The sequence below is a fragment of the Aquificaceae bacterium genome (assembly GCA_037481935.1).
GTDB lineage: Bacteria > Aquificota > Aquificia > Aquificales > Aquificaceae > Pampinifervens.
Window position 1 is genome coordinate 110,033 of the sequence record JBBFKQ010000003.1, and the last position, 54,626, is coordinate 164,658.

At 46.6% G+C, this 54,626-nt stretch carries 61 protein-coding genes, 1 tRNA gene and 1 pseudogene (2 of these 63 running past the window's edge); 19 read left to right on the plus strand and 44 right to left on the minus strand.

The genetic code is table 11. The features are described 5' to 3' along the window. A protein-coding gene (gene ilvB / locus WHS43_03730; protein ID MEJ5338746.1) for a biosynthetic-type acetolactate synthase large subunit crosses the window boundary here: on the minus strand, window positions 1-996 show its 5' portion. Its footprint begins 759 nt before the window's first position; only the first 996 of its 1,755 coding nucleotides appear in the window; it begins with the start codon at window positions 994-996; its stop codon lies off the left edge, out of view. 203 nt (window positions 997-1,199) lie between these two features. Here ilvB and WHS43_03735 point away from each other — a divergent pair, with 203 nt between their 5' ends. From WHS43_03735 to WHS43_03745, 3 genes are all read left to right on the plus strand, one after another. Then, on the plus strand, window positions 1,200-2,528 hold the full coding sequence (locus WHS43_03735; GenBank protein ID MEJ5338747.1) for an FAD-dependent oxidoreductase: 1,329 nt from the start codon (window positions 1,200-1,202) through the stop codon (window positions 2,526-2,528). 151 nt (window positions 2,529-2,679) lie between these two features. Beyond that, window positions 2,680-3,399: a (2Fe-2S)-binding protein gene (locus WHS43_03740; protein MEJ5338748.1), complete on the plus strand. Its 720-nt coding sequence runs from the start codon at window positions 2,680-2,682 to the stop codon at window positions 3,397-3,399. Continuing rightward, entirely contained in the window at window positions 3,374-4,630 is a 1,257-nt protein-coding gene (locus WHS43_03745; GenBank protein ID MEJ5338749.1) for an FAD/NAD(P)-binding oxidoreductase, read from the plus strand. Before WHS43_03740 ends, WHS43_03745 begins: the two co-directional genes overlap by 26 nt. Here the strand turns inward: WHS43_03745 and rpmI are convergent. Genes rpmI through WHS43_03780 form a run of 7 tightly spaced genes read right to left on the minus strand, consistent with a single transcriptional unit; the run spans window position 4,627 to window position 10,730 of the window. Beyond that, entirely contained in the window at window positions 4,627-4,830 is a 204-nt protein-coding gene (gene rpmI / locus WHS43_03750) for a 50S ribosomal protein L35 (GenBank protein ID MEJ5338750.1), read from the minus strand. The genes WHS43_03745 and rpmI overlap by 4 nt on opposite strands. Before the next feature lie 33 nt (window positions 4,831-4,863). Beyond that, the gene (locus WHS43_03755; protein ID MEJ5338751.1) at window positions 4,864-5,382 is read right to left on the minus strand and encodes a TlpA disulfide reductase family protein; all 519 of its coding nucleotides are present in this window, start codon (window positions 5,380-5,382) and stop codon (window positions 4,864-4,866) included. A gap of 31 nt (window positions 5,383-5,413) precedes the next feature. Then, window positions 5,414-6,544 (minus strand): bifunctional glutamate N-acetyltransferase/amino-acid acetyltransferase ArgJ, encoded by a 1,131-nt coding sequence (gene argJ / locus WHS43_03760; GenBank protein MEJ5338752.1) that lies wholly within the window; start codon window positions 6,542-6,544, stop codon window positions 5,414-5,416. Between the two features lie 9 nt (window positions 6,545-6,553). Then, entirely contained in the window at window positions 6,554-7,816 is a 1,263-nt protein-coding gene (locus WHS43_03765) for a M48 family metalloprotease (protein MEJ5338753.1), read from the minus strand. Continuing rightward, complete coding sequence (gene hemW, locus WHS43_03770; GenBank protein MEJ5338754.1) at window positions 7,813-8,916, minus strand: radical SAM family heme chaperone HemW; 1,104 nt, start codon at window positions 8,914-8,916, stop codon at window positions 7,813-7,815. Before hemW ends, WHS43_03765 begins: the two co-directional genes overlap by 4 nt. Then, window positions 8,909-10,018: a rod shape-determining protein RodA gene (gene rodA / locus WHS43_03775; protein ID MEJ5338755.1), complete on the minus strand. Its 1,110-nt coding sequence runs from the start codon at window positions 10,016-10,018 to the stop codon at window positions 8,909-8,911. The genes hemW and rodA overlap by 8 nt, the downstream gene beginning before the upstream one ends. Beyond that, a complete protein-coding gene (locus tag WHS43_03780) occupies window positions 10,002-10,730 on the minus strand; it encodes a C4-type zinc ribbon domain-containing protein (protein MEJ5338756.1) in 729 nt (242 codons plus the stop codon). Before WHS43_03780 ends, rodA begins: the two co-directional genes overlap by 17 nt. On the opposite strand from WHS43_03780, the gene WHS43_03785 reads away from it, so the two are divergent. The 4 genes from WHS43_03785 to WHS43_03800 all read left to right on the plus strand — a co-directional run bounded on the left by WHS43_03785 (window position 10,729) and on the right by WHS43_03800 (window position 13,837). Next, on the plus strand, window positions 10,729-12,024 hold the full coding sequence (locus WHS43_03785) for an amidohydrolase (protein MEJ5338757.1): 1,296 nt from the start codon (window positions 10,729-10,731) through the stop codon (window positions 12,022-12,024). The two genes, WHS43_03780 and WHS43_03785, sit on opposite strands and share 2 nt — an antisense overlap. After that, window positions 12,025-12,097 (plus strand) — tRNA-Pro (locus WHS43_03790). A gap of 117 nt (window positions 12,098-12,214) precedes the next feature. Beyond that, complete coding sequence (locus tag WHS43_03795) at window positions 12,215-13,183, plus strand: cellulose biosynthesis cyclic di-GMP-binding regulatory protein BcsB (protein ID MEJ5338758.1); 969 nt, start codon at window positions 12,215-12,217, stop codon at window positions 13,181-13,183. A 15-nt stretch (window positions 13,184-13,198) separates the two neighbouring features. Further along, the gene (locus WHS43_03800) at window positions 13,199-13,837 is read left to right on the plus strand and encodes a DUF1461 domain-containing protein (protein MEJ5338759.1); all 639 of its coding nucleotides are present in this window, start codon (window positions 13,199-13,201) and stop codon (window positions 13,835-13,837) included. Here the strand turns inward: WHS43_03800 and WHS43_03805 are convergent. The 3 genes and pseudogenes from WHS43_03805 to WHS43_03815 all read right to left on the minus strand — a co-directional run bounded on the left by WHS43_03805 (window position 13,812) and on the right by WHS43_03815 (window position 17,327). Next, entirely contained in the window at window positions 13,812-15,812 is a 2,001-nt protein-coding gene (locus WHS43_03805; GenBank protein MEJ5338760.1) for a bifunctional diguanylate cyclase/phosphodiesterase, read from the minus strand. The two genes, WHS43_03800 and WHS43_03805, sit on opposite strands and share 26 nt — an antisense overlap. Then, the gene (locus WHS43_03810) at window positions 15,787-16,689 is read right to left on the minus strand and encodes an MASE3 domain-containing protein (GenBank protein ID MEJ5338761.1); all 903 of its coding nucleotides are present in this window, start codon (window positions 16,687-16,689) and stop codon (window positions 15,787-15,789) included. The genes WHS43_03805 and WHS43_03810 overlap by 26 nt, the downstream gene beginning before the upstream one ends. A 59-nt stretch (window positions 16,690-16,748) precedes the next feature. Further along, a pseudogene (locus WHS43_03815) lies at window positions 16,749-17,327 on the minus strand (SDR family oxidoreductase). A 146-nt stretch (window positions 17,328-17,473) separates the two neighbouring features. Here WHS43_03815 and WHS43_03820 point away from each other — a divergent pair. Genes WHS43_03820 through WHS43_03830 form a run of 3 tightly spaced genes read left to right on the plus strand, consistent with a single transcriptional unit; the run spans window position 17,474 to window position 19,183 of the window. Further along, window positions 17,474-18,148: a thioredoxin family protein gene (locus tag WHS43_03820; GenBank protein MEJ5338762.1), complete on the plus strand. Its 675-nt coding sequence runs from the start codon at window positions 17,474-17,476 to the stop codon at window positions 18,146-18,148. Beyond that, entirely contained in the window at window positions 18,135-18,458 is a 324-nt protein-coding gene (locus WHS43_03825) for a tetratricopeptide repeat protein (GenBank protein MEJ5338763.1), read from the plus strand. Before WHS43_03820 ends, WHS43_03825 begins: the two co-directional genes overlap by 14 nt. After that, window positions 18,422-19,183 (plus strand): DUF3108 domain-containing protein, encoded by a 762-nt coding sequence (locus WHS43_03830; protein MEJ5338764.1) that lies wholly within the window; start codon window positions 18,422-18,424, stop codon window positions 19,181-19,183. The genes WHS43_03825 and WHS43_03830 overlap by 37 nt, the downstream gene beginning before the upstream one ends. A gap of 23 nt (window positions 19,184-19,206) precedes the next feature. Here the strand turns inward: WHS43_03830 and WHS43_03835 are convergent, their stop codons facing one another. The 17 genes from WHS43_03835 to WHS43_03915 all read right to left on the minus strand — a co-directional run bounded on the left by WHS43_03835 (window position 19,207) and on the right by WHS43_03915 (window position 31,810). Beyond that, complete coding sequence (locus tag WHS43_03835) at window positions 19,207-19,440, minus strand: hypothetical protein (protein ID MEJ5338765.1); 234 nt, start codon at window positions 19,438-19,440, stop codon at window positions 19,207-19,209. A 71-nt stretch (window positions 19,441-19,511) separates the two neighbouring features. After that, the gene (locus WHS43_03840) at window positions 19,512-20,360 is read right to left on the minus strand and encodes an LptF/LptG family permease (protein MEJ5338766.1); all 849 of its coding nucleotides are present in this window, start codon (window positions 20,358-20,360) and stop codon (window positions 19,512-19,514) included. Further along, complete coding sequence (locus tag WHS43_03845; GenBank protein MEJ5338767.1) at window positions 20,357-21,994, minus strand: tetratricopeptide repeat protein; 1,638 nt, start codon at window positions 21,992-21,994, stop codon at window positions 20,357-20,359. Before WHS43_03845 ends, WHS43_03840 begins: the two co-directional genes overlap by 4 nt. Then, on the minus strand, window positions 21,991-22,869 hold the full coding sequence (locus WHS43_03850; GenBank protein ID MEJ5338768.1) for a universal stress protein: 879 nt from the start codon (window positions 22,867-22,869) through the stop codon (window positions 21,991-21,993). The genes WHS43_03845 and WHS43_03850 overlap by 4 nt, the downstream gene beginning before the upstream one ends. Before the next feature lie 38 nt (window positions 22,870-22,907). Next, complete coding sequence (locus tag WHS43_03855) at window positions 22,908-23,432, minus strand: Uma2 family endonuclease (GenBank protein ID MEJ5338769.1); 525 nt, start codon at window positions 23,430-23,432, stop codon at window positions 22,908-22,910. Further along, window positions 23,416-24,216, minus strand: coding sequence for an inositol monophosphatase family protein (locus tag WHS43_03860; GenBank protein ID MEJ5338770.1), 801 nt, complete (start codon window positions 24,214-24,216; stop codon window positions 23,416-23,418). The genes WHS43_03855 and WHS43_03860 overlap by 17 nt, the downstream gene beginning before the upstream one ends. Next, window positions 24,209-25,399 carry a phosphoglycerate kinase gene (locus WHS43_03865; protein MEJ5338771.1) on the minus strand — a complete coding sequence of 397 codons (1,191 nt, stop codon included), beginning with the start codon at window positions 25,397-25,399 and terminating at the stop codon, window positions 24,209-24,211. The genes WHS43_03860 and WHS43_03865 overlap by 8 nt, the downstream gene beginning before the upstream one ends. Window positions 25,400-25,410: 11 nt before the next feature. Beyond that, a complete protein-coding gene (locus WHS43_03870; GenBank protein MEJ5338772.1) occupies window positions 25,411-25,743 on the minus strand; it encodes a hypothetical protein in 333 nt (110 codons plus the stop codon). 14 nt (window positions 25,744-25,757) lie between these two features. Next, entirely contained in the window at window positions 25,758-26,531 is a 774-nt protein-coding gene (trpC, locus tag WHS43_03875; GenBank protein ID MEJ5338773.1) for an indole-3-glycerol phosphate synthase TrpC, read from the minus strand. Between the two features lie 2 nt (window positions 26,532-26,533). Then, window positions 26,534-27,118: a sulfurtransferase TusA family protein gene (locus tag WHS43_03880; protein ID MEJ5338774.1), complete on the minus strand. Its 585-nt coding sequence runs from the start codon at window positions 27,116-27,118 to the stop codon at window positions 26,534-26,536. Between the two features lie 9 nt (window positions 27,119-27,127). Beyond that, the gene (locus WHS43_03885) at window positions 27,128-27,979 is read right to left on the minus strand and encodes a hypothetical protein (GenBank protein MEJ5338775.1); all 852 of its coding nucleotides are present in this window, start codon (window positions 27,977-27,979) and stop codon (window positions 27,128-27,130) included. 9 nt (window positions 27,980-27,988) lie between these two features. Next, complete coding sequence (locus tag WHS43_03890; protein ID MEJ5338776.1) at window positions 27,989-28,246, minus strand: hypothetical protein; 258 nt, start codon at window positions 28,244-28,246, stop codon at window positions 27,989-27,991. 15 nt (window positions 28,247-28,261) lie between these two features. Further along, window positions 28,262-28,990 (minus strand): pyridoxine 5'-phosphate synthase, encoded by a 729-nt coding sequence (pdxJ, locus tag WHS43_03895; protein MEJ5338777.1) that lies wholly within the window; start codon window positions 28,988-28,990, stop codon window positions 28,262-28,264. Window positions 28,991-28,998: 8 nt separating this feature from the next. After that, window positions 28,999-30,369: a mannose-1-phosphate guanylyltransferase/mannose-6-phosphate isomerase gene (locus tag WHS43_03900; GenBank protein ID MEJ5338778.1), complete on the minus strand. Its 1,371-nt coding sequence runs from the start codon at window positions 30,367-30,369 to the stop codon at window positions 28,999-29,001. Continuing rightward, the gene (locus WHS43_03905; GenBank protein MEJ5338779.1) at window positions 30,366-30,755 is read right to left on the minus strand and encodes a hypothetical protein; all 390 of its coding nucleotides are present in this window, start codon (window positions 30,753-30,755) and stop codon (window positions 30,366-30,368) included. The genes WHS43_03900 and WHS43_03905 overlap by 4 nt, the downstream gene beginning before the upstream one ends. Before the next feature lie 3 nt (window positions 30,756-30,758). Next, window positions 30,759-31,463: a hypothetical protein gene (locus WHS43_03910; GenBank protein MEJ5338780.1), complete on the minus strand. Its 705-nt coding sequence runs from the start codon at window positions 31,461-31,463 to the stop codon at window positions 30,759-30,761. Next, entirely contained in the window at window positions 31,454-31,810 is a 357-nt protein-coding gene (locus WHS43_03915) for a hypothetical protein (GenBank protein ID MEJ5338781.1), read from the minus strand. The genes WHS43_03910 and WHS43_03915 overlap by 10 nt, the downstream gene beginning before the upstream one ends. A 99-nt stretch (window positions 31,811-31,909) precedes the next feature. Between WHS43_03915 and WHS43_03920 the strand changes: the two genes are divergently transcribed. Genes WHS43_03920 through WHS43_03930 form a run of 3 tightly spaced genes read left to right on the plus strand, consistent with a single transcriptional unit; the run spans window position 31,910 to window position 35,761 of the window. Then, window positions 31,910-32,788 (plus strand): hypothetical protein, encoded by an 879-nt coding sequence (locus WHS43_03920; protein MEJ5338782.1) that lies wholly within the window; start codon window positions 31,910-31,912, stop codon window positions 32,786-32,788. Next, entirely contained in the window at window positions 32,749-33,858 is a 1,110-nt protein-coding gene (locus WHS43_03925; protein MEJ5338783.1) for an HD domain-containing protein, read from the plus strand. Before WHS43_03920 ends, WHS43_03925 begins: the two co-directional genes overlap by 40 nt. Before the next feature lie 19 nt (window positions 33,859-33,877). Continuing rightward, window positions 33,878-35,761, plus strand: a complete 1,884-nt coding sequence (locus tag WHS43_03930) for a DUF3488 and transglutaminase-like domain-containing protein (protein MEJ5338784.1) — start codon at window positions 33,878-33,880, stop codon at window positions 35,759-35,761. On the opposite strand, the gene queF is transcribed toward WHS43_03930, so the two are convergent. From queF to WHS43_03970, 8 genes are all read right to left on the minus strand, one after another. After that, the gene (queF, locus tag WHS43_03935; protein MEJ5338785.1) at window positions 35,736-36,116 is read right to left on the minus strand and encodes a preQ(1) synthase; all 381 of its coding nucleotides are present in this window, start codon (window positions 36,114-36,116) and stop codon (window positions 35,736-35,738) included. The two genes, WHS43_03930 and queF, sit on opposite strands and share 26 nt — an antisense overlap. A gap of 41 nt (window positions 36,117-36,157) precedes the next feature. Continuing rightward, a complete protein-coding gene (locus tag WHS43_03940) occupies window positions 36,158-37,411 on the minus strand; it encodes a glycosyltransferase family 39 protein (protein MEJ5338786.1) in 1,254 nt (417 codons plus the stop codon). Next, on the minus strand, window positions 37,381-37,884 hold the full coding sequence (locus tag WHS43_03945; GenBank protein MEJ5338787.1) for a phosphatase PAP2 family protein: 504 nt from the start codon (window positions 37,882-37,884) through the stop codon (window positions 37,381-37,383). The genes WHS43_03940 and WHS43_03945 overlap by 31 nt, the downstream gene beginning before the upstream one ends. Next, on the minus strand, window positions 37,881-38,306 hold the full coding sequence (locus WHS43_03950; GenBank protein MEJ5338788.1) for a hypothetical protein: 426 nt from the start codon (window positions 38,304-38,306) through the stop codon (window positions 37,881-37,883). Before WHS43_03950 ends, WHS43_03945 begins: the two co-directional genes overlap by 4 nt. An 82-nt stretch (window positions 38,307-38,388) precedes the next feature. After that, window positions 38,389-39,753, minus strand: a complete 1,365-nt coding sequence (locus WHS43_03955; GenBank protein ID MEJ5338789.1) for a YchF/TatD family DNA exonuclease — start codon at window positions 39,751-39,753, stop codon at window positions 38,389-38,391. 46 nt (window positions 39,754-39,799) lie between these two features. Continuing rightward, window positions 39,800-41,782, minus strand: coding sequence for a transketolase (tkt, locus tag WHS43_03960; GenBank protein MEJ5338790.1), 1,983 nt, complete (start codon window positions 41,780-41,782; stop codon window positions 39,800-39,802). Then, window positions 41,779-44,055, minus strand: coding sequence for a 5-methyltetrahydropteroyltriglutamate--homocysteine S-methyltransferase (gene metE / locus WHS43_03965; GenBank protein MEJ5338791.1), 2,277 nt, complete (start codon window positions 44,053-44,055; stop codon window positions 41,779-41,781). Before metE ends, tkt begins: the two co-directional genes overlap by 4 nt. Window positions 44,056-44,075: 20 nt before the next feature. Continuing rightward, a complete protein-coding gene (locus tag WHS43_03970; GenBank protein MEJ5338792.1) occupies window positions 44,076-45,071 on the minus strand; it encodes an EAL domain-containing protein in 996 nt (331 codons plus the stop codon). A 62-nt stretch (window positions 45,072-45,133) separates the two neighbouring features. Between WHS43_03970 and nth the strand changes: the two genes are divergently transcribed. Together nth and mtnP are read left to right on the plus strand one after the other, a co-directional pair. Next, window positions 45,134-45,754 (plus strand): endonuclease III, encoded by a 621-nt coding sequence (gene nth / locus WHS43_03975; protein MEJ5338793.1) that lies wholly within the window; start codon window positions 45,134-45,136, stop codon window positions 45,752-45,754. Next, the gene (mtnP, locus tag WHS43_03980) at window positions 45,751-46,584 is read left to right on the plus strand and encodes an S-methyl-5'-thioadenosine phosphorylase (GenBank protein MEJ5338794.1); all 834 of its coding nucleotides are present in this window, start codon (window positions 45,751-45,753) and stop codon (window positions 46,582-46,584) included. Before nth ends, mtnP begins: the two co-directional genes overlap by 4 nt. Here the strand turns inward: mtnP and WHS43_03985 are convergent. Genes WHS43_03985 through WHS43_03995 form a run of 3 tightly spaced genes read right to left on the minus strand, consistent with a single transcriptional unit; the run spans window position 46,581 to window position 49,156 of the window. Further along, window positions 46,581-47,489 carry a LysR family transcriptional regulator gene (locus WHS43_03985; GenBank protein MEJ5338795.1) on the minus strand — a complete coding sequence of 303 codons (909 nt, stop codon included), beginning with the start codon at window positions 47,487-47,489 and terminating at the stop codon, window positions 46,581-46,583. The two genes, mtnP and WHS43_03985, sit on opposite strands and share 4 nt — an antisense overlap. Window positions 47,490-47,547: 58 nt before the next feature. Continuing rightward, on the minus strand, window positions 47,548-48,504 hold the full coding sequence (locus WHS43_03990) for a glycosyltransferase family 2 protein (protein MEJ5338796.1): 957 nt from the start codon (window positions 48,502-48,504) through the stop codon (window positions 47,548-47,550). Then, window positions 48,494-49,156 (minus strand): hypothetical protein, encoded by a 663-nt coding sequence (locus tag WHS43_03995; GenBank protein MEJ5338797.1) that lies wholly within the window; start codon window positions 49,154-49,156, stop codon window positions 48,494-48,496. Before WHS43_03995 ends, WHS43_03990 begins: the two co-directional genes overlap by 11 nt. Before the next feature lie 17 nt (window positions 49,157-49,173). On the opposite strand from WHS43_03995, the gene rsmA reads away from it, so the two are divergent. Further along, window positions 49,174-49,923: a 16S rRNA (adenine(1518)-N(6)/adenine(1519)-N(6))-dimethyltransferase RsmA gene (gene rsmA, locus WHS43_04000; protein ID MEJ5338798.1), complete on the plus strand. Its 750-nt coding sequence runs from the start codon at window positions 49,174-49,176 to the stop codon at window positions 49,921-49,923. Then, window positions 49,920-50,762, plus strand: coding sequence for a polyamine aminopropyltransferase (gene speE, locus WHS43_04005; GenBank protein ID MEJ5338799.1), 843 nt, complete (start codon window positions 49,920-49,922; stop codon window positions 50,760-50,762). Before rsmA ends, speE begins: the two co-directional genes overlap by 4 nt. Here the strand turns inward: speE and WHS43_04010 are convergent. The 4 genes from WHS43_04010 to WHS43_04025 are packed head-to-tail and all read right to left on the minus strand — an operon-like array spanning window position 50,759 to window position 52,508. Beyond that, window positions 50,759-51,199, minus strand: coding sequence for a ribonuclease H-like YkuK family protein (locus WHS43_04010; GenBank protein ID MEJ5338800.1), 441 nt, complete (start codon window positions 51,197-51,199; stop codon window positions 50,759-50,761). The genes speE and WHS43_04010 overlap by 4 nt on opposite strands. Window positions 51,200-51,208: 9 nt before the next feature. Next, entirely contained in the window at window positions 51,209-51,544 is a 336-nt protein-coding gene (locus WHS43_04015; protein ID MEJ5338801.1) for a hypothetical protein, read from the minus strand. 6 nt (window positions 51,545-51,550) lie between these two features. Then, window positions 51,551-52,066: a lytic transglycosylase domain-containing protein gene (locus WHS43_04020; GenBank protein MEJ5338802.1), complete on the minus strand. Its 516-nt coding sequence runs from the start codon at window positions 52,064-52,066 to the stop codon at window positions 51,551-51,553. Next, window positions 52,035-52,508 carry a Fur family transcriptional regulator gene (locus WHS43_04025; GenBank protein ID MEJ5338803.1) on the minus strand — a complete coding sequence of 158 codons (474 nt, stop codon included), beginning with the start codon at window positions 52,506-52,508 and terminating at the stop codon, window positions 52,035-52,037. Before WHS43_04025 ends, WHS43_04020 begins: the two co-directional genes overlap by 32 nt. Before the next feature lie 48 nt (window positions 52,509-52,556). On the opposite strand from WHS43_04025, the gene thiE reads away from it, so the two are divergent. Beyond that, entirely contained in the window at window positions 52,557-53,219 is a 663-nt protein-coding gene (gene thiE / locus WHS43_04030) for a thiamine phosphate synthase (protein MEJ5338804.1), read from the plus strand. Further along, window positions 53,197-54,066, plus strand: a complete 870-nt coding sequence (locus WHS43_04035; protein MEJ5338805.1) for a 5'-3' exonuclease H3TH domain-containing protein — start codon at window positions 53,197-53,199, stop codon at window positions 54,064-54,066. The genes thiE and WHS43_04035 overlap by 23 nt, the downstream gene beginning before the upstream one ends. Here the strand turns inward: WHS43_04035 and WHS43_04040 are convergent. Beyond that, a protein-coding gene (locus WHS43_04040; GenBank protein MEJ5338806.1) for a flagellar hook-basal body protein crosses the window boundary here: on the minus strand, window positions 54,063-54,626 show its 3' portion. 159 nt of this gene lie beyond the right edge of the window; 564 of the gene's 723 nt are visible here — the last part of the coding sequence; the start codon falls outside the window, past its right edge; the stop codon is at window positions 54,063-54,065. The genes WHS43_04035 and WHS43_04040 overlap by 4 nt on opposite strands.

Sequence of the window (54,626 nt, forward strand, 5' to 3'; positions counted from 1 at the left end):
AAGCTTTCTGAGCACTATTTTCACATCACCCACTATAGGCACATCCACCACTATGTTCTTTGAGATGGAAGCAGGGTCTATGTCTATGTGGATTATCTTGGCCTGAGGTGCGAACTCTTCCACCTTTCCTGTCACCCTGTCATCAAAACGCGCACCCACTGCTATCAGAAGGTCACAGTTGTAAACAGCCATGTTGGCATAGTAGGTGCCGTGCATGCCAAGCATGTGCAGAGACAGAGGATGCAGCTCAGGAAAGGCACCTTTGCCCATGTTTGTGGTAGTCACGGGAATCTTCATAAGCTCGGCAAGCTCCACAAGTTCTTTCTGAGCCTCTGCATGAACTGCACCACCCCCCACATAGAGCACGGGCCTCTTTGCCTCCATCATGAGCCTCACTGCCCTTCTTATCTGCTGAAGATTGCCCTCAAGATGGGGTCTGTAACCGGGCAGTGATTCTTTGACCTCTTCAGAGGAAGGAATCCTTACATCGCTCAGCTTCTGGGTTATGTCCTTGGGAATGTCCACGAGCACAGGCCCAGGCCTGCCGGTCCTTGCTATGTAAAAGGCCTGACGGATTATAAGGGGGAGCTCTTCTATACTTTTGACAAGAAAGTTGTGCTTGGTAATGGGCCTCGTTATTCCTACTATGTCCACCTCCTGAAAGGCATCGTTGCCTATGAGATGGGTTGGGACCTGCCCTGTTATAAAGACCACAGGAACAGAGTCCATGTATGCGTCTGCTATGGCGGTCACTAAATTGGTTGCACCTGGTCCAGAGGTGGACATGGCAACGCCAACCTTTCCAGTTGCCTTGGCATATCCCTCTGCCATATGACCTGCACCCTGCTCGTGTCTTGCCAGGATGTGTCTTATTCCCCCATCCCTGTAAAGAGCATCATATACCTCCATTATGGCACCGCCAGGATGACCAAATATCAACTCCACATCCTCTTCCTTCAAAGCCTCTATTACAATATCTGCACCCTTTCTAGGCATCTTTTACCTCCATAAAAAAAATCTGTAAGGATATAAAATATACGCATCTGTTTAAATTTTGTTAAGTCTTCTTCACCTGAAGTATAAGCCCATAAGAATTAGCTTAAATAAGCATAATTAATAACTCACCAAACATTTTCTTATTGACAAGCCTGCTTTTCAGAGGCTATGATTTTAATCAAACCTTTTAAGGGAGGTAAAGCATGGTTACAAGGCGTGACCTTTTAAAGTCTGTAGGAGTAGGGGCTGTTGCTCTCGGAGTTTCATCACAACCTGTTTTTGCAGCGGCAGAAAGGGTTGTAAAGATGGAAGCTCTCATGCCTCCACCAAAAGGCAACAGGGTGGTAGTCTGCGGTGGTGGATGGGCTGGTCTCACTGTAGCAAAGTATCTCAAGAGGGAAAACCCTAACATAGATGTGGTCCTCATAGAACAGAGGCCCAACTTCTTCTCATGCCCCATATCCAACCCATGGCTTGCCAACCTGGTAAACCTGGACTTTATATCCCATGATTATCTCCAGCCTGCTACTAAGTATGGCTACAGGTTTGTAAACGATAAGGTTATAGGCATAGAAAGGGATAGAAAAAGGGTTTATACCACAAGGGGATTCATAGAGTATAACTACCTTGTTCTTGCCCCCGGTATACGCTATAACTACGCTCCCTGGTTTGGAGACAACGCGGACCTTATAAGGTTTACAAAGATGAACTTTCCTCCCGCATACATACCGGGTTCAGAACACCTCGCCCTCAAGAGGAAAATATGGGAGTTTGAAGAGGGAGACTTCATCATAACAGTTCCACCTGGAGCATACAGGTGCCCACCCGCCCCATACGAAAGGGCATGTATGGTGGCAGAAGTTTTCAAGAGAAACAAGGCGAAGGGAAGGGTAATACTTCTTGACCCTAAGGAAGATATAGCCCCCAAGGGTCCTGGCTTCAGAATGGCATATGAACAGGTTTATCTTGGCATAGTGGAGGTGGTTACAAAAGCATCCATAAAAGAGATAGACCCCGTAAAGAAGGTTATAAAGACAACTGCTGGAGACTTCAAGTTTGCTGATGCCAACATAATACCACCCCAGCAGGCTGGAGAACTCGTCTGGATGGCAGACCTGATAGCAAAGGACAAGGAGGGCAAGCCCACCGGCTGGGCAGACCAGGACCCGCTCACCTTCCAGGCAAAGGCTGACCCCAACGTCTTTCTGGTGGGTGATGTTATATCTCCAGCCCTTGGGGTAGCCTATCCAAAGAGCGGACATATGGGCAACTCTCAGGGTAAGATTGTGGCAAAGGTTATCGCATCAAGGATAGCGGGTAAAGAGGCTCCTCTTGCGTTGCCAGATAACACATGCTACTCTATGGTCAACGGCTCACCTCAGGAAGCAATTGTTATAAACGTCACCTACGAGTATAACAGGCAAGAAAACAAGATAACCCCAAAACCAAGAACAATAAACGAAAGGTCGGAAGCTCTTGCAAAAGCAACTTACGAATGGGCAAGGGCCATGTATAAGGACATGTTCTCCTGATGAGGGCGGGGCAGCCGCCCCGTTGCAACATATGTTGCACCGGAAAACAATTATGGGTTATTGAAAATAAGGATATTTCATGCTTTTTCTATGGCACTCAGCTTGCATACACTTTAGGAGGACACTTAAAATAAAATATGAGGTGTAATACATGGACAGAAGGGATTTCATAAAAACCTGCAGCACTGTAGCGGTGGCCTCAATGTTAGATGCCAGCTTTTTCTCTCAGGTGCTTGCACAGCAAAAGGATGGTATGTTTCAGGCTTACAAAAAGGCGTTGCTTGTAAAGCAGGATGGCTCCCCTCTCAAGGAGGAGGATATAAGGCCTCATGTAAACTACATCTTTTTCTACCCTCATACTGCCACACCCTGCTATTTAATTAACCTCGGTGAAACGGTCCCACCTGCGGAGATAAGGCTCAAAGACGGTAAAAGCTACAGGTGGGGTGGTGGGATTGGTTCCAGAAAGAGCATAGTAGCATACTCCGCCATTTGCGCCCATCAGTGGAGCTATCCAACTCCCCAGTATTCCTTCATAAACTACTATCCACCCGATGCTCCTTCAGAAACCACAAAGAAAGCGGGTATAATCCAGTGCTGTGCCCATCTTGCCCTATACGACCCCAGAAATGGGGGTAGTGTTATAGATGGTCCGGCAGACTTCCCTCTCGCCTCAATAGTGCTTCAGGAAGAGGAAGGTAAGATTTACGCAGTGGGCGTTCTGGGCAAAGACCAGTTTCAGCAGTTTTTTGACAACTACAGGACAGAGTTAAGACAGCAGTATGGCTCCACCGTAAAGGCAAGAGAGCTTGTAGATAATTGCACTGTTATGGAGGTGGATAAATATGTTCAGGCAGTTGTCAAGTGTTAACAGAAGAGAGTTGCTGAGTGGGGTTGTAGCCCTTGGCCTGACTGCACCCATGATGGTATACGCAAAAACCCCAAGGAGGCAGAAGGCTCAGGTAGTCATAGTGGGTGGTGGTTATGGGGGTGTGACGACCGCCAAGTATCTGAAGAAGGAAAATCCAAGGCTTGATGTAATACTGATTGAGGAAAGGCCCTTTTTCATGTCCTGTCCCATGTCAAACCACTTTTTGGCCGGTCTCATGGAGCTTACACCCCTTTGCTTTTCTTACAATGTGCTGGAAGTGAAGCATGGAGTTAAAGTTTTGAACGACAAAGTCCTTGGAATTGAGCTTGACAGAAAAGCTGTAAGAACATCATCAGGATACATAGCCTACGACTATCTGGTGCTTTCTCCTGGCATAGATTACGACATAGAAGATGCGCCCTTTTACAGAGAATCCCTTGTTTACAACCCTCCAGCCTTCAAACCAGGCTCAGAGCACATATACCTCAAAAGGCTAATAGAGGATTTTGAGGGCGGTGATATTGTGATAACCGTCCCACCACCTCCCTTTAGATGTCCTCCTGCACCCTATGAGCGTGCCGCCCTTATAGCCAGCATGATAAAAAGAAACAAGCTCAAAGCCCACATGTATTTTATTGATGCCAACGAAAGACCTATAATAAACTCCGAAGGCTTCCTATCCGCCTATTACGACCTCTACAAGGATATAGCTACCTACATAACCTCTGCACAGGTAAGGGAAGTAGATGTCCAGAAGAGGGTGGTAAAGACTTCCCACGGAGACTTCAAGTATGACCTTGCCAGCATAATCCCGCCAATGAAAGCAAACAGGCTTCTTGAAGAGGCTGGGCTTTTGAAAAGGGGTCAGAAATGGGTGGAGGTCAATCCGCTCACCTTTGAATCCTCCGTGAAGAATGTCTTTGTCATAGGAGATGCCTGTCAGAGCTACCTTCCAAAGAGCGGTTATGCGGCACACTCTGAAGGTAAAATGGTGGCAAAGCTCATAAACGCAAGGATTCAGGGTAAAGAAGTCAAAGAAGAATATCTGCAGATGATATGCTACGCAATGGTGAGCGACAGGGAAGCCATAATGACGGAAACTGCCTTCAGATACGACGCGGTATCAAAGAGGTTTGTCCCCACTCACAGAGAGGACAATCAGAGAAAGGAAAGCACTGCAAAAAGGTATGAAGAATGGGCAAGAGGCCTATGGAGAGACCTCTTTGGCTAAAACTCCTTTAGCATACCCCTGACCTTGTCCTCCCAGCTGGGGTGGACAAGGGCTGCCTTTCTTAGCCTTCTCTTCCTGTCCTTTGCCTTGTGGGTGTTGTAGTGTGAACCGCCAGCCTTCTGTCTTTTTATCTTTCCTGTTGCGGTAACCTTAAACCTTTTCTTTGCCGACCTGTTGCTTTTCATCTTCACCTTTGCCATATGCAGACCTCCAGACAGAGCATTATACCACAGTTAACATCCAAGAAGCTCTTTCAGGTCCTTTTCCAGCTCCCTGTAGACACCAAGCCTTATACGATAGATTTTACCGTTCCTGTCAAGCAGGTAGGAGGTAGGAAATCCCATAAGCTTTAACTCCTTTTCAAGCTCTTCCGATGGCCTTACTATGGTGAAAGAGTATCTGTTCTCCCTCAAAAACTTTTCCAGAGCTCCTTCTGAGCTGTCCATGTTTACCGCAAGCACCTCAAAGCCTCTATCCCTGCACCTCCTGTATTCCCTCTCAAAGATTGGCATCTCTTCCTTACAGGGTGGGCACCAGGTAGCCCAGAAGTTAAGAAGAACTGCCTTTCCACGAAGCTGGGAGAGTTTTAGTTCTTTGCCATCAGTTGTTTTAAAGGTAAAGTCTGGCAGAGACTGTTCCACAGGCGGTCTGTAAGAATTCTGAAGAAGCTCTTCCTCTCTATGCTTGAGTCCGAAGAAAAGAACCATAAAAAAGAGTATGCCCGCAAGTATGTAGGGAACATACTTCGTCATGTCTATTAATTTACCATGGTGCTTTTACTTTTCAAGTGGTGTATTCGGCGTTTATCTTTATGTAATCGTATGTTAGGTCTGAGCTGTAGTAGGTCCAGCTTTCCTTTCCTTCCATCAGGTCAAGGGTTATCTCCACCTCCTGAGATTCTTCAAGATACCTTTTTGCCCCTTCCAGAGCTCTGGGATGGACTTTTCCATCGTAGAGGAGATGGGTTCCCATGTAAACTTTTAGTCTAAACTGGTCTATTGGAAAGGGCGTGGAGCCTGCAGCAGCCACTATTCTTCCCCAGTTGGGGTCTCTTCCAAATATGGCTGTCTTGACAAGGTTTGATGTGGCAATGGCCTGGGCTATTAGCCTTGCCTTGAGCTGTATGGAGGTGTTCTTCACATGGACCTTTATAACCCTCGTGGCACCCTCCCCATCCTGCACTATCTTTCTGGCAAGGCTGAGAGAAACCTCCTCTATGGCATCGCTGACTGCCTGCAGGTCTTCCTTCAAAAGCCCAAGGCTAATTAAACCAAAGCTGTCGTTGGTGCTCATGCATCCATCCACGCTAATAGAGTTAAAGGTTCTCTCGTTTATGTCTCTGTGTAACCTCTCAATAACATTTTCATCTAGGTCTGCGTTGGTAAACACATAGGCAAGCATTGTCCCCATGCTGGGGTGTATCATGCCAGCACCCTTTGCAAAGCCAAAGGCTTCCAGCTTGCCCTTTTTTACAAAGTCATACTTGGGAAAGCTGTCTGTTGTGGATATAACCTCGCTTGCTCTTTTGAGGTCAAGAGGCTCAAGAAGCGAACAGGCTGAATCTATTGCATTAAGAACGTCTCCTATTGGCATTGGCTTGCCTATTACGCCTGTGGAAAAGACCAGAACCTCTTCCTCCTGAATTTCAAGCCTTTCCGCAACTCTTTTTGCCATAAGCTCTGCATGGAGAAGACCATCTTTCCCAACCCCGCAGTTGGCGTTTCCGCTGTTTATCACCATTGCCCTGACTTTTCCGTTAAAGACCTTCTGAGAATACAGGACACTCGCAGATTTGAAGTGATTCCTTGTAAAGAGAAAGGAAGCCCTGCAAGTCTGCGGAAGGAGAACAACAAGAAGGTCTGGCTTTCCTCCAGATTTTAAACCTGCCCTTCCAACTCCCATAAGAATATCCATGTAAAAATTCTACCACATACTTCCCAGCCTTCTGAGCCTTTCCCTTGCATCCTCTGCCCATGGTGCCCTTCCCTGAGAGAGTTCAAGGGCAGCTCTGTAGTGTTCCACAGCCCTGGAATACTGCCCCAGCGCCTCATAATCTCTCCCCAGATAATAATGAGTGCTTGCATGGTCGGGTATGAGCTGTCTTGCTCTCTCAAGGTGCCTGATAGATTCCTGATATTCTCTTCGCAGGAACTTCACATAACCGTGAACAAAGTTGGTCAGGAACACATGGGGCATTGCCTGAAGAGCCCTTTTTGAGTTTCTGTCCGCCTCCTCAAGCTTTCCTTCTCCCGCAAGAAGATATGCCATATAAGCCCTTGCCACATAGTTTTCCGGGTATAATTCAAGTGCTCTCTGAAAGTGCTCAAGAGCAAGCCTGTGATTGTTGCTAGCAAAAGCTTTCTTGCCCTTATCAAACTCTTCAAAGGAATGCTGGGTTTTCTTTAATCTTTCCTTTAACCTCTGAAAATCCTCCGTATCGGTTATGAATGCACCGCTGGGTCTTAACTTCTCTATTTCTCTGTTTGCCTCCTTTATTCTTGTCTCTGGAAGGGGATGAGTAGACAACCACTCAGGTGGTCTTCCCCCTCTTTCCATAGATTTAAACATTTCAAAAACCCTGACTATTGCCATTGGGTCGTATCCCGCCCTGTAGGTGTAGAGTATGCCATACTGGTCTGCCTCCCTCTCCTGGTCTCTGCTAAACTTTAGACTGAGAAGTCCAGCGCCAACCTGACCGAATTGAAGCAACGCCTGCCCATAGGGCTTGTCCCCTACGAGAAGCGCCCCTATGTTAAGGAGAAGACTCAGCCCAAACTGCTTTTCAAGAAATCTTGCATGATGTCTTGCGTTGATGTGTCCCAGTTCATGCCCCAGGACGCTTGCAAGCTCGCTCTCAGAAGAGAGCTTCATAAGAAGCCCCCTTGTTATTACCACAGGTCCTCCAGGCAGGGCAAAGGCGTTTATCTTTGAGGAATTCACCACATAAAACTCATAGGGCAGTCTTCTTTCTGTATGTCTTGCAAGGCTGAGCCCCACATTTCTCACATATTCCTGCACCTCCCTGTCCGGATAAAGACCGTCAAACTCCTCTATGGCATATGGAATGTAAGCCTTTCCTATTTCTATCTCCCTGCTTTCTGGAAGAAGGTTAAGCAGTGGTCTTCTGGCACTGACTTCCGCACAGCTAACAAGGACTGAAAGGAGCAAAAGAAAAAGAAGCCTCATGCTTTTAATAATATAGCCTGCCTGAGCCTCCACAGAACTTCGTTTATGAGAAGGAAGCCCCTCCTTTTTAGCCTCAGCCTGTCTTCGTTAACCTCAAAAAACTCCTCAAGCTCCCGCGGTATACTTGATAGAAGGCTTTTTTCCACACCTTTTGAGGTTCTCAGGGCAACAAACAGATAATCATAGAGAAGCTCATCACCTTCAAGTTTTTCTTCATATTCCACGGGCTTTTCTCCATTGCTGACCCTTTCGGCGTATAGCCTGAGGTTCTTCGTGTTTCCAAACCTAACCCTGTCAACAAAGCTCCAGGCGGACACACCAAGTCCGAGAAACTCCTCATAGCTCCAGTAAAGCATGTTGTGCCTGCACTGGTAGCCAGGCAGGGAGAAGTTGGAAACCTCATACTGCAAAAAGCCAAAGCCTTCAAGGCTTTCACATATGAGTTCATACATATCACCTATAGTATCTTCTTCTGGAAGCTCCAGAAGACCCTTTTCATACAGCCTTCCGAGCTGTGTGTCCTCGTAAGGTGTAAGAAGGTAGAAGGAAACATGGCTGATTGGCAGGCTTCTGAGGATTTTCAGTTCCTTTTCAAGGTCTTTGAGGCTCTGTCCGTGATAGCCGTATATGAGGTCTATGTTTATGTTTTCAAAGCCTGCCACTCTGGCAAATTCAACGGCCCTGAGTGATGTCTCAACAGAATGGAGCCGGCCAAGAGCCCTAAGCCCTTCCTCTCTCAGGCTCTGCACACCGATGCTGACCCTGTTAAAGCCTGCGTCTTTGAGCCTTCTGTAGTCCTCAAGGATGTAGTTTTCTGGGTTGCATTCAATAGAGACCTCTTCAAGGTTAGAGGAATCTACATACTTGAAGAGCCTTTCAAAAAAGGACTCGTAAAGTTCGGGCTTTATAAGAGAGGGCGTTCCACCTCCAAAGTAAAGGGTCTGGGGTTTTATGTGCAGATTTCTGTATAGCTCAAGTTCCTTAAGGAGCATGTTCATGTATTCTGAAGGGTCAAGGACCGGGTCTACCACAGATACAAAATCACAATAGGGACACTTGTAAGAGCAGAAGGGGATGTGGAAGTATAAACCCTTAACCATTCTCAAACCTTATAGGTCTGTTCATGTGCTCTCTGATTATGGAAAGAGCACAACCAAAAAGAAGAGAAAAGGTGAGTATACTGCTACCACCATAGCTGACAAAGGGCAGAGGTATGCCAACCACAGGCGCCCATCCCATAGTCATCAGGAGATTCACGCCTGTCTGAAAGAGCCATAGCCCGGCAAAGGCACCGAGGTATAGCCTCTCAGCAGGATGAGGCACATCCAGAGCGTAGTGGACAATCCTATAAAAGAGAACAAACGGCGCAAGCAGGAGAATAGAACCAGCCAGAAAGCCCCACTCCTCTGCTATAACGGAGAATATAAAGTCCGTATGTTTCTCCGGAAGGAAAAGAAGATGGGACTGGGTGCCCTGCAGAAAGCCTTTCCCCAGAAAACCACCCGAGCCAATGGCTATTACCGATTGAATCAGCTGATAACCACTGCCATGGTAGTCCTCATAGGGGTCAAGGACTGCAAGTATTCGTGCTTTCTGGTAGTCCTTCAGAAAATGCCAGAGAAGGGGGGATACGAGAAAAAGAGAAATGCCAGAAAGAATGAAATATTTGAGCCTTATTCCCCCAAGGAAGAGAACAAGAAAAAGTATAAGACCGTAAGTCACGGCGGTGCCAAGGTCGGGCTGTTTTAGAGTAAGAACAGCCGGCAACAGAAAGGCTATGAGAAGTATGAAGCCTTCCCTGCTCAGGAACTTCTTCGTGTGTTCCAGAGTGTAGAGGGCAAAAAGCAGAAAGGAAAACTTCATGAACTCTGAAGGTTGAACACTTACTGGACCCAGGTCAATCCATCTCTTCGCTCCGTAAACTGTCTTTCCCACAAGGGGCACAAGCACCAGAAGAAGAAGATTGAGGAAGTATATGGCTGGTGCCATGTCAAGGATAGTTCTGAAGTTCAGTCTGGAGAGAAAAAACATTATGAACAAACCCATAACAAGGTAAAGAGACTGCTTTATAAAGAGAGGTGATGGACTACCCTTGAAGGTTGCGCTGTAAATACCCACGAGCCCAACAAGGCATATGAAAAAGAGGGATAAAATCACGTAAGGGTCGTAATCTTTTATGATTTTTTTAAGTCTCCCCCTCATTGTAAACCAGCCTTCCACAGCTTGGACATACCACTACATCTCCTTTTATAAGCCTTGAGTAGAGAGCGGAGGGCAGCCTTGTTCCGCAATTGGTGCAGGCTCCAAAGGAATCAACGGGAAGTATTACTGGCAGACCGTGCTTCTTCTTCAACATTTCATATTCCTGAATTATTTCTACATCTGTGCTTTCCCTTATTTCCTGAAGCCTTTTTTCAAGCTCATCAATTCTGCTGGCAAGTCTTGACTGAGAGTATCTAAGGTCGGTAAGTTCCTCTTCAAGCTCTTGCATTTCCCTGAGCAGACTTCTATCTTCCTCTCCTTCTTCAAGTTTTTTCAGCTCAATTTCAAGCTCCTTAAGACTGTTTGTCAGCTTTATGACACAATCCTCATGTCTGGCTTTTTCCCTCAGAAGTGCTTTATATTCCTCAGCTTTTCTGACAAGGCTCAGCCTTTCCTCAGCCCTTTTTGCACCATCTTTACACTCCTCAATCATTTCCCTGTGCCTCTTTATTTCCCTTTTCAACTCTTCCATTTTTCTCCTTGTGTCTTCCCTCTTTTTCCTAAGCTCCTCAATCCTTTTAGTCACCTCCTCTATCTGGGTCTGAAGCTTTTTGAGGGCCGTTCTTGTTCTTAACATTTCAAGTTCAATCTTCTGAAGCTCAAGCATTCTTTGAAGCCTGTCAGGTTTCACAGAGAATATAATATAAGCCATGCTTGACCTTTTGATTAAGTCCACCCTGATACCAGAAAGGGGCAAGCCGGCAGATGTAGGCATAAAGGATGGAATGATAGTAAAGATAGGAGAGGGTCTGGAAGAGGAAGCAAGACACACCATAAGGGCTGAGGGGAAGGTTCTCTTTCCATCCTTTGCCAACATGCACACTCACATATCCATGAGCCTTCTCAGAGGGCTGGGTGCAGACCTGCCCCTTATGGACTGGCTCCAGAGGGTCATATGGGTGCTTGAGGGCGAGTTTGTATCGCCAGAGTTTGTCAGAGACGGTGCCCTCATAGGTATTGCGGAAGCCATAAGCTCAGGGACAACCCTATTTATGGACATGTATTTCTTTGAAGAGAGTGTGGCAGAGGTTGCCCAGAGGGCAGGCATAAGGGCAGGGCTCGGTTTTGGTATCCTTGACTTTCCTACAAAGGTGGCAAGAACTCCAGAAGAGTATCTAAGAAGGGCAAAAGATTTCGTAAGGGAGTTTAAGGGCAGAGAACTGGTTTTTCCTACCATCTGCCCACATGCAGTCTATACCTGCTCTCCGGACACCCTCAGAAAATCCCTTGAGCTTGCCCTTGAGGAGGGTGTTTACATACACACTCATACCGCAGAAACCCAGCAGGAGGTGGAGGCATCCCTCCAGCAATTTGGCAGGCGTCCAGTGGAACATCTTCACAGTCTTGGGCTTCTGACAGACAGGACCCTCATGGCGCATGTGGTATGGACAACAGAAGAGGAGAGAGAAATGATAAAGGAGAAAGGTGCAAAGGTTCTGCACTGTCCAGAGAGTAACCTCAAACTCGCCTCTGGCATAGCACCCATAAGCGACTATGTGAAAAGGGGCATTCATGTGTGCCTGGGCACTGACGGACCTGCCTCCAACGACAACCTTGACATGATGGAAGAGCTCAGCACCATGGCAAAACTTCAGAAGGGGGCAAACCTTGATGCAAAGGCTATGGATGCAAGAACGGCTTTCAAAATAGCCACAGAAGAGGGTTTCAGAGCCGTTGGCATCAGGGCGGGAAGGGTTGAAGTGGGATATGAGGCAGACCTGATACTCCTTGACACAGACAGACCACACCTGCAACCACTCTACGACCCTGTTGCGCAGCTTGTTTATTCAGCCAAATCTTCGGACATAGACACGGTCATATGCAGAGGAAGGGTGCTTATGGAGAATAGGGAGCTAAAGACCATCGACCAGGAAGAGGTGAAATTCATCGCGAATAAATGGAAGGAGAAGATACAGGAGTTCCTTAAAGATAAAATTTTAAGATAACGGGGTGTGGCTCAGGTGGCAGAGCGTCGGCTTCGGGAGCCGAAGGTCAGGGGTTCAAGTCCCCTCACCCCGAGTTAAAAAATTCTTATATGCTTAAATAAACACGCCTTAGCTTCTACATAACAAACTTTTATGGTTGTCCTTCGTCCGTGCGGATAAAATCTTTTTGAAAAATCACAGGAGGAACGGCATGAGGAGGCTTCTTATTCTTTGCACAGTGGGAGTAGCATTCTCGCAGCCGGTAATTGACCCGCAGTTTGCCGACAGGCTCTTTCCCTTTGTAACCTACGGGGAGGTGTGGACTGGCACGCCTGCGGTGATAAAAGATGCCACAATTCCCAACACCCTTGTAGCCTATGGCTCAAAGGAAGACCCTGAGGTGGTTGCCCTTGCGGGCAGGATAGCTTACTACCTTGGTCAGTGGACTGAGGACATAGGCTTCACTGCTGAGGATGTAAAGCAGTCAAGGATGCCGGAGCTTCTCGTGAGTGACCAGAGACTGAAGGCTCTCAACTACCAAAACCTCATCGTGGTTGGGACAAACAACGATATAGTGAAGGAGCTTGGGCTCAGTTTTGACAAACCCACCGTAAAGCTCCTGCAGAAGGATGGGAAAAACATTCTTGTAGTGGGTGGTGCCAACAAGGAGCAGGTGCTTCAGGCAGGAAGATACCTTGCAGATGTAAGGCTCAATTTCAAGGCAGGGGCATACAGGACATTCTTTTCCTTTGTTGCACTCAGAGGCTACATTGAAAAGGGAGAGTTTGATGCCGGTCTCAGACTGATTAGAAGCCCCATGGGACTCTCCGCCTGTGGAAAGAACATGGCTCTTGCCGGTCCCATGGTAGCCCAGTGGGGGGATGACCTCAAGGCCGTTGTCCGGCACAGGAACAACATACTTTACAACGAGCTTCCGAAAGCCTTAGAGGCAAAGGACAAGGAAAAGGCTGTAGCCCTGTGGAAGGAGGCCATGTTTACCTGTTATCAGTGCCATCAGGGCGTAAATGTGCCTCAGGTAAGGAGGTTCAAACCCGTAGAGAGCATACATGCCAGACACCAACAGATAGCAGAGAGTTTTGGACTTGTGAAGGTTGTTGGAACGGAAAAGTCCTGCGTAGCCTGTCATGCAGGACCAACGAGCATAAGGGGCTACAAGTAGTTTATACTTTAGCCTATGGCTCTGGGTAAAGGCTTTTTTCTGAGGGCTGTGCTGGTGGCCCTCTTTCCTCTCTTTATAACGCTCCTCCTTGTTCGCCTTGCCTTTACAGAAGCCTTTGTGGGGTTTCTCTACAGAAAGGTTGACCTTCCACCAGACCCCATGCCCTATGAGCTGAGGCTGAGCATAGCCAAGATGGGATTGCGTTCAGTGCTTTCTGATGAGGGTATGGAGGAGTTTAGAAGCTCCGGACTTTTTAACCAGAGAGAAATAAGACATATGGAGGATGTGAAAAGGCTTCTTAGCTTTTTCTTTAATTTTCTCTACCTGGGGCTTCCCCTCTGGCTTGTGGGATTTTTCGCCATAAGAAGCAAGAAGGAAATGGGAAAGGTTCTCTTTTTTGGAAGCCTTCTCCTTGAGGCTTTTATCATCCTTGTGATAATCCTCTCTGCCATAAGTTATGAGTGGCTTTTTGAGGCCTTTCACAACCTTTTCTTTGACCCTTACTCTTGGCGATTCAGGGATGAAGATATGCTTCTGAGAGTCTATCCCATGGATTTCTGGTTTAAGGCAACTCTTTACACCGCCTTTGGAGTTTTCTGCTTAAATATCCTTCTTCAGGTTACTGGCTTTATTCTATGGAGAAAAAGCTCCTGAGTTTTTCCTCTGCGGGTCCAGGCTTCCCTATGTAGTAGCCCTGTGCGTAGTCCACACCGAGGTCCAGAAGTATGTCAATAGTCTCTGCATCCTCCACGTATTCGGCTATTGTCCTTATGCCAAGGCCCCTTGCCACGTCTACCATACTTTTTACAAAGGTTCTGTCCGCATGGGATTTTTTCATGCTCTTTATGAACTCTCCTTCTATTTTGAGAAAGTCCACGGGCATGTATTTTAGGTAAAGAAAAGAGGCATAGCCAGAACCAAAATCATCTATGGCAAACTTAAAACCGGCTTCCTTCATCCCCTTTATGAAACTGCTGAGCTTTCCTATGTCCTGTATTGCCTCCCTTTCTGTTATCTCAAAAACAATGTTCTGAGCTTTTACATTGTATACGCCTGCTTTGCGTATTACATCCTCTATGAACTCCCCTGTCAGGTCTTGAGGTGAAAGGTTCAGAAATATAAACACGTCCTTATGGTTGTTATAGGAAGATACACGCCTGAAAACCTCCTCCACCATGACAAGGTCAAGCTTCTGAACGAGACCCATCTCTTCCGCTATGTGTATGAACCTGCCTGCAGGCAGGAGTTCATCTTTTATTCTGAGCCTCATGAGGGCTTCAAAGCCTTCCACCCTCTCAGTGCTGAGGTTAACGATATCCTGCATGAAAACCTCTATTGACCTTTTCTCAAAGCTCTCCAGTATTTCCCTCTCAACCCTTCTGAAGGTTGTGTATAGCTCTCTTACGGATTCCTCCACCATTTTGACCTTTCCCTTACCCTCCCTCTTTATGGCATGCATAAGAGCCTCTCCCAGAGAAAGCATCTCCTCCCTGCTTTTTGCATCCACCGGATAGCAAACTATACCTACGCTTAAGCTTGCATGAACCTCCATATCGCCTACGATAAGAGGTGTGTTTAAGACTTCTTGTCTGAGCCTATCAGCTATGTATTCCACTACAGTCTTGTTTGATTTTGGAAGTATAACCCCAAACTCATCCCCACCCAGCCTGCCCGCCGTATCAAGCCTTCTTATCCTTTTTCTGAGAATTTCCGCAACATGCTTGAGCACCATATCACCCACATGGTAGCCATAGGTATCGTTTATCACCTTGAAGTTATCCACATCTATTAAGAGCATGCAGAGTGGCTCTCCAGAGCTGTCAGACCTTTCCATTTCATCTTTAAGGAGCTTTTCAAAGCTTTTTCTGTTGTATAGCATGGTAAGTGGGTCATACTCTGTGAGGAATTTTATGTTTGCCTGAGCCTTTTCCAGGTCTTCTATTACCTTCATGAGCTTGACTACATGGAAGAGCTGATTGCTGACAGTTTTCAAAAAGAGCAGTTCTTCCCTGTCAAAACCCCTCTCCCTTCTGAGCCCGACCACCCCTGACTGATATGAGTTGCTTTCAAACTTGCAGTAAAGGTAATTGTTTCCGGTTCCATACATCTCAGGGCTTTCCATTATCTTTTCCAAAAGCTGATGCAGTTTGAATTCGGGAAAGTTCTGTATAAAACCGCCTGAAAATACCACTCTCTCAGGAAGCTCTGCGTTTTTGTTCCACATGTAGAAAAGGCTCCCATCCATTTTAAGCGTGTAATCAAGCCTTTCAAGAACCTGTTTTGAAAAGGTGTCTATGTTGTTGTATGCCTGAGTGGCGTATTCGGAAGTCTCTAAAAGAAGGTATAGCCTCTGGAGTTCCTTGCTTTTTTCCTCTATAATCCTCTCGAAGTTTATCCAATTCAGAAGATGATCAAGTATGATTCTCTCCACACTTATTACATGCAATCTGCCTATAGGGCTCTCTGGATACTCTTCAAGCTTACTAATTATTAAAAAATCGTCGTATATGTAGTAGTGAAAATCCCTGCCAAAGTATTGCCCTCCAAGTTCTCTGACAAACCTTTTTACCTCAGAAAGGTTAATGTTAGGAGCTTTACATTCTTTATTTTTCTTTATTTTTACAAACAATCGCTACTAGCTTATTCTCTCTAAGGTCATAAAGAAATAAAGCTGTCACTAAATAAGAAAGAGATTTTTCCACCTGCACAAGAAGAATATGGTCTTCCTTCACAGGCTTTTTCCTAGGCATTTCTGTTAAGAGTCTACGAGATGCATCCATAATTTTTACAGCCTCCTCCCTAATATTTTTATAAAGAACCACATACAGGATAATCCCGTAGGCGATAAGCCTATAGGCAGAGGCTAAAACAATCAGAAAATCATAAAAATGCTTGTAAAGAGCCAGACTTAAAGAGGAAAGACTCAAAAACACAAAGACGGTAAGCATATACAGGCGGTTTTCTTTCCCAAATATACTATTTTTAAATGTGTAAAAGGCAAGAAAAGCATATAAAACCACTGTTACCAAATCATACATATCTCTATACCACGGTTGACCTATGCCCTCAATGTATAGCGGTGGTAAATTATGATGAAACAATACTATAAGAAAGGAAGCAAGAACAGAAAAAAGAGTCAAGTATCTGTATGAATTTAATGGAATGCGCTGAAATATGTGTTTATGGAATATGGAGGCATAAAATGCAAAAAGGACTAAAGTCCTTGAAAGGAGAAACAAATAAGCAACTTTATTTCTTGTATTCTTTGTTATAAAATCTGGAAAGAAAACGAAAGAAAGTATGTGGAAAAGGTCGGGTATCAGGGAAGGTATAAGAAAAAGTCCGAGAATATAGAGCCTTTCACATATGAATCGTCTGCCTAGAGCGATGAGGGTTATAATCAAGAACAAAAGAAGCACAAAAGAGCTTATTCTAAGAGTTGCTATCCAGAAGGCAAAGTCAGTCCTTTCAAGGACAAGCTGGTCTCTGTATACATAGGAAAACATGAAGACAAAAACCCCTCCGAGAATAAGAACTATACTTATATGTTTGCCCATGGGGACAATTATACATAATCGTAAGAACCACTCGGAGGTTTATGCCTGAGCAATTTTACAAGAAAATCTGCCACCTTTTCTGGCGGCTTCAGAGTTGTTGGGTCCTCCTGGGGGTATGCCCTTGCCCTCATCTGGGTTCTTGTGGCGCCGGGATTCAGGGCATAGACCTTTATGCCCCTATCTTTGAGCTCCTCAGCAAGAAGCAGGCTCAAACCTTCCACACCAAACTTGGATACCGCATAGGCTCCCCAGTAAGGTGCTGGTCTTTTGCCGGCTCCAGAGGACATGTTGACAATAAAAGAGTCCTCCATCATGTATGGCAGGGTGTATTTTGTTATGTAAAAGACGCCATTTATGTTAACCCTTATAACCTCCTCCCACACATCCTCCGGATAGTCCTGAAGAGGAACCCTCTCGCCCAGCACGCCTGCGTTGTTTACAAGAAGGTCCACACCGCCCATCTTCTCCACGCAAAAAAGCACAAACTCCCTGGCGGAGTCCCTGTCTGCTACATTGCAGGCTTTTATGTAGAGGGTGTCAGGATTTCCAATCTCCTCCTTCAGCCTCCTAAGGTCCTCTTCTCTCCTTGAACATGTGCAAACCTACCAGCCATCCTTTAAAAGCCTCTCCACTATAGCCCTTCCTATGCCCCTGCTTCCACCTGTCACTATCGCCCTTTTCCTCTCCATGCTTATATTTTAAGGATATAATAAAGACCTTAAGGAGGTAAAGCATGCTCTTGAACCTTGAAGTGAGAACTCAGCTCAGAGACATATTCTCCAAGGAACTGAAAGAGCCGGTAAATCTCAAGCTCTTTTCTCAGGCAATAGGATGTGAAACCTGTCAGATTGCAGAGGACCTTCTGAAAGAACTTGCTGATGTGGAGCCTGAAAAGATAAAGCTGGAGATTTACTCCCCACTGGTGGACAGAGAAATCAGCCAGCAGTATGGCGTTGAGAGAGTGCCCACCATAGTGATAGAGGGCGACAGAGACTACGGGATAAGATACATAGGGCTTCCCGCAGGGCTTGAGTTTACCACTCTTGTTCAGGGTGTGGTTCAGGTCTCAAAGAGAGAGCCAAAGCTCTCAGAAAGAACTGTGGAGATGCTAAAAAGCATAGACCTTCCCATGGAAATAATGGTCTTTGTCACCACATCCTGCGGATACTGCCCCTCTGCAGCCATAACCGCCATGAACTTTGCCATGGCAAGCGAAAACATAAAGGCACTCATAGTGGACGCCAGCGAAAACATGGACCTGGCTGAGAGGTTTCAGGTGGTAGGAGTGCCAAAGATAGTTATAAACAGGGGGCTTGCTGAGTTTGTGGGTGCACAGCCGGAGAACAACTTTCTTGGTTATGTGATATCCGCCTACGAGAAGCTGAGGAGAGAAAATGGACAGGCTTGAATACTTCAGAGGCCTTCTTGAAAAACAGCCAGAAAATCCTATGATTCACTACTCCCTTGCCCTTGAATACTACAGGCTCAGGGATTACGAGAGGACCATTGAGCACATGGAGAGATATCTTAGCCTGAAAGAGGATGAAGGTGCAGGCTACCGCATTCTGGCAAAGTGCTACGAAGAGCTTGGAGATTACAGTAAAGCTATACAGGTGCTCCAGGAAGGCATACAGAAAGCCCTTAAATACAAACATCCCAGTATGGCGGAGGAGTTCAGGTCTTGGGTAGAGCAGTTAAAGTCCTTGCAGTCCTTTTAGGACTTGCCGGTTTATCCATATCTCAGGAGCTTAAAGCCTGCTACAGGGCTTACCTTCTGTTTCTTCCCGTGGCTGAGACCTGCATAACATACAGGCAGGAAAACAACAACCTGAAGATAAACAGCAATGTAAGGACGATAAACGTTGGAAAGGTGGTAAAGAGGGTTTACAACAGGGGAGGTGCAGTTATAGAGCTGCCAGAACTTAAACCAAAACACTTTGTTTACTATCAGGAGGAGGGTGAGTTCAAGAGGTATCAGGAATACAGGTTCGGCAATGGCAGGATTAAGGTCACAGAGATAAAGTATGTAAAGTTAAGCGATGAGGTGGAAAAGAAAGAAGAGAAGGAATACGAATACAGGGGTTTTGTAGACCCATACACTGCAAGCCTTATTCTCTACAGAGATAGCTCTGTCAACCCTGCCGGCACTATAAAAATGTTCTACGATGATAAAGAATACTGGCTACCTTACAGTGTGGTTGGCAGAGAAAGATTAGAAACCCCCATTGGCTCCTTCAATACAAGGAAGCTGGAGGTCCATCCAAACATAGAAACAAAAGGGCTTTTAAAACCAAAGGGCGTATGGTATCTCTGGATAGATGAAGAGACGGAGGTGCCCGTAAGGATGGAGCTTAAATTCCTTATAGGTTCTGCCACTGCAAGGCTTGAAAGGCTAGAAGGGAATAAAGACCTTTTGAAAAATCTTCTGACTGCAAAAAGGTAGGGGGCTTGCGCCCCCAGATAAGATTACTTCTTCTGTTCTGCAGGAGCAGCTCCTTCCTTCTTCTCTTCCTTCTTGTGCTCTTGCTTGTGAGCCTTCTTTTTCTTTTTGTGCTCTGCCTTTTGCTCCTGCTTCTGCTCCTGCTTCTGCTCTTGCTTTTGCTCCTGCTTTTGCTCGGCAGGTTTTGCTGGCTGTGCCTGCTGTGCCATGGCTGCGCCTGTGAAGGCTACTGCAAGCAGTAGTGAAAGGACCTTCCTCATGGTTGAACTTCCTTTTAGATTTTTGATGATTAAAAGAATACACGGAAGAAGATGAAAATTTCATGAAAACTCTACAGCTTCTGCTTGAGGAGTAAAAGGGATATCTGATAGAGTATGGAGGTCAAACCCACAAAATAGTAGAAACTGTGATGGTGTTCCAGAAACCACACGAGCCTGTAAGCTATACCCATAAGAAAGAGGGGAGACAGTGCGTTCAGGATTCCGGCTATGTAGTCTCTTGAAGAAGTTTTTTTGCTTTCATTAACTATTGTATTGAGGCTCAGCCTGTAAGTCTTAAAGTCTGTGGCGAAGGTTTTCCCCTCCCTCTGCGTCAGAAGCGACCCCCCCTCAAAGGTTATTTCTCCACCCCCCACCTTTGCCTTTTTTGCTATGACCACGCCTTCATTAAATTTGAAAAATATTCCTTCAAGATGGTTTCCATCTCTTTTCTCTGCATACAGTGTGAACTGTCCAAAGCTCTGAAAGCTCTTTGGGGGTATGGAGGTTATTATCAGGGCATAGTATTTCAGCATCAGCTGTCTCCTCACAAAGCCTATATCCTCCTCTCTAAGCATGTAAAACACAAAAGAGAGGGCAAGCAGTAGGGGGGAGAGCATTAAAAGGCTATTTTTATAGATGCTGGCGGGGCTGAGTCCAAAAGACTGTATTATGTGCAACTTTTTGCTCTCTTTGAGTTCAAAAAGACTGAAGGCAAAGGATATGAAAATTGCAGTCGGTAGCATGTAGGAAAAGTAAAATAAAAACCAAAGGAAAAAAAAGGGAAGGGAATCTCTTAAGGGCAACTGGAACACTATCTGGTCAAGTCTGATTATCTGGAATATTAGGAACAGAAAGGTAAGCAAAAAGCTGATAAGTATCCCAAGCCTCAAAAACCTCCAGAAAAACCAGCGGAATATCATCTAAGCTTGAGTTTTCCCTTTAGCCTTTCCTTCTGGTTTGGCTCCCCCTTCTTACCCCCCATAAGAAGCTCATAAGCTTTTTTGTAGTATTCCTGAGCCTCCTTTTCCCTTCCAAGTTTAACCAGGACATCTCCCATGTGTTCGTAAAGCACAGGGTCTTCCTTTTCCTTTTCAAGAGCTTTGAGAAGTAGTTCCTCTGCCTTGAGGTAATCTCCGCGGTAATAGAGCACCCATGCCATGCTATCTATGTATGCTGGGTTTTCAGGCTCCTTTTCCAGAGCTCTTCTTATGAGCTTTTCCGCCTCATCAACCCTTGCACCCTCATACCACAGAAGGAGTGAATATCCAAGATGGTTCAACAGCTCCGGGTCGTCAGGGTTGAGCTCAAGAGCTTTTCTGAGGTCTTCCTCTGCGGAGATAATCCTGCCAGCCTTGTCCTGAACTATGGCTCTGAGAAAATAGCCCCTGTAATCCTGAGGATTTATCTGCAGAGCTTTGTTTATGTATCTGAGGGCTTCCTGGAACTCTTCCCTCTCGTTGTATAGGCTAGCCATGAGAAGATTGAGCTGATAGCTATTTGGCTCTACTGCGAGCCCAGTCTTGAGCAGTTCTTCCGCCTTAGAGTATTCCTTTTTATCTATGTATATGCCTGCCAGTCTCTCTATGATTTTGGGGTTGTTTCCAACCTTCCTCTGAAGGTCAAGGTATATGCTCAGGGCTTTATCTGTCTCCCTGTCATACTCAAGAAGAAGTGCGTATGTGTAAGCAATGTCCGGATTGTCCGGGTTCTCCCTGTATAGCTTCTCCAGAAGCTCCTTTGCCCTTTTTGCTTCTCCGGACCTTATGAGAAGGAGGCTATACTGATACAGGTAGCCCCCATCTGGATAAAGCTCAGCCAGCTTCTGGTAGACCTCCTTCGCTTCCTGAAACCTCCCTGTTATTGTATATATGTTTGCAAGCCTCTCCAGGGCACTCCGGTTGTTGGGGTCCTGCCTGAGTATATCTTTATAAAGGTCCTCAGCCCTTGAGTATTCACCCCTCTGCTCGTATATGCTACCGAGGGTTATAAAGCCAGCCTCAAAGGTGCCCTTTACCTTGAGGGATTTTTCAAGGTAGTCTATGGCTTCTTGCTGTTTACCTTCAGAGAGGGCAATGCGCGCAAGCATAAAGTAAGGCAGCGGGTTGTCAGGGCTAATACTAGCCAGCTTAAGAAGCACACTGCGAGCCTTCACAAGCTCACCTCTTCTCAGGTATTCCTCCGCCAGAAAAACCATTATCTCCCTTGATTCAGGATTCTTTGAATATCCCTCCTCAAGCACCCTTAGAGCTTTATCCCCTTCTCTTCTCAAACTGTATACGTTGTGAAGGAGAAGGTATGGGTCTGGTATGTTGGGATACTTTGACTTGAACTCGCTGGCAATCCTGAGGGCCATGTTGCTCTTTCTCAGCTGAAGCTGTAATCTTACTGTATCTACATACAGGGAAGGTGTGGGTGCTCTTTCAAGAGCTCTCAGGCAGTAAGCCTCTGCCTTTGAAGGCTCTCTCTCCTGATACAGCCTGCAGAAAACATAATCGGTGTAGGGATTGTAAGCCAGCGATATGCTGGCAAATATCAAAAAAAAGAACAATCTCATTCCATACTCCTGTGTATAAGAAGTGGTATGTCAAGAGACCTCAAAAGCTCTGAGGATGTGCTTCCAAGAAGCACTCTCTTTAGACCGGACAGGCCCCTGCTTCCAAGAACCACCATGTCAATATGGGGATTTTCCTTCAAAAAGTTCTTTATGCCGTCCGCAGGCGACCTTTCTTCAAGCACATAGGAAGAAACCTCAAACCCAGAATCTCTCAACCAGCCCTCAATTTCCCCCATATGTTTTATCTTTTCTTCCCTGTATCTTTCACTCAGAACATCCCTTATACCCTCAACTACGGGAAGCTCTATGGTTTCTTCCACGTGCAGGAGGACTATGTGTGGAGAAAGAGGCTTTAAAAGCCTTACTGCAAATTCAAGGGCTTTTCTGGCATACTCTGAAAAGTCGTATCCTACCAGAACCCTTTTTATGCTCTCAGGCTCTTTCCCTTTCAGCACGAACACAGGCCTTCTGGAATACTTTACCACCTTTTCTGTGGTTGAGCCTACAATTATCCTCTCCACAAGACCCTTTTTATGGCTACCCATAAAAACAAGGTCAAAATCCTTCTCCTTTTCAAGCACCGCCTCCGCCGGATCTCCTACTTCAACAGAGACTTCCACCTTCAGAGGCTTCAGGAACTCTGCAAGAGCCTTTAACCTTTCTTTTGATTCCTCCTTTTTCCTCTCCTGAAGTTCTGCAAGCAGCTGAAGGTCCACTGTGCTCATCCCAAAGCTCTCCGGATATGGAAGGTAAAGGACTGGAGAGACCACATTGAGAAGATGGACCTCTGCAGAGTGGGCCTGACCGAACAGTTTAACAGTTCTGAGCAGCGGATTAGTTATCTCCGTAAAGTCAACGGGCACAAGAAACTTCATATCTATTCCCTCCAGCTTAATAACTTACCGGATACTTCTCAGCCAGACCCACCGAAGACCTCCTTAAAATTTATCTCAACTTCACACCTGCCAAGGCTAAATCTCTTGTCCATCTTTTCTCTGTATTTACCCACAGAAAGCTCAAAAACTTTAACCTCCTTCTCATCGGGATAAACCAAAACAAAATACTTCACACCTTCCCTTTCGCAGAGCTCAAACTTTAACCCTTCATCCATTTGCCTGCTGGAGGGTGAAACTATCTCCACAACCATTTCTGGAGGTCTTTCTACCCTTTCAGGAATCTCTCCGCACAGCACCATGAGGTCAGGCCTTATAACCGTATCGAAGGAGATAAACCAGTCAAGTTCAGCATAAACCTTGCATTCAGGACATTCTCTCAATGATAGGCGAAGAATTTCCACAAGAATTCCCAGAAGGTATTGATTAATTGGCCTTGGCGAGGCCATGGCGTAGGGCATACCTTCAACCAGCTCCCAGTCTCCCTGCCATTTTTCGTAATCCTCCACCGTGTAGTGGGGTCTGTGCTTATAGACTAAGCTCATGAAACTCCTCAAGGTTTAATTTAAGGACTTTTTCTATAAAGGTAAAGCACATTTCATTGCCCGCATACACATCAGTTCCCATGGAAAAGCCCTTTGTTAGAGCTACTCTTGCGCCCGCTTCCTTTGCTATAAGAGAGCCCGCAACCACATCCCACGGGTTAAGTTCAAATTCCAGAAGACCATCAAAAACACCCTCCGCAAGAAGGCACAGATCTACCGCCGCAGCTCCCGGTCTTCTCATGGCACCCACTTTATCAAAGACTTCCCTGAATATGTTCCAGTAGGAGTTAAGGTCCCTCTTTGCCCTTGAAGGATAGCCGTAGGCAACATAACACTGCTTTAGCTGGCCTTTCTGCTTTACGCCTATGGGTTTCCCGTTTTTGAATGCTCCACCACTGTCCACCGCCCAGTAAAGGCTATCAAAAACAGGCAGGTAGACAGCCCCCACCAGAGGTCTTCCTCTGTATAAAAGCCCCACTGATGTTCCAAAGATGGGAAAGCCCGCCACGAAGTTCTTGGTTCCGTCCAGTGGGTCTATATACCATACATAGTCACCATCTGCAGAGCCACCGTCCTCTTCTCCTACTACCAGATGGTCCGGCAGATACCTGCCTATGTGTTCCCTTATCCTTTCTTCAGAAAGTTTGTCCGCAAGGCTGTATATGTCCTTTTCCCCCTTCTCCATTACCGGGTTATCCTCCCTTCTGTAAAACTCTTTGAGCACCTGTCCGCCCAGAAGGCTTGCCTCCTTTGCCACTTTCAGAAATAGCTCAAGTTCATGCATCGTCCAGCACTTCTATGCAGGGTAGGCTGTTGCCCTCAAGAAGCTCAAGGAAGGCACCGCCCCCAGTAGAGACAAAGTCTATGGCGTTGTAAACCCCTGCCCTATGAATGGCGTGGTCCGTATCACCACCACCTGCTATGGTAAGTGCGGGCGACTGGGCAAGGAGTTTGGCGGTTTCGTAAGTTCCATCCTTGAACCTGTCAAGCTCAAACACACCCATGGGACCGTTCCATATTATGGTCTGGGCGTCCGCCACTATTTCCTTCAGAAGCCCCACAGAAACGGGTCCTATATCAAGACCCATCCATCCATCGGGTATCTCCTGCCAAGGGACAACCCTTGTGGGCGTGTTGTCTGAGATTTCCTTTCCTGTGACAAAGTCCACAGGAAGATATAAGCTCACATCAAGCTTTCTTGCTACCTCCATTATGTCCCTTGCAGTGGGAATTAGCTCCTCCTCCACAAGAGAGCCACCCACCCTGTAGCCCATAGCCTTTATGAAGGTAAAAGCCATAGCACCGCCTATGAAAAGCTTGTCAACCCTCTTTAAAAGGTTCTTTATTATGCCAAGCTTGGAGGAGACCTTGGCACCTCCTATTATGGCAACCACAGGCCTCTGGGGGTTCACCATAGCCTTTTCAAAGTAGCCTATCTCTTTCTCAAGGAGAAAGCCCATAACTGCAGGCTTTAAAAGCTGTGGAACGAGATACACAGAGGCGTGCTTTCTATGACATGTGCCAAAAGCGTCGCTCACGTAGACTTCTCCTAGCCTTGCAAGATTTTTGGCAAACTCCTCACTCCCCTTGCTTTCCCCTTCATGAAACCTCAGGTTTTCCAGAAGCACCACCTCTCCTTCTTTCATGCTGAACACTTCCCTCTCCACTTCTTCACCCACACAATCAGGAAGAACCTTTACCTCTCTGTTGAGATATCTTGAGAGTCTCTTTGCAACTGGTGCAAGACTGAGCTTTTCATCCCTCCCCTTTGGTCTTCCAAGGTGAGACATGAGAATTATCTTTGCCCTGGCATCCAGCAGATAGTCTATGGTGGGAAGGCTTGCTCTAATTCTGGTGTCGTCCTCAATGTTTCCCAGCTCATCCATGGGCACATTAAAGTCCACTCTCACAAGCACCCTTTTGCCCCTGAGGTCTACATCTCTGAGGGTCTTTTTCCTGAAAGGCATACCAGACCTCCTTAAAGGTCAAAGTCTATATCCTCGTCATCAAATTCTGGACTTTCGCTGACCTCAAGCACGCCCCTGAGGTTAAGGGCAAGCCTTTTCAGATTCTCAAGGTAAAAGACCACATCTTCGTAAACCTCCAGCATTGCCCTGTATCTTTTTATTTCTTCGTAGCCGAGCTTTCTTGTTTTGAGTAATTTTTTTACCGCTATCCTTGAAACAAAAGCTCTTGAATACTTTTCCTGCCATTCTTTCCAGAAGTCCTGACTGTTGACAGGGGCCTTAACTACGAAAAATTCTAAGTTTGATAACTCTTCCATGAGATTGAGGTCAAGGGTGTTTTTCACAGGTTTACCTCCTTTCAAAAATTATAACCCATAAGCTCCCTGAGCTTTTTTACAGGGTCTTTGCTTTTCATGAGGCTTGTTCCCACAAGGAAGGCGTCTACGCCAAGGTTTTCGAGCCTCAGCACCTGCTCTCTGTTTTCTATGCCACTTTCCGCTATTACAAACCTTGCACCCATCTCCTTTATCCTTGGAGCAAGTTTTTCTGAAAGACTTATGTCTACTCTGAGCGTGTCAAGGTCTCTGTTGTTTATGCCTATTATATCAGCACCTGCTGTGAGAGCCCTCTCTGACTCCTGGAGGCTGAAGACCTCCACCAGGTGAGAGAGTCCTAGCTCCTTAGAGTAATCAAGAAGGTCCTTCAGGAGCTTCTCCTCCAGAACCCTGACTATGAACAGCACAATGTCTGCGCCATAGGCTTTGGCTTCAAGAACCTGCACCGGGTCAAGGATAAAATCCTTCCTGAGAAGGGGGAGATTAACGCTTTTTCTGACCTCAAGGAGGTCTTCAAGAGAGCCACTGAAAAACCTTCTGTCTGTAAGCACAGATATGGCAACAGCACCAGCCTCCCCATACAACTTTGCCTGTTCCTTTGCGGGTATATCCTTTATTTTCCCCTCGGAGGGTGAAGATTTCTTGACTTCCGCTATTATCCTTGTCCTGCAGGAGGTAAGAGCTTTTTCAAAGGAATAGATTTCTTCCCTCAACCCAGCTAGGTCTTCCAGCCTCCTGACATAATCTGGGTCTTTTCTTATCTCACTCTTCTTATGCTGAATTATCTCTTCCAGCACCCCTATGGATAAACCCTCCTGTATTCCTTGCCCTCTTTCTTATAAATAGCCTCCACACCAAAGCCTTCTTTCATAAGCTCTTCGTATATGTCCCTTGCCTTCTGGTAGCCATGAACTGCAAGCACCACGCCGCATCTGGGGTCTATCTCGTCAGGTATGGGTATAAGCTTGGCCCTGCCCCTGAGGTATTTCTCCGCCCTTGTGCCCTCCGATATGGCGCTGAAGGTTATAAAGTGGTCCGGCTTTTCAGTAAAGGGGTTGAGCTCCATGAGTATGTGCCTTATGTGCAGTTTTACACCAAGTGCATGAAACTTAATCCAGTAGAGGATGGAAGGCTCTATAGCTTCAGACCTCTTTCTCAGAACCGCAACCACTTTACCCTCTTCCCTTTTCAGGCTGAGAAGCTCGTTGCCCGTCTGGCTACACCAGCTCATTATGTCTCTTTCAAAACCCGGGTCAGTAGATATAACTGTAAGCTTCTGCCCTTCGGCCAGCCTCTTCATTTTCTCAGAGGTCATAACAACGGGCAGTGGACACATAAGCCCCGTAAGGTCAAGAAGTTCTTCCTTCTCTTCTACCGCTCTCATTTCATCACCTCACACTGCTATAACCTTTGTCTGGGGTCTTTCTTCAAGACCCTCAATGTATAAATTTATAAGCTTTCCTGCCCTTTCAAGGGTCTTGAGCAACTCCTTATCGTAGAGATGTAAGGGGTTGCTGAAGTAGAAAGAAACATTGACCTCCCCCTTTTCAAGTTTTACAGGCACATGCAGACAGCAGTTTGTCCTGTCAATAAGAGGTTCTCTGAAAAGGTTTGCCTGTAGAGGTGTTATGCTTATGGTTTTGAGCTCAAACTTCTCCTTGATATTGGTGAGATATTCATGGAGGTTGTTGCTGTTCATAAGCTGGTCAAGAAGTATTCCAGCTCCGCCTGCACTCTGTGAAGAGGCCTCAAGCCTTGCATACTCCCTTGTAAGTCTAGAGTATGACCTTCTCAGGTTCTTTATGTAAAACCTCTCTTTTTTCAGAGCCTCCACAAGGTCTGGATGCATGGATGCTATGAAAAGGGCAAATAAGGCAGGCAGAAGGGCAAAGCCCCATGCACCGTAATAGTAAAAGCCAAAGCCTACAAGGAGCCAGAGGAACAGAATTCCCTCAAAGACCCTCCTGCTGGTGTAAAGAGCTACTGGTGCAAAAAGGGCGAGTATGGCTTCCTTCTGACCCAAGAGAAGAACAAGCAAAGGAAGGAAAGCCAGGTCTCCGTAATTTTTGAAAAGTTTCAGCCTGCCAGGATAGAGAAATACATACATGGCAAGGATAAGGTAGAGGACAGAGGGAATTACCACAAGAGCCTGATGCGAAGCTGGCTTACCCACGGAAAGGGCAAGGAAGAAAGCAAACAGAAGAACCCTTAATCCAAGAAATATAAGACCGACGTCCCTCAGCACATAAATATTTTACTCCACCTCTATCTTCTTTACCTTTTCCCTTTTTTCCTTTCCTTCTATTCTGTTTTCAAGCTTTCCAACTTCGTAGTCCACAAGAGTTTTGATTATCTTCCAGAAGGAAAGCTCCATAGTGTAGAGATTTTTCATAACCTCCCTCCTGACCTCTTTTGGAGGGAGTAAGAGCTCAAAAAACCTGAACATATCCCTTCTGAGCTCCTCCACCTGTTCCTCAAGGCTCTCCTGCCTGACTTCTTCCTTGTCTTTCATGCTTTTAAATATATCTCAGAGCCTCATGAGCTTCAAGAACTCTTCAACTGCCCTCTCCATACCCCAGAGAAGGGCATTGGAAACTATAGAATGCCCCACATTCAGCTCTTCCACAACGCCTGATAGCTCCCTTACGAGAAGAGGAGTATTCTTGTAAGTGAGCCCGTGACCTGCATAAACCCTCAGCCCAAGAGATTTAGCCATGAGGCCTGCGTCCTTGAGCCTTTTGAGCTCATCAAGAGCCTCCTGCAGACGGTGGGCGTTAAAGAGATTTGCATACTTTCCAGTATGGAGCTCCACGGCATCAGCGCCCACGTTCTTGCTTGCGTAAAGCTGAGCCTCCTCAGGCTCTATGAAGAGAGATACCTCTATACATGCAACTTTAAAATCCTTCAGGTATTCCTTCAGGTATTCTTCCATGCTCACCACGTTCAGCCCACCTTCTGTGGTTATCTCTTCCCTTCTTTCTGGCACAAGGGTTATCCTGTTTGGCTTTACCTTCATGGCTATGTTTTTCATCTCCTCTGTGGGAGCCATTTCAAGGTTTACGGGAATATGCACCGCTCTCTTTATGAGCTGTAGGTCCTCTTCCTGTATATGTCTTCTGTCTTCTCTCAGGTGAAGGGTTATCTGGTCTGCCCCCGCCTGCTGGGCTATCAGCGCTGCAAAAAGAGGACTTGGCTCAAAGGTTTTCCTTGCCTGTCTGAGAGTTGCCACATGGTCTATGTTTACACCAAGCCTCATGAAGGTCCTTATAAGAAAATTATATCCTCATCTTCAACGTATTCACCCATACTAATCTGCAGTAGCTCCGCCACTATAAAACCAGTATTCTCTATACTGTAAGGAGTAGTTCTGTATGCGTGAAAGGATTCACCAGAAGTGTAATAGGACTTCTCACTTCCTATGCTTATCTGCAGGGTGCCTCTGAGCACCGTCCAGCTCCTGCTGTGATGCATGTGCATACGAAGACCTGTGCCCCTGCCGGGAAGTATGCTCACCTTATGTATGCGGTAACCATCACCGGACTCTAAGAGGAGTTCGGTTCCCCACTCGTAGCTTTTCTCAAGATGATAGTATGCCTCCCTGAGCCCCTTTTCTTTGAGAAGCCTGACGACATCTCTCACCTTAGCGGCACTTCCCCGCCTCATCACCAACACTGCATCTCTGTCCTCTACCACTACGGTGTCCTGAATATCTACAAGGCATACAAGTTTCCCGTTGCTGTATACCAGATTACCTTCACTGTCAAGGCAAATACCCCTTCCCACGCAGGCGTTGTCCCTTTCATCCTTCTCCATTATGGAATAAAGACCGTCAAAAGAGCCCACGTCACTCCAGAAAATATCCATAGGAACTACAGCGCCCCTTTTTGTTTTCTCCATTTCTATGTAGTCAAAGGATATATCTGGAAGCCTTGAGTAGTTTTCCAGAAAGCCGTGATAACCCTCCAGCATGAAGCCGTATATTTCTGGAGCATTCAGCCTGTATTCGTCAAAGACAACCCCCAGCTTGAAAACAAAATTCCCCGAGTTCCAGAAATAAAAGCCCTCCTTCAGCATTTTCTCCGCCCTTTCCCTCTCTGGCTTTTCGATAAACTCATCTATTGTGTAAGCCTTAAGCCTCCCGTACTCCTCTATAGTTCCTCCCGCCCTTATGTATCCAAAGTTGACCTCTGGCCTCGTGGGCTTTACACCAAAGGTAACCAGATAGCCCTCCTTGGCTATATCCTCTGCAAACTTCATATATTCCACGAAGGACTCCTCGGGCTTTATGAGATGGTCAGAAGCAAGTACTGCAACAACCTCTTCATCGTCAACCATCAAAAATTCCTTGATGTATAGCAGTCCAAGAGCAACCGCCGGACCCGTATTTCTTCTGTAAGTCTCTACAATAACGCTGTATCCCTCGTAAGGATACAGGTCGTTTACAACCTTGTGCTGGTATTCCTCGTTAGTTACGATAACTATGTCCTTGTGGTCTACGAGCCTTAGAGCCCGCTCATAAGTTAGTTTGAGAAAAGACTTACCTTCAAAGAGTTTCAAAAACTGTTTGGGGTGCTTTTCTCTAGAGAGGGGCCACAATCTTGTTCCACTACCCCCTGCAAGTATAAGCACCTTCATAGTCCTACCTCCTTCAGGCTATTTCTGAAAATAAAAAGCCTTTCTAGACTGCCACATTTGTTTCCTTTCACAACATCGTAGTTCATAAGAAAAAAACTCCTCAGACCATAACCATATAAGTTTTTTATGTATTCTAGTCTATTTATGGAATCCATATTATCTACAATTACATCTGCACGCTCGTTGTTTGGCATGTAGTGAGCAGAATGAATAGGTTTGCCGTATTTGCTGAAAAACTGGCAGTTTTTGAGTATTCTCTGAGGGTTGCTGTATCCGCTGTTTTCAGACATCTTTAAGTCAAACTTTCTCTGGAAGGACACTGCATTGCCGACATTTATGACTGGCTCAAAGAACCTGATAAAGTTCATACCCTCCTTAAATTCCACTAGTCATCCTCCAAAACAAACTCCGTAATCTGCGTCAAGCTTACTATTCCTTATGAGCTCTACAGCCATAAGGAGATCTTCTTGTAGTCTTGAATAATAAGCTTCATTGAGCTGATTGATGCTATCGGTGTAGGATGGTTTGTGCTCGCAGTTAGAGCTAAGCCTACAGGCGGTATAAGTGGACTGCTCTGTAGTCAGGGCTATGTATCCCTTTGTCCTTACCTGAGACTTCAGGATAGATAGCGCTTCCTGAAGGTTTTGAAGAAAAGTTTCAGATATGTAGTATTCTCCAAGAATGGCTGGTCCAAGCTCTGGATTCTGTCCATCGTAGTTTTCCCATATTTCGAGCATGAGACTGTAGCCTCTCTGAAGTGCCTGCAGGATTTTTTCGCTAATATAAAGGGCATTGCCCTCAAGTCTAGTCTTTGTGAGGGATAGAACAATCACCTTTTCACAGTTCTCCTTCAACCTCCATTCAAACACTGGTGGTATAATCCTTATCTTGGAGAGGTAATAAACAAGGGGTAGCAGACGTTTATCCTGCATGCGGAAATTCCTTCCATAGTCCATCAGAAAAGTATTTATGTCCTCCTCCGGTCTGCGTATAAACCTCAGGGTGCTACCTGCACCTATAACAATATATGGTCTATCGTAAAATGTATCCTCACATACATTATTGGAAAGCCTAAGACTTCCCCTTATGGACACTTTTGCAAAGTTCCTTCCACTTTGTCATCACTGAGAAAGTTTATATCCCTGAAGCTGTATTCCGCCACTCTGTAGCCAGCTGAAATTTCCCTGTCCTCCTCACTAATTTCCCTTTTCCGCTGATTCTTACCCTGCCACCTATTTATATAGGGAACTCCTGCTTTGGCTTTTTGCCTTGCAGGATTTACCAAATCAACGTTGATATTCACCAATCCTTCAGATGCGGAAGGAGCCTGATTACTTGTATTATTACCGAAAACATGTTCTTTGCCTAGCGGTCTTTGAAGCAAGCCAAGTGCAAGGACAAACCATACACCTGCAAGTATAAAGCTGAGAATACGGAGCATTATGTGATTATAGCACGGACTTAAAGTGAGCCAAACTTTGCTCCAAGCCAGTCTGACTATAATCTTTCATTCTCAGTCTGCTTAGATTATATTATACCTATGCTGGAAATAAAGGAAAGAGACCCTCTGAGCAATCTTTTTCTTGAGGTGCTGGACGACCCCTCAAAAAAGGAAATGGTCTTTTACATCATGTGCTATTCACAAATCGTAAGGAGGGAGGGAAATCCATATGTGGAGCTTGAGAAGTTCCTCTCCTGTGCCTACAGAAACTTCCGGAGCGCAAGGAATTACTGGAAGGATGTGCTTGTGGAGATGAACCTCTTTGTCATATCTGACCTGTATGGAAATCTTTACATGGGCAAGGACATATACAGGGTAGAAGAAGGTGGCATATACCTTATAACTATAAGAAGCGAATACCTCAACCTCTTTGATAACATAAGCCAGAAGGCTCTCAGGCTCTGGAACATACTCAGCAGAACAGTGCTTTATAGAAAGCATGTGACCGCTCAGGATGCTGTAATCATCTCAACCTTGATGTTCAACGAGGGTCTTTACGATGAGTTAAAGAATTACTGTGAAGTCTGTATTGAAAGATATCCAAGCGAGAAGAAATATTTTAGAATGCTTGACAGGCTTGCAAGTGTGTATTCAGGTGAGAGAAAGGATTTGATAAGGGAAATAAGAGAGGTCCTTCAGGAGGCTCAAGCCCTGGGAGATGTTTACTATGGGCTTAACCTTTTCAAGCTGAGAAAAGACCTGGAGGCCCTGCTCAGAAGGGTGGAGGCAGGGAAGAGTATAAGCCTACTGAAGATAGAGTTTATAAACCAGAAAAGGAAAGGGGGAAGCTGGCTAAGAAGATTCCTTAAGAGGTTTAAGGATGTGATAGATAAAATATTTAGAAGGGACAATAACCTCCACCTATTTGAGGGGGCTTTATGTTCAAAGAATTTTCAGACCCCATACATCAACTCATAAAGGCCTACGACTGTGAACTGAAGGTTATAGACAGTTTTCCCCTTCAGAGACTCAGGTTCATAAATCAGCTTGGCATAGCTTACCTGGTCTTTCCCTCTGCCCAGCACAGTCGGTTTGAACACTCCCTCGGAACTATGGAGCTCGCAGGGCGCATATTTGAAAGTCTGGGGCTCAGGGACAAAAGGCTATATCAGCTTGTCAGGCTTGCCGGTCTCCTGCATGACGTGGGGCACACGCCCTTTTCCCATACAACAGAGGTCCTTCTTGGAGACAAAAGCCATGAGTCCATAGGGGAAAGGGTGGTCTATGAGGAGGGAATACTGGATACACTCAGAAATTGTGGATATTCTTATGAAGATATAGAGCTTATTGTAGAGCTTGCCTTTAAGAAAGGAGGAAATCTGCCAAAGATAATCACCGGAGAGTTTGGGGCAGACAGAATGGATTATCTCAGAAGAGATGCCTACTTCTGCGGGACTTCATACGGCTTTTTTGACTACAGCAGGCTTTTAGAAAATATGGTGCTGGTGGATGGCAGAAAATGTGTTCACATAAGCGCCCTAAGGTCTCTGGAGAGTTTTATACTTGGAAGGTATTTTATGTATTCCCAGGTCTACTTTCACAAGGTGGTGCGTATACTCAACATACACTTAGAGGAGGTGGTGCAGGACTTTCTGGAAAGGGGGCTTTTGAGCCGGGAGGATTTTTACAGGAAAACTGACCAGCACATTCTCCATTTGATGATAGACAGACAGGGAGAGGAAAAGGTGAGGAGGGTGCTGGGAAGGGAGCATTTCAGGCAGGTCTTTTCCACTTCATCAAAGGGTATGTTTGAATTTGTCAGAGATAGAATTCTTGAGAAGTATGAGGAAAGCCTTTTCAGGTTTGACCGCGTGAGCAAAAGGGTGCTGGATGAGGACATACCTATATGGGACGGGCATGACATGCTCAGCCTGAAGGAGGAGTCTTATCTTGTGGCCTCCCTCAGGGATATAGAGGTTTACAGGATATACGCACATCCCGAGCACAGGGACGAGGTAAGGGAATATGTTCGCAAGGTATCTAAGTAATTCACGCCTGACCACCATAATGCTGGTTCGTCTCACTACCCTTGTAGGTATACTTTCCCTGTGGAATGTATCAGAGCCATTTTACCTTTTTGTTTTCTCACTCCTGTATCTTCTCGGTGTTCCCATGGACATAAAGGGTGTGTATCCTGTAAGAAGGCTTTTCCTGAACTTTCTTGGTATAGCTCTCAGCCTTTATTTCCTCTCTTCTCTCAGCCTTGAGGACCTTCTCAGACCCTTTTCCCACGTGGTTCTTCTGCTTATCTCCATAAAAAGTCTGGAGGAGAAAAAGCCAAGAGACCTGTATCAGATGCTTCTTCTCAGCCTTTTTGCAGTGTCCATATCCACAGCCTACAACCTGAGCCTGAGTTTCCTTCTTGTCTTTCTTCTCCATAGCCTTCTCGGTGTTTCTTCTCTTATCTTCCTCAACCTCTACAGAACTGCTGGAGAGAAAAGGTTTGACCTTAATATTTACAGGTATTTTGTCGTATCAGGAGTATCCCTTTTCTTTATGGTCGCCCTTTTCACCCTCCCCTTCTTCTTTCTGCTTCCGAGAACTCAGGCTCCTCTTTTTGACCTTTTCTCCAGAGGCAGTGGTCTCAAAACTGGTCTTGCCGAGAGCGTAAGCCTCGGGAAGGTAGGGGAGATACAGGAGGACAACACAGTTGTCCTGAGGGCATACGGGCTCCCTCAGCACATGAAGGAGCCCTACTGGAGAGCTGTGGTCTTTGGGAGTTATGTCAAAGGCACATGGCTGAGGGTAAAGGAAGAGGCCTTTCAAATGCCTGCAGGAGGCGGAAACCTCCTTTACACCCTAGTGCTTGAACCCTCTTTTGACAACATGATACCAGCCCTTGATTATCCCTACAGAGTTCTCAGCGTAGAGGGTATGTCTTCCAACGCCTACATGACAACAGGAAACACCCTGCGCCTTGACAGGGAGATAAACAGAGCTATAAGGGTAAAGGTAAGTTCCTCAAACAGCCTATATCTTGAGGAAGACCCCGGGGATTACCTGCAGGTGCCTCAGGATGTGAGCCCCAATCTGAAAAGGCTGGCAGAAGACTTGTCCAGAGATACGAAGAGCGACGCTGAAAAACTCAGAAGGGTAGTGGAGCATTTTTCAAAAGGCTACCAGTACAGCCTCAAGCTTGAAAAGTATGAGGGCGACCCACTTGACTACTTCCTCTTCGTATCAAGGAAGGGGAACTGCGAATACTATGCCAGTGCAACTGCACTACTCCTGAGGCTTATGGGAGTTCCTGCAAGGGTTGTGGGGGGCTACAGAGGTGCACTGTGGAACCAGTATGGAGGTTATCACATAGTGACAAACTCCATGGCACACGTGTGGGTTGAGGCTTATGTAAACGGAAGATGGCTGAGGGTGGACACAACACCCTCTTATACCTCACCCGCAGTCAGAAAAATCTCATCCCTTGCCCTCATAAGGGATTCCATAGTGAGCTTCTGGTATTCAAACATAGTGGGCTATTCCTCACAGAAACAGATAAGGCTTTTCAAAGGCATAGGAGAAGGCATAAAGGCAGAGTTCAGCATAAGCAACCTCAGAAAAAGGTTCTTTGAGTTAACTCAGCTTATCTTTCTGGCTCTTACCTTCTATCTTGCCTTCTACCTCTTTCAGAGGTCCAAGAAAACGCCTGAAAACCTTTATCGCAGAACAAGGGAACTTCTTCACAGAGAGGGAATAGTGGGGGAAGATGCTCTACCCGAAGATATCATATCCGCCTGCAGAGATACAGAGTTGCACAGGTATGTGAAGTTCATAATCTCCATCTACCAGAGGCACAGATATTCTCCCTACAGGGTTTATCCCGATGAGATAGAGGAAGGCTACAGGACCCTGAAAAGGCTGAAAGAACTCATCCGTAATTCTCGTCACTCCTGACCTTTATGACCGTGTGCACGTTCCCTCTTGGGTTGAAATCCCCAATAACCTCAAGAAATCTGGGTTTGAGAGTTTCCTGAAGGGCTGTGTATATTTCATTGGTCGCCTGCTCATGGGAGATGTAGCGGTTTCTGAACTTGTTGAGCCAGAGCTTTAGAGACCTGAGCTCCACGATGTATTTATCCGGTATGTATCTTATCCTTATGGTGGCATAGTCGGGATAACCTGAGCGTGGGCAGAGGCATGAGAATTCAGGGAAGGTTATTTCAATCATGTAGTTCCTTTCAGGCGTAGGGTTTTCCCAGGGTTCAAGCTGGGCCTCTTCTATGGCAATCTCTCCGTATTTTCTCTCCATAGGCTTCTATTTTAGGCTCTGTATGAAATAAATTCAATCCTCTAAGGGCACATGAGTAGAACATAAACCCCATCAAACTCTCTTCCTTTTAACACGGGTCTGCACTGACTGAGCTCATCCATGTATTTTTCCCTTGTTATTACCATCCCCCTTGCCTGCAGTGGCTCTTCCAGCCCTTTTATGCACTTACCCGAGTAAAAAACAAGGGCAGAATCCTCAGCCCTGTAAAAGTGGAGAAGACCATGGTAGGACTTAAGCACCGGATAGGCTTTTGGTGCGAACCTTTCCCTTTCGTAGAGATAGAGGGGTGGCATGAGAAGAAGCAGGGCTACGAGGGACAGTCCTGTTATAACCTTCATGTATCTTTCGCTTACCACATGAGCCAGCATGATTGCAAGGGGCGGGTAGGAAAGAAGTATGTAGTGATGAAGCTTGTTTCTGGCAAGGCTGAAAAACACCAGGACGAAGGAAAACCAGAGCAGAAGGGGGATCCAATCTCTCCTGAAGCTTTTTATAAGTTTTGGATACAGGGGTATATACCAGAGGGTTGCCACCGCAATAACAACAAGATAGTAGTAGAAGGGTGCGGGATGCGTTGACCTCTGCCCCGTGTATCTCATAAAGTTTTCGTATACAAAAAATCTGTAGAAATACTCGTATCCATGCTGGGCAACCATGAAAACATACCAGGAGGAACCAAGCAGGAGAAAGATGGCTACGCCAACTGGACTGAGAAAGTTGAAACTTCTTCTCCAGAGAAAGTATATGCCCAGGGCAAGCACTACCCCCACAGGACCCTTTGTAAGGAAGGCAAGGGCAAGGGCAATCCATCCCAGAGTGAACCTTCTCTTCAAGAAGGCATAGAGCCCTTGCATGGCAAAGAAGGTGTTGAGCATCTCTGGCACAAAGGCCCTTGACTCAAGCCACATGTGAGGGAAGGTAGCAAGAATAAGGGCACTTTTGAGGGCTATGTCTCTTGAAAAGAACTCAAGAGCTATCCTGTAAGTAAGGAATACAACACCAATCGCAGAAAGACCTGAGACCAGCCTTGCAGAAAACTCATTAAGGCCAAAAAGGTATGAGCTAAGAATCGCCATCCAGTAGAGCATAGGTGGTTTTTCAAAGCGGGGCTGGCAGTTATACATGGGGGACAGAAGGTCTCCACTTTTCAGCATATTCTGGACTGCATCTGCATTTCTTCCTTCGTCAATAGAAGTAAAAGAGAGTATCCAGTTTCCTACTATGAAAAATACGAGCGAAAGGATTAAAACATGACGCAAACCATAAGGAAACATAAGGCACCTATGGACCAGCCAGCGAGCACGTCCAGTGGAAAGTGAGCACCCATGTAGACCCTGCCATAACCCACAAGAAGAGGGTAGGCAAACAGAAGGGGCTTTAACAGAAGGGGTGAACCCTTCAGGAGACAGAGGGCTACGGTTATGGACATGGCCGAGTCCCCTGAGGGAAAAGATTTCAGCCTGAGCTTTTCAAGGAGGTATACATCTTCAAGAACCGCAGAGGGCCTCTTTGCCCTTACCGTATACTTGAGAGCCTTGACTATAAGAGCCTGAAGGAGCATGGCAAGGACATACTTCATAAACCTCGGGTCTCCAAGAATAAAAAGAAAAAGACCCACGGAAGCACCAAACCAGCCCTTACCGAGAAGGTAAAAGTATCTGTAAAAAACATCTAATAGTGGATGTCTGCTGTGGTTTATGATGTAGAAAAGCTGGTGATTGAAAGGGACCTTCTCTATGTTTATCATGTGTATCTGTAGACTATCCTGCCCCTTTGGACCTCTTCTGGCACAAGAACCACCTTCTGGTCGCTCATGAAGGAAACAAAGCCCTCTATGAGCCCTGCAAAGAAGTAGACCACAGGAGAATTGATAAGGTCCTCGCCCACAATTGCATCTGTGAATATATCCTCCTCTGCGATAACTCTTCCCTCCTCTTTTCTCAAAGATTTTGAAAACCCAAGGTCTTCAAGTATTACACATGCGCGTCTCAGAGCCTCCTCCTTTGGCAGGTTCTCTGGAAAGTGTCCTATAAGACTTTCCAGTAGCTTTGGTCCTGCCTGTTTGCCCGCATCACGCATCACAGCCTTTGCACCTTTATCTCCAATAAGATTTTTTACACCCTCCGCCATATTGACTATGGCAAGAAGAAGAATATCTGCATCAATCATTCCTTTACCCTCCTCTATTAATTGTAGCATGCTCCCTCTTTTTCTGTAGATTAGGGGTGCTTATAAAAGCTATAAGCTTTGCTTAACCTACAGACTCGTAAATTCTTCCCCTGAACTTTGCACCCAGAGAAAGAGCAAGTTCTTCTGTTTTTTTCATATCTACACCTTCATAATCTACAGCGGTGGCTATCACCTCAAAGCCCTCCATTACTGCGGTTTTTATAAAGTCTATCACCTTTTCAAAGGCGTCAGGCTGTGCTGGTTTGCAGACCCTGTCGTAGGTTTCCCTGTCGGGTGCATTCAGACTCACAGACCATACATCTACAAGACCTTTAAGCTCTTTGAGCTTTTCCTTCGGGAGGAAGGTAAACATGAGACCATTGGTGTCAACCCTTACCCTTCCACCCCTTTCCTTTATCCATTTTGCTATCTCCTTAAGGGCGGAGAACCTTAGAGTTGGCTCCCCGTATCCGCAGAAGACAACTTCCTGGTATTTCTTGGGGTCTCCTATTTGCCTTATGACTTCTTCCACTGTGGGGTCCCTTGAGACCCAGACCCAGTAGCCCTTAACCATGAAGTTTCTCTCCCTCTCTCTCTGACAGAAGGTGCAGTGAAGATTGCACTTGTTGGTGAGGTTTATGTATAGCTTGTTGGTTATTACGTAGGTTATGGTCTCCTCCTGACCCTTGGTAGAAAGGTTAAAGAGGAGCTTTGCATTTTCTGAGGTCATCCTCTCCACGTCCTCTAAAGAGCAGTTAGGTATGAGCTGAGCCATGACCTCTGCGGTATAGCGAATATAGGGGGGCTTGTTGGGTCTTCCCCTCACTGGCTGGGGTGCAAGGAAGGGTGCATCTGTTTCTATGAGGATTCTTGTGGTAGGCGTCCTTTTTACAACCTCTCTCAGGTCCTGGGCGTTGGGGTAGGTAATTATGCCCGAATAGGAAATGTAGAAGCCAAGGTCCACGCAGGCTTTCATAAATTCATAGGAGCCAGTAAAACAGTGCATCACACCACCCACTTCGTAAGCCTTCTCCTCCTTCAGAATTCTCAGGGTTTCCTCCTCTGCATCCCTTGAGTGCACCACTATGGGAAGCCCAAGCTCTCTGGCTATGGCTATCTGCTTTCTGAAGATGTCTTCCTGCCTCTTTCTGTCAGAATAGTCCTTGTAGAAGTCAAGACCCATCTCTCCAAGGGCTTTTACCTTAGGATGTTTTTGAGCCAGCTCTCTGAGCCAGAGAAGGTCTTCATCCCTGACCTTATCCGCCTCATGTGGATGAAAGCCCACCGCACAGAAAACATGAGAGTGCTCCTCTGAGAGCCTCAGGGCATTCTTTATGGTTTTTCTGTCATAGCCCACCGTTATTAGATATTCAAGACCCCGGTCCTGAAGGGTCTCTTCAAGGTCATCTTTTTTTAAAAGGTCAAGATGGCAGTGGGTGTCTATCATGGCAAGAAAAAGATAAGGGGTAGGAAAATCCTTTCAATGGCGATTGTCATAGCCTGAAGTGCTCTTTTATCCTTTTGATTATACTTTCTGCGGTAAAGCCAAAGTACTCCATAAGCACATCACCCGGTGCGGATTTTCCAAAGGTTTCAAGCCCTATCACCAGTCCCTCCGTCCCCACATACCTGTGCCAGCAAAGGCCCCTTCCTGCCTCAACCGCCACCCTCCTTTTTATCTCTGGCGGTAGAAGGGCCTTTTTATAGTCCTCTTCCTGCTCCTCAAAAACCTCAAAACTTGCCATGTTAATAACCCTGACCTTAAGACCTTCCTGCTGGAGCATTTCGCCTGCCTTTAGGGCCGGATGCACCTCTGAGCCGCTTGCAAGGATTATGAGCTCTGGAAACCCATCGCAATCAAGAAGCGTGTAGGCACCCCTCCTTATGCCTTCAGCGGGTGGATACTTTGCCCTGTCTATGAGAGGCAATTTCTGCCTTGTGAGTATGAGGGCTGTTGGTCCTTCCTTTCTCTGTATAGCCATGTCCCAGGCTATGGCCGTCTCCTCTGCATCCGCAGGCCTTATAACTCTGAGGTTTGGAATCAGCCTCAGGGAGCTCAGATGCTCCACTGGCTGGTGAGTGGGTCCGTCCTCACCAAGTCCTATAGAGTCGTGGGTAAAAACATACACCACCTGAAGGCCTGCCATACTGGCCAGCCTTATGGAGGGCCTCATGTAGTCAGAAAAGACGAGAAAGGTTCCACCATAAGGAATTATGCCCCCATGGTATGCCATGCCGTTCAGGATTGTGCCCATTCCATGCTCTCTCACGCCAAAGTGGATGTTTCTTCCAGTGGGGTTTTCCCCAGAAAAATCGCCCATACCATGCAGGTATGTGTTGTTGGACTCAGAAAGGTCTGCAGAGCCCCCAAAGAGGGTGGGTAGATGGGGAGCTATGGCGTTTAGCACCTTCCCACTTGCCTGACGGGTGGCCATAGGTTCGGTAAAGACCGGAATGTGCTTTCTGTATTCCTCGCCCCAGTCTTTTTTGAAGGCTTTCAGAAGAAGCTCTGCCTCCTGAGGATACTTCTCCCTGTAGGCTTCAAAAAGCCTGTTCCATTCTTCTTCCAGCTCTCTACCCTTCCTTATCCTCTCTTCTCTATATGCCAGTGCCTCCTCCGGCACATAAAACTCTTCTTCTGGCCAGCCAAAATTTCTCTTTGTCTGAAGAGCATTTTCTCTTCCAAGGGGTGCACCGTGAACGCTGGCATCATCCTGCTTTGGTGAGCCATAGCCCAGATGCGTTCTCACCGATATGAAGGAGGGCCTTTCCTTCTGCCTTAGGGCATTCTCTATTGCCTTTTCTATATGCTGCAAGTTGTAGCCATCCTCTATGTGCTGAACATACCAGCCAAAGGCCTCAAACCTCTTGCAAACATCCTCTGACCAGGCAAGGGATGTGGGCCCATCTATGGAGACTCCGTTGTTGTCGTATATTACCACAAGCTTATTTAGCCTCCAGTGAGCTGCCAGCTCCCCAACTTCGCAGGAAACCCCCTCCATCAGGTCCCCATCGCTCACCAGTGCAAAAGTGTAGTGGTCAATTACAGGAAACCCTTCCCTGTTAAAGAGGGATGAAAGATACTTTTCCGCAAGAGCCATGCCAACCGCGTTTCCTATACCCTGGCCCAGGGGTCCTGTGGTTGCCTCCACACCGGGGGTCAGAAAGTTTTCAGGGTGTCCGGGCGTTCTGCTACCGAGCTGTCTGAAGCCTCTGAGGTCTTCAAGGCTGAGGTCATAGCCCATCACAAAAAGAAGAGAATAGAGCATGGCGCTGGCATGACCTGCAGAGAGCACAAAGCGGTCTCTGTTTATCCAGCCCGGGTTTTCTGGGTTAAAGCGCAGAAAGCGGTCAAATATAAGATATGCTATATGGCTTGCTCCCAGGGGCATACCCGGATGCCCTGACTTTGCCCTCTCTACCTGGTCAACGCTCAGAAATCTTATGGTGTTTATAAGAAGCTCGTCCCTATTCATGCCCTGACAAGCTCCTCCCTTAGTTCCTTTGCGGTCTCCACCATGTTTTTCAGTGAAGGAATAACCTCTTCCCATCTTCTGGTCTTTAGGCCGCAGTCGGGGTTTACCCAGAGGAGTTCCACAGGAAGCACCCTCATGGACCTTTCAAGAACAGCTTTGATTTGCTCCTTTGTGGGGATAGCCGGTGAGTGTATGTCGTATACACCTATGCCTATCTGTCTGTCCCATCCTCTGAAGTTTTCAAAGGCGGATATTATCTCTCCCTTGCTGCGAGAAGCCTCTATGGATATGACATCAAAGTCCATCTGGTAGATGTAATGGAGAACTTCATTGAACTCACTGTAGCACATATGGGTGTGTATCTGAGTTTCTGGCCTTGCCTTTGAGCATAGCCTGAAGGCCTTTACCGCCCAGTCAAAATACTCTGGCCAGTCCCTTCTCTTGAGAGGCGCTCCCTCTCTGAAAGCCGGTTCATCAATCTGAATCACCTTTATGCCAGCCTGCTCAAGGTCTCTCACTTCCTCAAGAAGGGCAAGAGCAATCTGGTAGGCTATCTCCCTTTTTGGGATGTCTTCCCTGTAGTAGCTCCAATTGAGGATGGTGACAGGTCCAGTGAGCATGCCCTTGACGGGCTTTTCTGTCAGGGACTGGGCATAGGCAATCTCCTCCACTGTCATGGGCTCTGGTCTGTGCACATCGCCGTATATGATGGGCGGCCTGTAAACCCTTGAGCCGTAGGAGAGCACCCAGCCATGTTTTGTGGTGGCAATGCCTTCCAGCTTCTGGGCAAAGAACTCCACCATGTCTGTCCTTTCAAACTCGCCGTGAACCAACACATCAAGCCCAATTTCTTCCTGAACCTTTATAAGGTCTTCTATCTGCTTTCTGATAAATTCCCTGTATTCCTCCTCCGTAATCTTTCCGGAGGTGTATGCAGTCCTCGTTTTTCTTACCTCCTCCGTCTGTGGAAAGGAGCCTATGGTGGTGGTAGGAAGGAGAGGAAGCCTGAGAATATCCTGCTGAAGCCTTATCCTCTCCGCATATGGCATTTCCCTCTCAAAGTCCTTATGGGTAAGACGTGCTACCCTTTTTCTTACCTCCTCCCTTATGCCAAAGGCCTGGAGGGCAAGCCTTTCTGATTCTTCCACTTCCCTAAGAGCCTCCTCCTTCCCTTCAAAGGCCTCTCTGAGAACTTTCAGCTCTCTGAGCTTTTCCCTTGCAAAGGAAAGTCTTTCCCTGAGACCCTCTGGAAGGGCATCTTCGGGAGCTACGCTCACAGGAAGGTGGAAAAGGGGGCAGGAATTGGAGATTATAAGGTCTTCTGCGTATTTTGAAAGTTCCTCTACAAGCCCTAACTTTTCTCTGAGGTTTGCCCTCCATACGTTCCTTCCGTTTATTATGCCCGCTATGAGTGCCTTACCTTTGGGAAAGCCCTCCCTTCTGAGGTTCTGGAGGTTTTCTCCGTTGGAAACAAGGTCAAGCCCAAGGGCTTTTACTGGCAGGTCCACAAACCTTCTGTAATCTGAAAGGCTATCGTAATAGGTAAGCACATATACATCAAGATGCTTGCTCAGACATCCGTAAGTTTCGTGCACCAGCTCCCACTCCCATCCTTCCATCTCAAGACACAGGGCTGGGTCTTCCATGAGCACCGCCTGAGCACCAGCACCTTTCAGGCTCTTTAAAAGCTCCTCGTATACGGGGAAGACTGCATTCAAGTATTCTTCAAAGTCCTTCTGGCTTTCCAGTTTTGAAAGCTCGTAGAGGGGTAGTTGGGAGGTGGAGGATTTTTTGAGGACCTTTGAGAGCTTGAGGAAGGTGAAGGGAGCTACAAGCTTTGGAAGGGGGCTGTATCCTCTGTTTTTAAAATGGCTGAACTCCTCAAGTGGTATGTTTTTCAAAAGCCTGAAACTTTTGCTCTCGAGCTCTGGAACAAGGTAGTGGTAGTTGGTGTTGAAGTATTTGGTCATCTCAAGAGCCTGACCCCCCCTTGCCATCTGGAAGTAAGTCTCGAGCCCTCTGTAATCTCCAAACCTCTTGGGAACCGCACCCAGCGTTATTGCCGTATCAAGCACAAAGTCGTAATAAGAGAGCTCTCCAGAGGGGAAAAGGTCCACATGGGAGCTGTAAAGCTCTGCCATCCAGTCCCTGAGAGAGTTCATACCATCTATGAAATCAGCTTCTGAAATCTTGCCCTTCCAGAAGTTCTCCAGAAGGCTCTTGAACTCCCTCTTCTCTCCCAGCTTTGGGAAACCATAGGCGAGGGTTTTCATGACAGGCACCTCCGAGAGTGTTAGGTTAATAAATTATAAGCTATCTCCTCTATCTGATTTACATCTGGATGTGAGCTGGGTTTTGCAAAGACAAAACCCTGAAGCAGTTCTACCTCAAGACTCATGAGATATTTCAACTCTTCAACCTTCTCAACACCTTCTGCGAGAACCTTTACTCCGGTTTCTCTGCACGCCTTTACCAGTCCACTGAGAATGGCCTGTTTAACCTGGTTTTTATGAATGTCTCTAATCAGGGATATGTCAAGCTTTGCTATGTCTGGATGTATCTCAGTCAGATGGTATAATCCAGAATACCCAGCCCCCACATCATCAAGGGCTACCTGCACCCCCTCAGCCTTGAGAAAATCTCTTATAAGCTTTATGCTGTGTATGTCCATCCCCTCGTATTCATCTATCTCAACCACAACCTTTGAGGGTTCAATACTCCTGCCCATAAGGCTTGTCATGAGTTCACCCACGTTTTCCAGCGGATTTTTCAGGAACTTGGGATGAAAATTCAGGAAAAGGTGGTAGGAAGATAGTGACCTGTTAATGTATTCAAGCAGAGCTCTTTCTCTGCAGAATTTATCTGCAATGTAGGAAATTCTATCGCTTACCTTGAAAAGTTTGTTTATTGGTATGGATAATCTGCATAGGGCTTCAAACCCATATACCCTCCTGCTTCTGGTATCTATGATTGGATGGAATTGCGTCTCACCCGTGTTCAGTATGCCCAACAGACTCTGAAAAAGGTATTCTTCAACAAACTCTTCGAGGGTGACTGACCTGAAACCTATCTCAATAAGGTCCTCTATTTTTGATATTTCATCTTTTTTTGCCACGTATATCTTCATTTTCCCTACAATCTCCCTGGGAAAATTATCTACCATGCTTATGAATTTTTCCCTGTCCATGTTCAGAACAAAAACATTTCCAGCACTTTTAAAGGGCACTTTCAGGGAAAAAAGCACCTGCTTTAGCTTGTCTGGGGAATCCTTCAGATATAGAACAATCATATCCCTTCCACGTCTGCCATGCAAAAGAAAAGCTTCTCCGGCATGCTATAATTTTAAAACATATGGAAAAGGTTCATGAAATAATACTGAGGCTTGAGAGGGTTTTCCCCAACAGGCTTGAGCTCCACTATTCAAACCCGCTTGAGCTCCTCGTAGCCGTCATACTTGCGGCGCAGGCAACAGACAAAAAGGTGAACGAGCTTACAGAAAGCCTCTTTAAAAAATACAGAAGCTGTGAAGATTATCTGAAGATCCCACTTGAAGAGCTTGAGAGGGACATAAGCTCCATAAACTACTACAGGAACAAGGCAAAGTTCATAAAGTCTGCATGCCAGAAAATAATGGAAGATTTTGGAGGGAAGGTGCCGGATACTATGGAAGCTCTCACGAGCCTTCCCGGTATTGGCAGGAAAAGCGCCAACATAATTTTATACAACGCCTTTGGTAAAAACGAGGGCATTGCAGTAGACACTCATGTGGCAAGAGTAAGCCAGAGGCTGGGCCTTACGCAGGAGAAAAAGCCAGAAAAGATAGAGGGAGACCTGATGAAGCAGATCCCAAAAGAGCACTGGGGAAAGTTCTCAAACCTACTCATACTCCTTGGAAGATACGTATGCACCGCCCAGAAGCCAAAACATCATGAATGTCCCCTCTATGACCTGTGTCCATCAAGGGAACTATGATAGGCGTAATAGGTGGAAGTGGGCTTTACAGGCTTGAGGGTGTGGAGGTTGTGGAAAGAGTAAGAATCAGGACGCCCTTTGGTGAGCCCTCTTCGGATGTGGTTATAGCTCGGATAGAGGGAAAAGAGCTGGCTTTCCTGTCCAGGCACGGGGAGGGACATGTATACCCACCGCACCTTGTGCCTTACAGGGCAAACCTCTGGGCTTTCAGAGAGCTTGGAATAAAAAGGGTTCTTGCCGTATCCGCAGTAGGTGCCATAAATAGAAGGTTCAAGCCCGGGGACTTTGTGCTCGTGGATGACCTTCTTGATTTTACAAAGGGTAGGAAAGATACCTACTACGAGGGGAAGTTTTCACTGCCAGTGAAGGGGGACGACAGGGTGGCAGAGCTTCTCAGCAAGGGCAAGGTGGTGCACATAGACGCAGGTCAGCTTTACTGTCCCCAGATGAGGTCGGTGCTTATGGAAACCCTTGAAGGGCTTAAACTTCCCTATCACCCCTCTGGCGTATACGCCTGCACGGAGGGACCAAGGTTTGAAACGCCGGCGGAGATAAGGGCTATAGAAAAGTTTGGGGGTGATGTGGTGGGTATGACGGGGTATCCTGAAGTGGTTCTTGCCCGCGAGCTTACCATGTGCTACGCGAGCCTTTGCGTGGTGGCAAACCCTGCGGCGGGCATAGCGGGCTACAGGCTCACCAGCGAGGAAGTCATAAGCCTGATGAAGAAGAGGGAAGAGGAAATTGGGAAATTAATTCTGGAGTTTATAGAAAGATTGCCTGAGGATAGAACCTGCGGTTGTGACCGAATACTGGAAGGTGCAGAGGTTTAGACCCTCACCTCCTGCAGGAATCTGCCAAACTCCTCAAGAAAGTTTCTCACCGCTGGGCTCTGTGGCCTGTCTTTGCTGTAAACCATGTAGAACTTTCTAACAGGCGTTTCCATACCTCTTACTTTCAGGACCCTGACCTCTGGGCTGTCAAGCCCCTTCAATACATGAGATGAAAGATAGGAAACAGCCCTTATACTTCTTAGCACTTCCAGTATAACCTCGTTTTTGTTCACAACAAGGACCACGTTAAGGTCCCTTACATCTACGCCCAGCGACCTGAGAAAGCTCTCCATAAACCTCCTCGTGCCAGAGGTCTCCTCTCTCAGGATGAAGGGCATACTTGTAAGCTCTTCAAGAGTAAGCCATTCTCCAACACCTCTGCCACCCACAAAAAGAATACTGTCCTCCCAAACTTCCCTTACTTCCATTCTCTGGTCATAATGGACAAAACCAGTAAAGCCAAGGTCAATCTCCCCAGATTCAACCTTTCTGAGCACTATTTCAGAGTCTTCCACCGTCAGGTCTATCTTGGTGCTGGGATTTTTGCTGATATACCTGCTTATAAACTCTGGCAGGAGATAGCTCCCCGGTATGGAGCTTGCGCCTATTTTTATGTAGCCCTTGTATGAGCCGGTTAGAAGTTTTATCTCCTCTATTACAGAGAGCTTTAGCTCAAGCAACTTTCTTGCGTAGGGATAGAGCATATGGGCGTTGCTGGTGGGAAGTAGTTTCCTGCCCTTTCTGTAAAAGAGCTTGAGACCTATGGACTTTTCAAGCTGATGCATGTGAAAGCTTATGGTGGACTGAGAGAGATGAAGACAGTTTGAGCTTTCAGAAAGGCTCCCCTTTTCATACACACAGCAGAAAAGTTCAAGCAGTCGCAGGTCCACATCGATGTTTTTCATGGTATTAGCTTAAGCATAATCCATCAGAGCTTCAATGAAGGTGGTCATAGGTTTTTGTTCACAGGTTGACCTTTTCTTCCACCACAAAGGGTTTGTCTTCCCTCGTTCTGTAGTATACCCTTACAAGAAGCTCTGCTATTACACCAGTGGATATGAGCTGGATGCCCGCAAGAGTAAAGAGCACGCTGAGAATGAGCAGGGGTCTCCTGCCTATGTCTTCCTGGAGAAAGAGCTTGATGAAAATAAGGTAGAGGAGCATAATCAGGCCAAGGCTCAGGAGAACAAAGCCAAAGGTCCCAAAAACATACATGGGCTTGTTTATGTATTCGTTGAGGAATTTAACCAGGAATATGTCCAGTAAAACCCTTATGGTTCTACCTATGCCATACTTTGACCTTCCGTAGATTCTGGGATGATGTCGGACTGGAATCTCCGTAATCTTTGCACCGAGCCTTTTTGTAAGGGCAGGCAGAAACCTGTGCATGTCTCCATAAAGCTCAAGCCTCTTTATTATTCCCGCTCTGTAAGCTTTCAATGTGCAGCCATAGTCATGAAGCTCAACTCCGGTGACCTTTGATATGACCCAGTTGGCTATGATGGAGGGAAGTCTTCTTGAAAGGAAGGGGTCTTTGCGGTCCTTTCTCCAACCGCTCACTATGTCATAGCCCTCTTCCAGCTTTCGCAGAAGCACTGGTATGTCTTCAGGGTCGTTCTGAAGGTCCGCATCCATGGTTATGACAACTTCACCGCTGGCGTGCTGAAAGCCAGCATACATGGCCGCTGTCTGACCATAGTTCTTCCTGAAGCGGATGAGTTTTACCTTCGGGTCTCTTTCTGCTATTTCCTTAAGTCTTTCCCAGGTGTGGTCTGCAGAACCATCATCCACAAAGATGACTTCGTATTCTCTTCCAAGGTTTTCAAGAACCTTTCTGAGCTTTTCATAAAGTATGGGGATGTTTTCCTCTTCATTGTAAGCAGGAATGACTACGGAAAGGTAAGGGTCCTTATAGCTCATACCTTCCCTCCGACCTCATAACTACTAGGAGGTTTCTGCCCTCTTTCTTCACTTCCTCCACCCTGTAGTCGTAGAAGTTTATCCTGTGCAGGTCTGAGAAGGTCAACTTCCATTCGGCCATGAATCGCAACACATAGGCATGATGTCTTGCTGGATTTTTAACTCTCATGTCTTTTCTGTAAAACTCAAAACTCAGAACAGACTCTGCGAAGCTAAAGTCAAAAAGGCTCATGTAGGTCTTGCCAAAAAAGGGGACCACATGCTTTCCACCAAAAAGTCTTTCAGAAAAATTTTTAAAATGCCCTTTCCAGAAGTCTATGAGCTTCCAGCCCTTATACAGGCTATTCCAGGATACAGGTGCAAAGGGCACACAGGCAGAGGGCTTTAAAAGACCATAAAGTGGTGTGAGCACCCATGAATTTTCCTCTATGTATTTAACTACCCCCGGAGGCAGGACCCACAACTCCAGACTTTCCCAGAAGGGGCCACCAAACCTCCTGTAGAGAGGTGCAAGAGAGCCATCTTTTACAAAGTCTTTCTCAATGGACCTTGCAAGGGGTTCAAACTCCTCAAGGCTGAACCTGCTCTTATCACAATTCTTAAAAGCCAGCCTCTTCTGAAGAGGGCTGTAAGGAAGGAGAAAAAGGAACATGTCTAAAATTATAAGGCATGAGGCTCAAAAAACATCTCGGTCAGCATCTTCTGGTAGCAAAGGGTGTGCTGGAACGAATAGCAGACTTCCTGCAGGTGGAAGAGGGGGATGTGGTGGTTGAAATAGGTCCGGGCACGGGTAATCTTACAAAGGAATTACTCAAAAAACCCCTCAAAGAGCTTCACCTTCTGGAGGTAGACCCCCAGATGGTAGGGATACTTGAAGGAAACATAAGGGACAGCAGGGTAATTATACACAGGGCGGATGCAACCCTTTTTGACCTCTGCTCTCTGGGAGAAAGGCTTAAGGTGACAGGAAACCTTCCTTACAATGTGGCAAGCCTGATACTGGAAAACACAGTCTTTCATCACGGGTGCATACCCCTGGCAGTATACATGCTACAGAAGGAAGTGGCTGAGAAGCTCCAGAAGGGCCCTTCCTGGCTCTCCACCTTTGTCCGAACCTTTTACAGAGTAGAGTATCTCATGAGCCTGCCAGGCAGGTTTTTTAGGCCACCTCCCAGAGTTCAGTCTGGACTCGTCAGGCTCCTGAGAAAGGAGACCATCCCGGAGATTGACCTGAGAGACTACAAGAAATTTCTTACAGGGCTTTACTCCATGAGAAGGAAGGCACTCAAGAACAAACTTCCAGAGGAACTTCTCTTTCAGACAGGTATTGACCCCATGCGTAGAGTGGACTCTCTACAGCCAGATGAAGTTTTTATGCTTTATAATATCCAGAAAAAACCAAGAGGTGAAAGACCATGATGGACACCTTCTTCATGGAAAGAGACCCATATGCTCCCATAAGACACTGCTATCCCATAAGCAATGTGCTTTACCACGGCAAGAGTGAGTATCAGGAGATAATGGTGGTGGAGTCACCCCACTTTGGAAGAATCCTTGTCCTTGACGGCGTAGCTCAGTGCGATGAACGCTATGAGTTCATATACCACGAGTTTATGGCGCATGTCCCCCTCTACGCACACCCAAACCCCGAGAACGTTCTTATAATAGGTGGTGGGGATGGTGGAGTTCTCAGAGAGGTGCTCAAGCATCCAGAAGTCAAGAGGGCAGTGCTGGTAGACATAGACAGGGAGGTTATAGAAGTATCCAAAAGGTTTCTTCCCACAATGGCAGGTGCCTTTGAAGACCCGAGGGCGATAGTGCTGAACGAGGACGGCTACAGATACATACAGGACTATGAATCTGAGTTTGATGTGATAATAGTGGACTCTACAGACCCGGTGGGCTTCGCCCATGTGCTTACAACGGAGGAGTTTTTCAAGTATGTATACAGAGCTCTCAAGGAGGATGGTATTTACGTGGGTCAGACAGAGTCCATACACTACCACATTGAGATAGTAAGGAGAATACAGAAGGCGCTGAAAAAGGTTTTTCCCGTGGTAGACCTATATACGGCGGTAATACCGGGCTACGCAGGCTACTGGTGGACCATGTCCATAGGTTCAAAAAAGCATCCTGTAAGGGAGCCCTCAAGGGAAGTAAAAGTTCATACAAAGCTTTATTCTGCAGACATGCACAGGTATGCCTTTTTGCCTGAAAGTTTTTACAGCAGGCTCATATCAGGCGAGTATGTGTTTTAATACTTGCCGGTGATGTAGTCTGCTACGGTTTTCGCTGCTATGGAATGGGGCTTTACCACCGGCTTTAGTCCCTGTGCAAGCACGTAGCCAATGGCTTCTTTGAGTATGACGCTGGAGTTATGTTCTGGGTTGGGGTTTATGTCGAGGTGGACCTCAAAGGGTCTTTTGCCCACCACCTCCGATATTTCAAGGGCGAGGTAAACTGCCCTGCTCACCTCCTCCAGAAGCCTCTGTCTGAGAGACCTTATCCTGCTTACCCTGTCCACCCTCCAGAATATTTTTGCACCCCTGCAGGAATCTATGTGGACAACCACAACGGAGACAAAGACTGTGTAATTTTTCACCTGTCTTGAGTCACAACCTACGTAGACTGCAGTTTTTTCTGATGTCCTTTTTATGAACTCTTTTATCTCATCAACATCCCTTATCAGGGGCATGTAAATATTTTAGCTCTTATCCGGGTAGGGTTTGAAGTCCACATCCTTGTAGTATGTGGGACGGAAAAATATCCAGTGTTTGAGGTTTTCAGGAGTCTTTGAGTAGCAGATTTCGCACAGAAGCCCTTCCTCCACTAGCTTTGAGTTGTCATCGCAACAGTCAGTCAGGTTCCAGAACTCGTAGTTGTCATGGAATATGAGCCTGCTGCAGCCAAGGCACTCATATAGCCTGCAGTCCTTTGAGGAGAGAAACTCCTCAAGCTCCATGCCTTCTGGAAGCTCTTCCAGCTCAAAGACATTCTTTAAAAACTCCTTCTGCTTTGTGCTGAGCTCACCTACTTTCATGACACCTCACCTGAAAAGGGATACTTTCTCAAACACCCCTCTAACGTAATCCCAGTTCTGGGCTCTGAGCCCGTTGTATGCCTTCACCGCCATGACCCAGTTGCCAAACCTCTGGAAGTTCTCGTATAGTATCCTTGCACCGAGCTCTATGTTGGTCTCTACGTCAAAGAGCTGGTCGGGGTCTGTGATACCGTATTCTTTCATGAGCCTTAAGTTGTGCTGGTAGTTTACCTGCATAAGACCTCTGTCCTCTGTGCCATCCCTGTTTCTGTTGTAGGCGCTAGGGTTGAAGTTGCTCTCTTGCTTTATTATGGCAAGGATTAGCTCTTCTGGGATGTTATACTTCTGGGAGACCTCCTCCACCTTTGCCCTTATTCTGGCATCCACGGGAAGGCTCTCTTTTTTGATAAGCTCCTGCTGTTTTTCTATGGCTGAGCTGAGGTAGGAAATAAAGTCTTGTCCAGACCTTATGTGCTCTGCCCTTGTGGTCTTAAGCTCTAACCTCCATCCTTCTATTCTCATGCTTCCTTTCCTTGCATTCAGAACATATGCCGAAAATCTCAAGCCTGTGATTGATGGGCGTAAAGTTGTGTTCTTCACATACCCTGTCCTGAAGCTCCTCAATCTCTTCCCTGTAGAACTCTATTATCTTTCCACACTCAACGCATATGAGATGTTCATGGTGTGGCTTGCCTGCCACAAACTCGTAGATGGTTCTGTTGCCCAGCTTTATAACTTCCCTTATGGCTCCAAACTCCTGAAGAAGTCTGACTGTTCTGTAGACGGTGGACCTGCTGGCAATGGACCTGTCCTGGTTGGCAATCCAGCGCACAAGCTCTTCTATCTCAAAGTGGGGACCATAGCTGGCTATCTTGTCTATTATCTCAAACCTCCCTTTTGTTATCTTATGACCACTCTGTCTCAGAAACTGCTCAAACTTCTGCTTTAACTCTTCAAGCTGCATGGCATATAATATAAGCTAACTGAATATCATTTGCAACAGGAGGAAAGGATGAAAAAGCCAGAGCTTACCCTCTATCTTGTTACCGACGACAAGTTCTTTCAGGACAGAGACCTTGTGTCCACTATAGAGTCTGCCATAAGGGGAGGTATCACCGCCCTTCAATACAGGTTCAAAAACAAGCCTGCAAGGCAGATGTACGAGGAGCTTCTTGTCCTGAGAGAGCTCACAAAAAGATACAATGTTGACCTTGTAGTCAACGACAGGGTTGACCTTGCCCTTGCGGTGGAGGCGGATGGGGTGCATGTGGGTCAGCAGGACCTTCCACCCGATGTGGTCAGAAAGCTCGTGGGAGACAGGATGTATATAGGATACTCTGTCAATTCTGTGGACAAGCTGAGGGAGGTGGAGCACCTTCCCATAGACTACATAGGCTTTGGCTCCGTTTACGAGACTACCACAAAGGAAAACTACAGGCTGGTTGGGCTTGAGGGACTGCGTCAGGCAGTAAAGCTCACCTCCAAGCCCGTAGTTGCCATAGGAGGCATAACCCACTACAGGGTAGCGGAGGTGCTTTCTGCAGGTGCAAAGGGCATTGCGGTGGTCTCTGCGATCCTCGGTTTTGAGGATGTGGAAAAAGCCACAAGAAGCCTTGTGGAGGCAATGAAAGGCTACTACAGGAAGTCTCTTCATGAAGGTGCTTTATCTCCTTGACGGTTCAGCCTTTCTCTACAGGAGCTTTTTTGCCCTTCCTCTCCTTTCCACTAAGTCTGGCTTTCCAACCGGTGCCATATACGGCTTTATGAGAGCTGTTTTTGCCCTTCTGAAAACGGAAAAGCCTCTATACTTTGCCGTAGCCTTTGACTACCCAGCACCCACAAAAAGAGAAGAGTTTTACAGGGAATACAAGGCAAAAAGACCTGCCATGCCCGACCCCCTCAGAGTGCAGATACCCGTGATAAAGGAGCTCACAGGGCTTATGGGAATAAGAATATACGAAGTTGAAGGTTACGAGGCGGACGATATAATAGCCACTTTGTGCTGGTGGGCTCTTGAGAGGGATTTTTCAGCAAAGGTATATTCGCCTGACAAGGATATCCTTCAGCTCGTGAGTGAGAGGTTTGTGGTGATAAATCCCATAAGCGGTGAAGTCTTTGACAGGAAGAAGGTTATGGAAAAGTTTGGCGTCCCGCCTGAGAAACTGAGAGACTACCTTGCCCTTGTGGGCGACAAGGTGGACAACATAGAGGGAGTTAAGGGCATAGGTCCAAAGACCGCCATTAGGGTTCTTGAAAGGTATGGAAGCGTTGAGAATATTCTCAGAAACTGGGATGAGTTTTCTTCAGCCTTTCCTTATGCAAAGAAAGAAAGCCTTGAGCTGGCACTGAACCTGCTGGAGCTTCAGAAGGTGGAAGGGCTCGCCGTAGAGGAGGAGGACCTCATGCTGAGAAAGCCAGATTACGAGGCTCTCAGAAGAAGGCTTGAAGAGCTTGAAATGAAAAGCCTTATAAAGGAGCTGGAAAACCTTTCAAAGGTTCAGGTGCAGAAGAGCCTCTTTTAGAAGCTCTGGTTGAACCTCTCGTATATGGCGTCAAGAGACCTTATGAGATTTGAATAAACCTCGTGAGCTCTGTGAGTCTGAATAAGCTGAGCCATCTCAAGGATGGGGCTGGCGTTGGAGAGCTCAAGAAAGCCCTGCCTGAGCCCGAAGCCCTGAGCGGGCTGAGCCTGACCGGTAAAGAGGTCTCTTCCTGCCTTCTGGGGGTTCTGGAGGTCAAAGATACCCAGCGTGGCAACCTGCTGACCGTTCACAAAAACGGAGCCATCCACACCAAAGGTAGGCTGACCTTCCAGCCTTATCTCGTTGAGATTGCTGTCCAATACCCTGTAGCCCAGCTCGTTCACAAGAAAGCCCTCACTGTCCAACCTGAGGTTTCCCTTTCTGGTGTAAAACACCTCCTGACCCCTTCTCACTGCAAAAAAGCCCCTTCCTTCTATGGCAAGGTCAAGGGGATTGCCCGTCTGCCTTATGGCACCCTGAGAGAGGTCTGTAAAGACCCTTTCTACTACCGGGTAGAGGAAGTTGTTGGTAGGGTTCTGAGGGTCTGTGTCCTGAATCCT

Excerpts from the sequence above, each read along its gene's own strand:
- WHS43_04020 (MEJ5338802.1), bottom strand. The coding sequence starts at position 52,066 with ATGAGAATAGAAGGATGGAGGTTAGAGCTTAAGACCACAAGGGCAGAG.
- WHS43_03900 (MEJ5338778.1), bottom strand. The coding sequence starts at position 30,369 with ATGAAGGTGCTTATACTTGCAGGGGGTAGTGGAACAAGATTGTGGCCC.
- pdxJ (MEJ5338777.1), bottom strand. The coding sequence starts at position 28,990 with ATGAGGCTTGGTGTAAACATAGACCATGTGGCAACTCTCAGACAGGCA.
- WHS43_03940 (MEJ5338786.1), bottom strand. The coding sequence starts at position 37,411 with ATGTTTCCTTATGGTTTGCGTCATGTTTTAATCCTTTCGCTCGTATTT.
- WHS43_03735 (MEJ5338747.1), top strand. The coding sequence starts at position 1,200 with ATGGTTACAAGGCGTGACCTTTTAAAGTCTGTAGGAGTAGGGGCTGTT.
- WHS43_03950 (MEJ5338788.1), bottom strand. The coding sequence starts at position 38,306 with ATGATTGATGCAGATATTCTTCTTCTTGCCATAGTCAATATGGCGGAG.
- WHS43_03890 (MEJ5338776.1), bottom strand. The coding sequence starts at position 28,246 with ATGAAAGACAAGGAAGAAGTCAGGCAGGAGAGCCTTGAGGAACAGGTG.
- WHS43_03990 (MEJ5338796.1), bottom strand. The coding sequence starts at position 48,504 with ATGAGCTATAAGGACCCTTACCTTTCCGTAGTCATTCCTGCTTACAAT.
- WHS43_03945 (MEJ5338787.1), bottom strand. The coding sequence starts at position 37,884 with ATGATAAACATAGAGAAGGTCCCTTTCAATCACCAGCTTTTCTACATC.
- nth (MEJ5338793.1), top strand. The coding sequence starts at position 45,134 with ATGGAAAAGGTTCATGAAATAATACTGAGGCTTGAGAGGGTTTTCCCC.
- WHS43_03970 (MEJ5338792.1), bottom strand. The coding sequence starts at position 45,071 with ATGATTGTTCTATATCTGAAGGATTCCCCAGACAAGCTAAAGCAGGTG.
- WHS43_03835 (MEJ5338765.1), bottom strand. The coding sequence starts at position 19,440 with ATGAGGAAGGTCCTTTCACTACTGCTTGCAGTAGCCTTCACAGGCGCA.
- WHS43_03810 (MEJ5338761.1), bottom strand. The coding sequence starts at position 16,689 with ATGTTTTCCTATGTATACAGAGACCAGCTTGTCCTTGAAAGGACTGAC.
- WHS43_04015 (MEJ5338801.1), bottom strand. The coding sequence starts at position 51,544 with ATGAAAGTAGGTGAGCTCAGCACAAAGCAGAAGGAGTTTTTAAAGAAT.
- WHS43_03825 (MEJ5338763.1), top strand. The coding sequence starts at position 18,135 with ATGGACAGGCTTGAATACTTCAGAGGCCTTCTTGAAAAACAGCCAGAA.
- WHS43_03880 (MEJ5338774.1), bottom strand. The coding sequence starts at position 27,118 with ATGAGAGCGGTAGAAGAGAAGGAAGAACTTCTTGACCTTACGGGGCTT.
- WHS43_03755 (MEJ5338751.1), bottom strand. The coding sequence starts at position 5,382 with ATGACGAAGTATGTTCCCTACATACTTGCGGGCATACTCTTTTTTATG.
- mtnP (MEJ5338794.1), top strand. The coding sequence starts at position 45,751 with ATGATAGGCGTAATAGGTGGAAGTGGGCTTTACAGGCTTGAGGGTGTG.
- WHS43_03865 (MEJ5338771.1), bottom strand. The coding sequence starts at position 25,399 with ATGCCTTTCAGGAAAAAGACCCTCAGAGATGTAGACCTCAGGGGCAAA.
- WHS43_04025 (MEJ5338803.1), bottom strand. The coding sequence starts at position 52,508 with ATGCAGCTTGAAGAGTTAAAGCAGAAGTTTGAGCAGTTTCTGAGACAG.
- WHS43_03800 (MEJ5338759.1), top strand. The coding sequence starts at position 13,199 with ATGGCTCTGGGTAAAGGCTTTTTTCTGAGGGCTGTGCTGGTGGCCCTC.
- WHS43_03765 (MEJ5338753.1), bottom strand. The coding sequence starts at position 7,816 with ATGAGGCTTCTTTTTCTTTTGCTCCTTTCAGTCCTTGTTAGCTGTGCG.
- rsmA (MEJ5338798.1), top strand. The coding sequence starts at position 49,174 with ATGAGGCTCAAAAAACATCTCGGTCAGCATCTTCTGGTAGCAAAGGGT.
- queF (MEJ5338785.1), bottom strand. The coding sequence starts at position 36,116 with ATGGAGAGAAAATACGGAGAGATTGCCATAGAAGAGGCCCAGCTTGAA.
- rpmI (MEJ5338750.1), bottom strand. The coding sequence starts at position 4,830 with ATGGCAAAGGTGAAGATGAAAAGCAACAGGTCGGCAAAGAAAAGGTTT.
- WHS43_03780 (MEJ5338756.1), bottom strand. The coding sequence starts at position 10,730 with ATGGCTTATATTATATTCTCTGTGAAACCTGACAGGCTTCAAAGAATG.
- WHS43_03955 (MEJ5338789.1), bottom strand. The coding sequence starts at position 39,753 with ATGATAGACACCCACTGCCATCTTGACCTTTTAAAAAAAGATGACCTT.
- WHS43_04035 (MEJ5338805.1), top strand. The coding sequence starts at position 53,197 with ATGAAGGTGCTTTATCTCCTTGACGGTTCAGCCTTTCTCTACAGGAGC.
- WHS43_03915 (MEJ5338781.1), bottom strand. The coding sequence starts at position 31,810 with ATGCTCCGTATTCTCAGCTTTATACTTGCAGGTGTATGGTTTGTCCTT.
- WHS43_03860 (MEJ5338770.1), bottom strand. The coding sequence starts at position 24,216 with ATGCATGAACTTGAGCTATTTCTGAAAGTGGCAAAGGAGGCAAGCCTT.
- WHS43_04010 (MEJ5338800.1), bottom strand. The coding sequence starts at position 51,199 with ATGCCCCTGATAAGGGATGTTGATGAGATAAAAGAGTTCATAAAAAGG.
- hemW (MEJ5338754.1), bottom strand. The coding sequence starts at position 8,916 with ATGGTTAAGGGTTTATACTTCCACATCCCCTTCTGCTCTTACAAGTGT.
- WHS43_03785 (MEJ5338757.1), top strand. The coding sequence starts at position 10,729 with ATGCTTGACCTTTTGATTAAGTCCACCCTGATACCAGAAAGGGGCAAG.
- WHS43_03845 (MEJ5338767.1), bottom strand. The coding sequence starts at position 21,994 with ATGAGATTGTTCTTTTTTTTGATATTTGCCAGCATATCGCTGGCTTAC.
- tkt (MEJ5338790.1), bottom strand. The coding sequence starts at position 41,782 with ATGAATAGGGACGAGCTTCTTATAAACACCATAAGATTTCTGAGCGTT.
- thiE (MEJ5338804.1), top strand. The coding sequence starts at position 52,557 with ATGAAAAAGCCAGAGCTTACCCTCTATCTTGTTACCGACGACAAGTTC.
- WHS43_03985 (MEJ5338795.1), bottom strand. The coding sequence starts at position 47,489 with ATGAAAAACATCGATGTGGACCTGCGACTGCTTGAACTTTTCTGCTGT.
- WHS43_03820 (MEJ5338762.1), top strand. The coding sequence starts at position 17,474 with ATGCTCTTGAACCTTGAAGTGAGAACTCAGCTCAGAGACATATTCTCC.
- WHS43_03995 (MEJ5338797.1), bottom strand. The coding sequence starts at position 49,156 with ATGTTCCTTTTTCTCCTTCCTTACAGCCCTCTTCAGAAGAGGCTGGCT.
- WHS43_03740 (MEJ5338748.1), top strand. The coding sequence starts at position 2,680 with ATGGACAGAAGGGATTTCATAAAAACCTGCAGCACTGTAGCGGTGGCC.
- WHS43_03745 (MEJ5338749.1), top strand. The coding sequence starts at position 3,374 with ATGTTCAGGCAGTTGTCAAGTGTTAACAGAAGAGAGTTGCTGAGTGGG.
- WHS43_03795 (MEJ5338758.1), top strand. The coding sequence starts at position 12,215 with ATGAGGAGGCTTCTTATTCTTTGCACAGTGGGAGTAGCATTCTCGCAG.
- argJ (MEJ5338752.1), bottom strand. The coding sequence starts at position 6,544 with ATGGATATTCTTATGGGAGTTGGAAGGGCAGGTTTAAAATCTGGAGGA.
- WHS43_03840 (MEJ5338766.1), bottom strand. The coding sequence starts at position 20,360 with ATGATATTCCGCTGGTTTTTCTGGAGGTTTTTGAGGCTTGGGATACTT.
- WHS43_03850 (MEJ5338768.1), bottom strand. The coding sequence starts at position 22,869 with ATGAAGTTTCTTGTGCCCGTTGACTTTACGGAGATAACTAATCCGCTG.
- WHS43_03925 (MEJ5338783.1), top strand. The coding sequence starts at position 32,749 with ATGTTCAAAGAATTTTCAGACCCCATACATCAACTCATAAAGGCCTAC.
- WHS43_03930 (MEJ5338784.1), top strand. The coding sequence starts at position 33,878 with ATGCTGGTTCGTCTCACTACCCTTGTAGGTATACTTTCCCTGTGGAAT.
- metE (MEJ5338791.1), bottom strand. The coding sequence starts at position 44,055 with ATGAAAACCCTCGCCTATGGTTTCCCAAAGCTGGGAGAGAAGAGGGAG.
- WHS43_03920 (MEJ5338782.1), top strand. The coding sequence starts at position 31,910 with ATGCTGGAAATAAAGGAAAGAGACCCTCTGAGCAATCTTTTTCTTGAG.
- speE (MEJ5338799.1), top strand. The coding sequence starts at position 49,920 with ATGATGGACACCTTCTTCATGGAAAGAGACCCATATGCTCCCATAAGA.
- WHS43_03855 (MEJ5338769.1), bottom strand. The coding sequence starts at position 23,432 with ATGAGCTTAGTCTATAAGCACAGACCCCACTACACGGTGGAGGATTAC.
- rodA (MEJ5338755.1), bottom strand. The coding sequence starts at position 10,018 with ATGAGGGGGAGACTTAAAAAAATCATAAAAGATTACGACCCTTACGTG.